43 protein-coding genes and 1 rRNA gene (1 of these 44 running past the window's edge) are annotated in these 57,671 nt (G+C 44.2%); 5 read left to right on the plus strand and 39 right to left on the minus strand.

Annotation, left to right across the window (positions count from 1 at the left end):
• Positions 1–85: ribosomal RNA gene (locus ACFORK_RS27790) — 16S ribosomal RNA — on the minus strand; the annotation flags it as partial.
• A 454-nt stretch (positions 86–539) separates the two neighbouring features.
• On the opposite strand from ACFORK_RS27790, the gene ACFORK_RS27795 reads away from it, so the two are divergent.
• Positions 540–1,796, plus strand: coding sequence for an MFS transporter (locus ACFORK_RS27795; protein ID WP_379205264.1), 1,257 nt, complete (start codon positions 540–542; stop codon positions 1,794–1,796).
• 60 nt (positions 1,797–1,856) lie between these two features.
• Here ACFORK_RS27795 and ACFORK_RS27800 read toward each other — a convergent pair whose 3' ends face one another.
• The 29 genes from ACFORK_RS27800 to ACFORK_RS27940 all read right to left on the minus strand — a co-directional run bounded on the left by ACFORK_RS27800 (position 1,857) and on the right by ACFORK_RS27940 (position 36,243).
• Positions 1,857–3,710 carry a transglycosylase domain-containing protein gene (locus ACFORK_RS27800; RefSeq protein WP_379205266.1) on the minus strand — a complete coding sequence of 618 codons (1,854 nt, stop codon included), beginning with the start codon at positions 3,708–3,710 and terminating at the stop codon, positions 1,857–1,859.
• Between the two features lie 59 nt (positions 3,711–3,769).
• Entirely contained in the window at positions 3,770–4,309 is a 540-nt protein-coding gene (locus ACFORK_RS27805) for a hypothetical protein (protein WP_379205268.1), read from the minus strand.
• 215 nt (positions 4,310–4,524) lie between these two features.
• Positions 4,525–5,634 carry a sensor histidine kinase gene (locus ACFORK_RS27810; protein WP_379205270.1) on the minus strand — a complete coding sequence of 370 codons (1,110 nt, stop codon included), beginning with the start codon at positions 5,632–5,634 and terminating at the stop codon, positions 4,525–4,527.
• A gap of 20 nt (positions 5,635–5,654) precedes the next feature.
• The gene (locus ACFORK_RS27815) at positions 5,655–6,362 is read right to left on the minus strand and encodes a response regulator transcription factor (protein WP_379205272.1); all 708 of its coding nucleotides are present in this window, start codon (positions 6,360–6,362) and stop codon (positions 5,655–5,657) included.
• A gap of 143 nt (positions 6,363–6,505) precedes the next feature.
• Positions 6,506–8,518 (minus strand): NAD-dependent DNA ligase LigA, encoded by a 2,013-nt coding sequence (ligA, locus tag ACFORK_RS27820; RefSeq protein WP_379205274.1) that lies wholly within the window; start codon positions 8,516–8,518, stop codon positions 6,506–6,508.
• A 75-nt stretch (positions 8,519–8,593) separates the two neighbouring features.
• Positions 8,594–10,945 (minus strand): DNA helicase PcrA, encoded by a 2,352-nt coding sequence (gene pcrA, locus ACFORK_RS27825; RefSeq protein ID WP_379205276.1) that lies wholly within the window; start codon positions 10,943–10,945, stop codon positions 8,594–8,596.
• 63 nt (positions 10,946–11,008) lie between these two features.
• Positions 11,009–11,752, minus strand: coding sequence for a heptaprenylglyceryl phosphate synthase (gene pcrB, locus ACFORK_RS27830; protein ID WP_379205278.1), 744 nt, complete (start codon positions 11,750–11,752; stop codon positions 11,009–11,011).
• A 130-nt stretch (positions 11,753–11,882) separates the two neighbouring features.
• Positions 11,883–12,761, minus strand: coding sequence for a phosphatidylinositol-specific phospholipase C/glycerophosphodiester phosphodiesterase family protein (locus ACFORK_RS27835; RefSeq protein WP_379205280.1), 879 nt, complete (start codon positions 12,759–12,761; stop codon positions 11,883–11,885).
• A 105-nt stretch (positions 12,762–12,866) separates the two neighbouring features.
• Positions 12,867–14,273, minus strand: coding sequence for an undecaprenyl-phosphate glucose phosphotransferase (locus ACFORK_RS27840; protein ID WP_379205282.1), 1,407 nt, complete (start codon positions 14,271–14,273; stop codon positions 12,867–12,869).
• Positions 14,270–15,217 carry a glycosyltransferase family 2 protein gene (locus ACFORK_RS27845; RefSeq protein WP_379205369.1) on the minus strand — a complete coding sequence of 316 codons (948 nt, stop codon included), beginning with the start codon at positions 15,215–15,217 and terminating at the stop codon, positions 14,270–14,272. The genes ACFORK_RS27840 and ACFORK_RS27845 overlap by 4 nt, the downstream gene beginning before the upstream one ends.
• 135 nt (positions 15,218–15,352) lie before the next feature.
• Positions 15,353–16,321, minus strand: coding sequence for a glycosyltransferase family 2 protein (locus tag ACFORK_RS27850; protein WP_379205285.1), 969 nt, complete (start codon positions 16,319–16,321; stop codon positions 15,353–15,355).
• A gap of 105 nt (positions 16,322–16,426) precedes the next feature.
• Positions 16,427–17,290 (minus strand): dTDP-4-dehydrorhamnose reductase, encoded by an 864-nt coding sequence (gene rfbD / locus ACFORK_RS27855; protein WP_379205287.1) that lies wholly within the window; start codon positions 17,288–17,290, stop codon positions 16,427–16,429.
• Positions 17,291–17,390: 100 nt separating this feature from the next.
• Positions 17,391–18,413, minus strand: a complete 1,023-nt coding sequence (gene rfbB / locus ACFORK_RS27860; protein ID WP_379205289.1) for a dTDP-glucose 4,6-dehydratase — start codon at positions 18,411–18,413, stop codon at positions 17,391–17,393.
• A 78-nt stretch (positions 18,414–18,491) separates the two neighbouring features.
• The gene (rfbC, locus tag ACFORK_RS27865; RefSeq protein WP_379205291.1) at positions 18,492–19,040 is read right to left on the minus strand and encodes a dTDP-4-dehydrorhamnose 3,5-epimerase; all 549 of its coding nucleotides are present in this window, start codon (positions 19,038–19,040) and stop codon (positions 18,492–18,494) included.
• A 20-nt stretch (positions 19,041–19,060) separates the two neighbouring features.
• Positions 19,061–19,804, minus strand: coding sequence for a sugar phosphate nucleotidyltransferase (locus ACFORK_RS27870; RefSeq protein WP_379205293.1), 744 nt, complete (start codon positions 19,802–19,804; stop codon positions 19,061–19,063).
• Between the two features lie 54 nt (positions 19,805–19,858).
• A complete protein-coding gene (locus tag ACFORK_RS27875) occupies positions 19,859–20,755 on the minus strand; it encodes a decaprenyl-phosphate phosphoribosyltransferase (protein ID WP_379205296.1) in 897 nt (298 codons plus the stop codon).
• A 15-nt stretch (positions 20,756–20,770) separates the two neighbouring features.
• Positions 20,771–21,172 carry a divergent PAP2 family protein gene (locus tag ACFORK_RS27880; protein WP_379205299.1) on the minus strand — a complete coding sequence of 134 codons (402 nt, stop codon included), beginning with the start codon at positions 21,170–21,172 and terminating at the stop codon, positions 20,771–20,773.
• A gap of 40 nt (positions 21,173–21,212) precedes the next feature.
• Positions 21,213–22,331 (minus strand): glycosyltransferase family 4 protein, encoded by a 1,119-nt coding sequence (locus ACFORK_RS27885; RefSeq protein ID WP_379205301.1) that lies wholly within the window; start codon positions 22,329–22,331, stop codon positions 21,213–21,215.
• Between the two features lies 1 nt (position 22,332).
• Positions 22,333–22,710, minus strand: coding sequence for a GtrA family protein (locus ACFORK_RS27890; protein WP_379205303.1), 378 nt, complete (start codon positions 22,708–22,710; stop codon positions 22,333–22,335).
• A gap of 191 nt (positions 22,711–22,901) precedes the next feature.
• Complete coding sequence (locus ACFORK_RS27895; RefSeq protein WP_379205305.1) at positions 22,902–25,028, minus strand: hypothetical protein; 2,127 nt, start codon at positions 25,026–25,028, stop codon at positions 22,902–22,904.
• Positions 25,029–25,077: 49 nt separating this feature from the next.
• Complete coding sequence (locus ACFORK_RS27900) at positions 25,078–27,432, minus strand: glycosyltransferase (protein ID WP_379205307.1); 2,355 nt, start codon at positions 27,430–27,432, stop codon at positions 25,078–25,080.
• Entirely contained in the window at positions 27,429–28,634 is a 1,206-nt protein-coding gene (locus ACFORK_RS27905) for a glycosyltransferase family 4 protein (protein WP_379205309.1), read from the minus strand. The genes ACFORK_RS27900 and ACFORK_RS27905 overlap by 4 nt, the downstream gene beginning before the upstream one ends.
• 19 nt (positions 28,635–28,653) lie before the next feature.
• On the minus strand, positions 28,654–29,793 hold the full coding sequence (locus ACFORK_RS27910; protein WP_379205311.1) for a class I SAM-dependent methyltransferase: 1,140 nt from the start codon (positions 29,791–29,793) through the stop codon (positions 28,654–28,656).
• Entirely contained in the window at positions 29,786–31,084 is a 1,299-nt protein-coding gene (locus ACFORK_RS27915; RefSeq protein ID WP_379205313.1) for an ABC transporter ATP-binding protein, read from the minus strand. The genes ACFORK_RS27910 and ACFORK_RS27915 overlap by 8 nt, the downstream gene beginning before the upstream one ends.
• A 13-nt stretch (positions 31,085–31,097) precedes the next feature.
• Positions 31,098–31,874: an ABC transporter permease gene (locus ACFORK_RS27920; protein WP_379205315.1), complete on the minus strand. Its 777-nt coding sequence runs from the start codon at positions 31,872–31,874 to the stop codon at positions 31,098–31,100.
• Positions 31,875–31,886: 12 nt separating this feature from the next.
• A complete protein-coding gene (locus ACFORK_RS27925; protein WP_379205317.1) occupies positions 31,887–32,840 on the minus strand; it encodes a GDP-mannose 4,6-dehydratase in 954 nt (317 codons plus the stop codon).
• A gap of 1 nt (position 32,841) precedes the next feature.
• A complete protein-coding gene (gene gmd, locus ACFORK_RS27930) occupies positions 32,842–33,834 on the minus strand; it encodes a GDP-mannose 4,6-dehydratase (protein WP_379205319.1) in 993 nt (330 codons plus the stop codon).
• A gap of 44 nt (positions 33,835–33,878) precedes the next feature.
• Positions 33,879–34,955: a mannose-1-phosphate guanylyltransferase gene (locus ACFORK_RS27935; protein WP_379205322.1), complete on the minus strand. Its 1,077-nt coding sequence runs from the start codon at positions 34,953–34,955 to the stop codon at positions 33,879–33,881.
• A gap of 1 nt (position 34,956) precedes the next feature.
• Positions 34,957–36,243, minus strand: coding sequence for a glycosyltransferase (locus tag ACFORK_RS27940; protein ID WP_379205324.1), 1,287 nt, complete (start codon positions 36,241–36,243; stop codon positions 34,957–34,959).
• Between the two features lie 178 nt (positions 36,244–36,421).
• Between ACFORK_RS27940 and ACFORK_RS27945 the strand changes: the two genes are divergently transcribed.
• Positions 36,422–38,878, plus strand: coding sequence for an O-antigen ligase family protein (locus ACFORK_RS27945; RefSeq protein ID WP_379205326.1), 2,457 nt, complete (start codon positions 36,422–36,424; stop codon positions 38,876–38,878).
• A 102-nt stretch (positions 38,879–38,980) separates the two neighbouring features.
• On the opposite strand, the gene galU is transcribed toward ACFORK_RS27945, so the two are convergent.
• The 5 genes from galU to uvrB all read right to left on the minus strand — a co-directional run bounded on the left by galU (position 38,981) and on the right by uvrB (position 48,799).
• Positions 38,981–39,868, minus strand: a complete 888-nt coding sequence (galU, locus tag ACFORK_RS27950) for a UTP--glucose-1-phosphate uridylyltransferase GalU (protein WP_379205328.1) — start codon at positions 39,866–39,868, stop codon at positions 38,981–38,983.
• A gap of 428 nt (positions 39,869–40,296) precedes the next feature.
• Entirely contained in the window at positions 40,297–42,849 is a 2,553-nt protein-coding gene (locus ACFORK_RS27955; RefSeq protein ID WP_379205331.1) for a U32 family peptidase, read from the minus strand.
• 221 nt (positions 42,850–43,070) lie between these two features.
• Positions 43,071–43,280 carry a DUF2759 family protein gene (locus tag ACFORK_RS27960; protein WP_379205333.1) on the minus strand — a complete coding sequence of 70 codons (210 nt, stop codon included), beginning with the start codon at positions 43,278–43,280 and terminating at the stop codon, positions 43,071–43,073.
• 427 nt (positions 43,281–43,707) lie between these two features.
• On the minus strand, positions 43,708–46,581 hold the full coding sequence (gene uvrA, locus ACFORK_RS27965; protein WP_379205335.1) for an excinuclease ABC subunit UvrA: 2,874 nt from the start codon (positions 46,579–46,581) through the stop codon (positions 43,708–43,710).
• A gap of 226 nt (positions 46,582–46,807) precedes the next feature.
• Positions 46,808–48,799: an excinuclease ABC subunit UvrB gene (gene uvrB / locus ACFORK_RS27970; RefSeq protein WP_379205338.1), complete on the minus strand. Its 1,992-nt coding sequence runs from the start codon at positions 48,797–48,799 to the stop codon at positions 46,808–46,810.
• A gap of 177 nt (positions 48,800–48,976) precedes the next feature.
• Between uvrB and ACFORK_RS27975 the strand changes: the two genes are divergently transcribed.
• On the plus strand, positions 48,977–49,759 hold the full coding sequence (locus tag ACFORK_RS27975; protein WP_379205340.1) for a flagellar motor protein: 783 nt from the start codon (positions 48,977–48,979) through the stop codon (positions 49,757–49,759).
• A complete protein-coding gene (locus tag ACFORK_RS27980) occupies positions 49,756–50,625 on the plus strand; it encodes a flagellar motor protein MotB (RefSeq protein ID WP_379205342.1) in 870 nt (289 codons plus the stop codon). Before ACFORK_RS27975 ends, ACFORK_RS27980 begins: the two co-directional genes overlap by 4 nt.
• Positions 50,626–50,719: 94 nt before the next feature.
• On the opposite strand, the gene ACFORK_RS27985 is transcribed toward ACFORK_RS27980, so the two are convergent.
• Positions 50,720–53,464, minus strand: a complete 2,745-nt coding sequence (locus ACFORK_RS27985; RefSeq protein WP_379205344.1) for an S-layer homology domain-containing protein — start codon at positions 53,462–53,464, stop codon at positions 50,720–50,722.
• 385 nt (positions 53,465–53,849) lie between these two features.
• Between ACFORK_RS27985 and ACFORK_RS27990 the strand changes: the two genes are divergently transcribed.
• Positions 53,850–55,535: a methyl-accepting chemotaxis protein gene (locus ACFORK_RS27990; protein ID WP_379205346.1), complete on the plus strand. Its 1,686-nt coding sequence runs from the start codon at positions 53,850–53,852 to the stop codon at positions 55,533–55,535.
• Between the two features lie 87 nt (positions 55,536–55,622).
• Here the strand turns inward: ACFORK_RS27990 and ACFORK_RS27995 are convergent, their stop codons facing one another.
• The 3 genes from ACFORK_RS27995 to ACFORK_RS28005 form a co-directional block, all read right to left on the minus strand.
• Complete coding sequence (locus ACFORK_RS27995) at positions 55,623–55,811, minus strand: hypothetical protein (RefSeq protein WP_379205348.1); 189 nt, start codon at positions 55,809–55,811, stop codon at positions 55,623–55,625.
• A 66-nt stretch (positions 55,812–55,877) separates the two neighbouring features.
• The gene (locus ACFORK_RS28000) at positions 55,878–57,032 is read right to left on the minus strand and encodes a cation:proton antiporter (protein WP_379205350.1); all 1,155 of its coding nucleotides are present in this window, start codon (positions 57,030–57,032) and stop codon (positions 55,878–55,880) included.
• 196 nt (positions 57,033–57,228) lie between these two features.
• On the minus strand, positions 57,229–57,671 hold the end of the coding sequence (locus ACFORK_RS28005) for a M56 family metallopeptidase (RefSeq protein ID WP_379205353.1). Its footprint extends 1,798 nt past the window's final position; only the last 443 of its 2,241 coding nucleotides appear in the window; its start codon lies off the right edge, out of view; its stop codon occupies positions 57,229–57,231.

Here is a 57,671-nt window from a genome sequence, read left to right on the forward strand (position 1 = left end):
AGCTTTCAAATCAACTCCGCTCGACTTGCATGTATTAGGCACGCCGCCAGCGTTCGTCCTGAGCCAGGATCAAACTCTCCAAATAGGTTTTTTCGAGTGTTCACTTCCTCGAATTACTCCGAGAAAATAACCATCCGAAAACTTATCGAAAAGAGCGATTGCTCATTTTGAAACTGACGATTCATTAAATGAATCTTGTTAAATCAACGTGTTCCATTTGTTCAGTTTTCAAAGAACTTGCTCCAGTTCGTTAATGACTCTCGTCCGAACCAGGAATTAGATCATATCATGTTTCTTTATTTCTTGTCAACTTATTTTTTCAACGCTCTCGTTTCCGTTAAGCGATGTCTCATAAGCACAAGAGATAATATACCATGGGAATCGAATGATTGCAATACTTTTCTTAAAATAATCTATTACACGTATATTTCTCCCCCCTACAGCACAAATTGTTTCCCATAATCCATTGCATATGGCTAAAATAGGATCTATCGTAAACATAAAAAAGAACCCTATCACACATATGGAGAGGAGCCATAATGAAAAACAATTCAACAACCGCTGCCCCTAAGCCAGGCCTCCCGGCTGCAGAGCAGCGCAATATGCAACAGGCCACGATTTACCGCATTCTACTCGCTGTAAGTTTTGTTCATTTATTTAATGATTCTATTCAAGCAGTCATTCCGGCGATTTTCCCGATTCTCAAAGATAACTTGCTGCTTTCCTTTGCTCAGATCGGCTGGATTTCGTTCGCCTTGAATGTAACTTCCTCGGTCATTCAGCCTGTTATCGGCTATGCCGCCGATCGCAAGCCACGCCCGATTCTACTCCCGCTCGGGATGTGCTGTACGTTTGCCGGGGTCTTTTTGCTGGCCTATGCCAACAACTATATACTCGTGCTATTTTCAGTTGTTCTTGTCGGATTCGGATCCGCTGCCTTTCACCCGGAAGGTATGCGTGTTGCCCATATGGCCGCAGGACTTCGCAAGGGACTATCCCAATCCATTTTCCAGGTAGGGGGCAATGCCGGGCAATCGCTTGGACCCATGCTGACGAAGTGGATCTTCATTCCTTTCGGGCAAATAGGCGCCCTCGGCTTTACTATCGTTGCCGCCGCAGGAATCGCCGTGCAGACCTATGTAGCTCGCTGGTATCGGGAAATGCTGAATTCCGGATATACGTTCCGTAAAAAATCCACAGCCAAGCTAATGGACCCTGCAAGGCGCAAAAGCATCCGGAACGCAACGATCATTCTTGTCTTCCTGGTATTCGTGAGATCCTGGTACGGGGCTTCCATCGGCAGTTATTATGCATTCTACTTAATGGATAAATACCGGATGTCTCTGGATAGTGCACAGGTGTATATTTTTATGTACTTGGCAGCCGGAGCTGTAGGTACATTCTTTGGGGGACCGCTGGCAGACCGTTTCGGGCGGCGTAATTTGATTCTCTTTTCCATGGTAGGCACGGTTCCATTTGCATTGGCTCTACCTTTCGTCAGTCATTTCTGGGCTGCAGTGCTGCTGCTGATTGGCGGCTTCGTACTTCTGTCCAGCTTCTCGGTTACCGTCATTTATGCGCAGATGCTGTATCCCGGCAATATCGGGACCGTATCTGGACTAATCACCGGACTTGCATTTGGACTTGGTGGCATCGGCTCACTCGTGATTGGGAATCTTATTGATGTGATCGGGATTTCAAAAGTATTTGTGGCCTGCGGCTTCCTGCCTCTGCTGGGATTATTGGCTTTATTGCTCCCAGGTGACAACAAGCTGGAGGAATGGGCGGCGGAGTAAGTCTCCTCCCCTATTAGATAGCTCATCCGTTCTCTACTTGAGGACCGATGAGCTTTTTTCTTATTTTCCAGTCTTCGCCAAGGCTTGGGACATGATCTTGGAGAAGAGCGCTGCCGCCGTCCCACTGCCTGCCGTCATATAATTGTGCTCATCCGTCCGGTCAAAACCAATCCATACCGCTCCCGTCCATTCCGGGGTGTATCCGACAAACCAGAGGTCCCGATTGCCCTTACGACTCACCCCAGGCAGATCCAATTGGGTCGTCCCGGTTTTTCCTGCAACTGGGCGGTTCATCTGAGCCTTTTTTCCGGTACCTTCATTAACTACACTCCGAAGCATTGTGGTCATCCTGTCTGCTGTAACTGGCGAGATGACCTGAGGTGAAGCTGACGTGTACTTATAGATGACTTCCCCACGGGCATTCTTCACCATCCGTACAAGATGACCTTCATTGTACTTCCCTCCGTTTGCGAACACGCTGTAGGCCTGGGCCATTTTTAACGGAGAAATGCCTTTATGCAGGCCACCAAGTGCGATTGCGAGATTATTGTCCTCCTCTGTTAATTCAATACCAAGCTTAGTCGCAAACTTACGCGCCTGACCTATACCTACCTGCTGCAACAGCCACACCGCTGGTGCATTGATGGATTGCTTGATCGCTGTCTGCATAGTTACCTGTCCACGGTAATTCCCGTTCAGATTCTCCGGTTGATAGCTTCCATAGGCCGCCCGTTGATCAGACAACAGACTGTCAGGAGTAAATTTCCCACTTTCCAGCGCAGGTCCGTAATCGATAATTGGTTTAAAAGAAGACCCCGGCTGTCTGGCATCCATAATCGCCCTGTTCAGCCCCCCTTCCTTAGGCTCCCTCCCTCCCATAAGCGCTACTACCTCACCATTGTGATGATCCATAATTACCATAGCCGCTTCCACTTGTCGGTCCTTCCCATCTGGAGGAAAAGAATTAGGCTGCGAAAAGGCCTTCTCAAGCACGCTCTGAACCTGCACGTTCATGGCAGTAACAATCGTATAGCCGCCACTCTGCAATTCTTCTCTAGACTTGCCGGTTAGCCTGGCTGCTTCCTGAAGCGCGGCATCGCCATACGATATCCCGACAGCCGAAAGCTGCGATTCCACTGATGGAGCCTGATACTTATGAAGCAAAGCAGTATTCATCTGTGCATGAGAAATCAAACTTCGCTGCTCCATGATGCGCAGAACAAGCTCCCGTCTTTCAGCAGATCGCTTTGGATCATCCACAGGATTATAGATCGAGGGGCCTTTAGGAATCGCTGCGAGCGTAGCAATTTGCCAAATCTCGAGCTTTTTCAGATCGGTAATGCCAAAGTACCGCTCTGCGGCAGCCTTGATTCCATACTGACCTCGGCCCATATACAACTGGTTGAGATACAACTCCAGAATCTCGCTTTTGGACAAACGCCTCTCCAGCTCCAAGGCAATAGACGCCTCGTTCACCTTACGTAAGAGGTTCTTATCCCTGTTCAGATACAGATTCCGGGCCAGCTGCTGGGTGATGCTGCTCCCGCCCTCAGCTATTTCCATATTCGTTGCATTGGTTACCAGTGCCCGCAGTATTCCTTTGTAGTCCAGTCCCTCATGGATATAAAAACGGCGGTCTTCCACCGCCAAAAACGTAGCAGTCAATAGCTTCGGCACCTCTGCAAGTTGTAGGGAACTCCTGTAACCAGACCCAGGCAGAGGAACTCTGCGCATTAAGGACCCATCCGCAGCAAGCATTACACTGGACTCCGGTAAAATCAGCTTGTCAGGATAACGACTAACTACGGTGCTTCCATATTCATGAATGTACACAAGACCGGCTAACATCAGCAGGACAGCAAGTACCCCAAGATCAAACAACAGGTACAGGATGCGCATAACCCTAGCACGCATGTTGGACCAATGAATCCTTCTATAGAAGCTCTCATCGGGTCTCCTCTCCAGCGAACTACTCATGACCCAGTAATCAGGCGCTCCAGAGCCTGCTCCATTGCGGTTGCCTCCTGCCTGGCTATTACGAGAAAACCAAGCATAGCACTACTGTCATCCCCCGCGGCTTCCGCCTCATCAAGACATCGAATTGTAGCTTTAACCCTGAGGATCATTTTCATGACTTCTTCGGTGGTCAGCACCGAGGGTGAAATAGAAGCCGGGTTGGGAGCGAAATCCCCTGTAACAAGATGTGGGTCAAAGCCTCTCCTATTGCTATTTATCCGCTCCAGATGTCCGGCTAATGCCTGTAATTCCCCCGCGGACAACACCTTCAGTTCCGTGAAAGAACCGTGATTGGCGAGCTGCTCGGCTGCTTGAAGCAGTGATTGCATATCCTGTGCCGGCTTCTGCGAGCGCAGCAAAAAGAGCCCCGAGAATACCAGCACAAATAGCATGGCAGCAAAGGGAGCTTTTCCAATATGATTGATAATCCAATGAGCCAACGTTACAACTAAAGCCCCCGAATCCGGGCTGTGACGGGAATACATCCATACAAACATTCGATATAACACAAAAAGAAAAGCAGCACTCAAGAGTGTGCTTCCTCCAAAAATATATAGATATACCAACCTCACAGTACGCCGCTTCCTCAATCCAATTCCTCCTTTCAGAAGGGGGTATTTCCCTCTGACACAAGGATAAGGAGCAAATCTTAAGAATGGCTCTATAACTTCTTAAGATTTGCTGAAGAAATAAACGAGAAGGTGGACAAAAGCTACCCTTGTGAAAGCGGAATACGGGCGATAAAGTCCGTACGTTGCCTGTTGCTTACGGCCAAAATAACACCCCCGTGCAGTTCAATGATCCCCTTGGCAATCGCCAGCCCCAATCCGGAACCGCCGGTATGCTGTGAACGCGAGCGCTCCGCCCGATAAAAGCGTTCAAAGATATACGGAAGATCGCCTTCCGCTATCATTTCTCCGAAATTGCTAACTCGCACCACGGCTTCATTACCCTCCCGGCTCAGTCCAATCTCCAGCTTCTTGCCGTCACGACCATAGCGGATTGCATTGGTGATCAGATTATCAAAAGCACGAACCAGTTCATACGGAGCTCCTAGTATCCATAGCGATTCGGTATCGTCTTCAATCTCATATTTCATACCGGCCGCAGTCAGTGCGGGAACAGCTTCCTCTGTGAGTTGCCGCATGAATGCCTTTAGATCCAGGGGGGCCAGAACAAATGGCAAGCCACCACTGTTCACCCGTGTGTATTCAAAGAGATCATCAATCAGCTTTCTGAGCACCAGCGATTTCTGATAAGCAATGCCTACGTAATAACGCATTTCTGTCTCATCCCGGCAGCGGTCCTGCTCAATGTATTCCAGATAGCCTAACACAGAGGTTAACGGAGTACGAAGATCATGGGATACACCGGTAATCAGCTCGTTCTTGGCGGTTACCGCTTTGCGCTCTTCCAGCAGGGAATGCTGAAGACGATCGGACATGATGTTGATGTTCTCGGCCAGCACACCCAGTTCATCCCCTGACCTTACTTCAATCCGGTGTGACTCCCCTAGCTTGGTGATTTGTTGGATGCCTTTGGTGATCTCTTCGAGGTAAGAAATGATTTTACGGGTATAGATGAAGAAGAATAGCAAAAAGCTGATGATTCCGGCCGCCGCCATAAGCGGAGCTGAACCGATATGGTTAATAATCCATTTCAGGATCAAGGAGTACGGTGCAGAGGGCGGAGCCGGATTCAAATACACCATGGAGTTCACCAACTGATAGCATGCTGCGAGCAGGATAGCGCCCGAGAATACACTCAGCAGAAAAGCCCATATAAACTTCCAGCGGATTGTACTGATATATTTGGAGTTCAAAATTAATCACCTCCGGCCGATCAGGACGGCCCGTCCAGTTTATAACCAATGCCCCATACGGTCTGCACATAACGAGGCTGTTTGGGATCAAGCTCGATTTTTTCACGGATATTGCGAATATGTACCATTACTGTATTGCCTCCGTCAAGAAAAGGCTCATTCCAGAGATTGCGATAAATCTGTTCCATGCTGAGCACCTGACCCTGATGCCTCGCTAGCAGCTCCAGAATAGCAAACTCCCGGGGAGTCAGCTTGACCTTGCGGCGATCCACACTGACTTCATGTTTGGCCGTATCGATGATCAAATCCTCAAACACCAGTTCATTCTCATTCCGACGTATGGGACTGCCTGTGTTCAGTTTATGATAGCGACGCAGCTGCGATTTGGCCCGGGCTACCAGCTCCAGCGGGTTAAAGGGCTTGCCCACATAGTCATCAGCACCGATGCTGAGTCCGGCGATTTTGTCCATATCGGTATTTTTCGCGGACAGCATAATGATCGGCATGTTCCGTTCCTGTCGTATTTTCATACAGGCAGCAACGCCATCCAGCTTTGGCATCATCACATCCAGAATAATGAGATCCACCTCTTCATTGTTCAGGCACTCCAGTGCTTCCAGTCCATCATAAGCCTTAAGCAGCCGATAGCCCTCGTTGCGAAAATAGATATCCAGCAGGTCCACGATCTCTTTCTCATCGTCTACCAGCAATATTGTCTCAGGTCTCACAGAAAGAACATCCTTTCCAGTTCTTTTGTTAACGTTCCTTCCTTATTCTAACAAAAGATCCCGGCCAATTCGCCTATGCAAATTAACCGGGATCTATAATATTTATGCTGAGCCTGAGCCGCAACACTTATTGCACTGTAATTCTAGCCTTCCAACAGCCGAATCAGTTCTTCCTCGTCCTCAATGACCTGAATGCCGAGCTGCTGGGCTTTGGCCAGCTTGCTGCCTGCCTTCTCGCCGGCAATGACCAGATCCGTCTTCTTGGAGACACTTCCGGTGACCTTCGCTCCCAGCGCTTCCAGACGTTCCGCCGCTTCGTCGCGTGTCAGCTTATGCAGTGTACCCGTAAGAACAACGGTTTTGCCGCTAAAGAAGGAATCCGTACTTACCACACGCGGTGCTTCCGGAGCCTTCGCCTCAACGCCAAGCGCCAGCATACGATCAATCCCTGCCAGCACGAACGGATCAGCAAAGAATCCTACGATGCTCTCAGCCACAATACCGCCAATATCCGGCAGTTCAGCGAGTTCTTCGGCTGTCGCCTTCATCACTGCTTCCAGATCGCGGAAATGATCGGCCAAGGTACGCGTCGTTGCCTTCCCTGTGTTAGGGATACCTAGCGCGTACAGGAAGGAGGCCAAATCCCGTCCCTTGCTATCTTCCAATGCCTGAAGGAGATTGCGAGCTTTTTTCTCACCGAAACGCTCCAGCCCTAGTAGCTGCTCGAAGGTCAGACCATAGAGATCAGCCGGCTGGCGAACACTTAGCTCCTCAAAGAGCTGTCCTGCTGTCTTCTCGCTGAAGGTCTCAATGTCCATGGCATCCCGTGAAGCAAAATGCGTAATCCGGCTGACGATCTGTGGCTTGCAGTCCAGCTTGTTGTTGCAGAAGAGATGCGCACCGCGCATTTCCAGCGTAGACCCGCAAGCAGGGCATTTATCCGGGAAAATAATCTCCCCACCGTCGCTCTCCTCGGTCACTTTGCCCAAAATCTCCGGGATCACATCATTAGAACGACGGATGAAGACTCTTGTGCCCAGTGCATGCTTCAGGTTCTTCCGTTCGATGTCGCCCACATTGTTCAGTGTGCAGTTCTGGACAGTAACCCCGGCCAATTCAACCGCCTCAACTCGCGCCAACGGCGTGATTTTGCCGGTCCGTCCCACATTCCAGCTGACGGATTCGAGAATCGTCGTTGTCTCTTCTGCCTCGAACTTGTAAGCAACTGCCCAACGTGGAAATTTGTCTGTATAGCCGAGCACTTCCCGAATCCGGAAATCGGTGACCTTGATCACCGCTCCGTCTATGAGGTAGTCCAGAGAAGAGCGTTTTTCTTCGATCTCTGCCAATTGCTCAGTCACATCGTCAAATTTGTCGTAGTAAGTCACATAAGGGTTCACCTTGAACTGATTATTCCGCAGGAAGTCCATCATCTCCTGATGATCGCTAAACTGCACTCCCTCTGAATAGCCTATATTGTAGAAAAAGGCATTCAGACGTCGCTCGGCTGTCGTCTTAGGATTCAAATTCCGCAGTGCACCCGCCGCGCCATTACGGGCGTTCTTCAACGGCTCGGCTGCCCGGGTATTATAATCGGCCAACACCGAGAGATTCATGATTCCCTCGCCCTGCACCTCAATCAGGCCTTCCTTGAACGGGATGGTCAGCGGAACCGACTTAATCGTCTTCACTTGGGCCAGAATGCCCTCGCCTGTCACCCCGTTGCCACGCGTGGCAGCTTGCTCCAGCACACCATTACGGTACGTCAGATTCAGCGTCAGCCCGTCAAATTTGAGCTCAACAGCATAACACGGGTCTGGCAATGGGGTATCCGGGTTCTTGGTGTTATAATCATTGACCAGCTTCAGTACGCGGGCATTCCAGCTCCGCAGCTGTTCAATATTCTGCGCCTTGTCCAAGCTCCACAGGGGGGCCAGATGGCGGTGCGGTGTAAAGCCCTTGAGCAATTCTCCACCCACCCGCTGTGTTGGTGAATGGGGAAGTACAATACCGCTCTCTGCCTCCAGCGCCACAAGCTTGTCATAGAGAACGTCGTACTCTTTGTCACTAACGAGCGGTGTGTCGAGCGTATAATAATGATAGTTATATTTGTGAAGCTCTGCTACGAGCTCTTCCATTGTATGCATAACATCCATACAGGTATATCCCTCCGTCAATAAGTGTCCTATGATTAGCGTCGTCCAAAAAGACAATCGTTAATCGCAGCCGATCTATTCCACCTTGGCGATCGGCGCAAAGCCGGCCAGCAGCCGTTTCACGCCCACCGGCGCCGGAAAAGCAATCTGCAGCTCCGTATCGTTGCCGGTGCCTTTGACGGACACAATGGTGCCTATGCCCCATTTACCGTGGGATACCTTGTCGCCCGCCTTGAAATCGGCGGGCCCTGAAGCCCCTGCTCCGGCTGAGGGCTTCGCCCCGCCGGAGGTCACGGTCACACGGCCCTGGCCAGCAGCGGCCGTGGCCGTGCTTCCGCCGAAGCCTGCGGCATTCGGCGTAGATCCGGCGGCCCCGCCTCGGCCGCCGAAATTGCCCCGGCCGCCGCTGGCGAAGCCGCGGCCGCCATAGGCTCCTCCCACTTCCGTCCCGCCGCGGCGGAAGCGGTCGTGGGAGGCTGGGGCGGTATCTTCCTTCAGCTCCTCTGGAATCTCCTCCAGGAAGCGGGACGGCGGGTTGGCCGTCGTCCGTCCGAAGAGCGTGCGCACCCGCGCGCAGGAGAGAAACAGCTGTTTCTCGGCGCGGGTAATGCCGACATACGCCAGCCGTCGCTCCTCTTCCAGTTCATCATTGTCCTGGAAGGCCCGGCTATGCGGGAAGACACCTTCCTCCATCCCGACAATGAACACTGTCGGGAACTCCAGCCCCTTGGCGCTGTGCATCGTCATCAGCACCACCGCATCGCTGCGATCTTCCTCTTCATCATTCATGCTGTCAATGTCCGCGATCAGCGCAAGGTCTGTCAGGAAGGAGACGAGCGACTTGTCCTCATTATTTTTCTCAAACTCCATCGTTACAGACAAGAACTCGTCGATATTCTCCAGTCTGGAGCGGGATTCAAGCGTGTTCTCATTTTGCATCTCCAGACGGTATTGCGACAATTCCAGCACTTTCTCGGTCAGTTCAGTCACCGACAGGAACTCTACCATCCGGTGCAGCGCTTCGATCATATCGTAGAACTCCACCAGCGCATTCCTGGTGCGTCCGGCAAAGCCCAGATCGTCCACCGTCTCCAGGACACGGAAGATCGATACGCCACGTTCGGCTGCAGCAGCGGCAAGCTTGCCAACGGTCGTATCCCCTAGCCCGCGCTTCGGCACGTTGATAATCCGTGTTAAGCTGATATCATCATCCGGGTTAGACAACAGGCGCAGATACGCCAAAATATCCTTGATTTCTTTACGGTCGTAGAACTTGATGCCGCCCACGATTTGATAGGGAATATCCGACTTAATCAAAATTTCCTCGATTACCCGGGACTGGGCGTTCGTCCGGTACAGGATCGCGTGATTCTGGTAAGCCTGACCTTGTTTCACATTCTTGCTGATTTCTCCGGTGACAAAATACCCCTCATCATGCTCAGAGTCTCCGCGATAAACCTTAATCTTCGCCCCTTCATCAGAGTCCGTCCACAGCTTTTTGGGCTTGCGTCCAGTGTTGAGCGCGATGACACCATTGGCGGCATTCAGGATATTGGAGGTGGAACGATAGTTCTGCTCTAGCAAGATAGTTTTCGCTTCAGGGTAATCCTCTTCAAAATTGAGAATGTTAGTGATATCCGCGCCGCGCCAGCGATAAATCGACTGGTCACTATCGCCGACTACACAAATCCGGTGATGGCTGTCAGCCAGCATCCGGCACAGCATATACTGCGCACGGTTCGTATCCTGATACTCGTCCACATGAATGTACTTGAATTTCTTCTGATAAAAATCCAGAACCTCCGGTACTTCTTTGAACAGTTGAATCGTAGCCATGATCAGATCATCAAAATCCAGAGAGTTGTTGCTCTTCAACCGCTTCTGGTACATCGTGTAGACCTTGGCAATCAATCCTTCAAAATAATCGCCGACCTTCTGCTCATACTGGGCCGGGGTTACCAGCTCATTCTTCGCCGTACTAATCACTGACTGAACAGCCTTCGGCTCGAACTTCTTCGTGTCGATGTTCAGTTCCTTCATACAATTTCGAATCACCGACAACTGGTCTGTGGAATCCAGAATAGAGAAGTTGGAAGTAAAGCCGATCCGCTCGATATCCTTCCGTAAAATCCGTACGCACATGGAGTGGAAGGTCGAGACCCAAATGTCGCGGCCCTCCGGCCCGACAAGCTTGGATACACGTTCCTGCATCTCCCGCGCCGCTTTATTCGTAAAGGTGATAGCCAAAATCGCCCAAGGCGGCGCCTTGCGGTTCGCAATCAGCCACGCAATTCGGTGCGTCAGCACCCGCGTCTTGCCGCTGCCCGCGCCAGCCATGATCAACAGTGGTCCTTCAGTAGCCTCCACAGCCTGTCGCTGCGGAGGATTGAGCCGACTTACGGCGTCTTGTATGTTAACAGGTTGCATGTATAACATGCTCCTTTCTTCATTCATATGAATTGCATTTCAGAGTAATTCTCTCTATAACGACTACTCAAAATGCATTTGCCCTGTATTCTTTACCGCCTGAACCGTCAGCAGTGCCTGCTGTAAATCCTGATAGATGATATTGCCGACCACAACCGTATCACATAGCGCTGCCATCTGCACGGCTTCTGCTTCGGATGTAATTCCTCCGCCATAAAAGAGCTGACTATGTTCAACTGTCTCCCGTACGGTCCGCACAGTTTCCACCTCTCCGAATCTACCGCTATACTCCAGATACACCACAGGCAGGGACATCAGCTTGTCCGCAACCTGTGCGTAGGCTGCAGCTTCTTCAGCTTGAAGCTCCGTATCAGCTTCTGTAAGTCTAGCCACAGTAGAATTGTCGTTCAACACAATGTAACCCTCAGTCAGTAGCATATCCCAAGGGATCAAGTAGCCGTAGCGTTCAATCGCCCGGCGGTGATGACCCACAATCCAGCTCGGATCCGGCGTGTTAAGCACCATAGGGATCAGATACAGATCAAATCCCGGGACAGCCGCCTCCAAATCCGATACCTCCAAGGCTACAGGCAGCGCATAGCGTCTGATTCTCGACATCAGGTCCACAGTATTCTCATAAGTGACCCCTGAAGAGCCCCCTACGATTATGGCATCCGTTCCCGACAAACATAATGCCTCCAGCTCTCCATCCCCCAGCTCACGGTCCGGATCCAGCTTGAATACATGCCGCCACGGCTTGATCATCTGCTGCACTGCTCTCATGTTCTTCCATCCCTCATCAGTCATTTAGGCAGGACAAAATCCCCCCTGCCTCCGCTAAAGATATAACTCTAGTCTATGCCAGCGGGAAGGGGGGTGTCAATTTAAAGCAGGTAAAAAATACGAACATTTTTTCGCTTTTTTACCATATGAAAGACTACAGACTGCTGCGCAGTCCCTTGATCCGGTTCAGATCATTCTCAGCCACAAAATCAGTATAAAATCCGTCTACACCCATACGGGACAGCTTCACAATCTGATCTTCCTCGTTCACGGTGTGAACGTATACCCGCGCCCCCGCCTTTTTGAGCTTCTGCACAAAATCTCTGCTCGCCCGGCTAGCTGGCATTGTTATATCCACCTTATTGTTTTGCACAAATTCAAGGACCTCAGCATCTGTATCCTTGGAGTTATAAAGGGTATAAATTACCGTGGGGAACATGTAAATATTGTTAAGCTCATCCAGCATAGCACGACTGTAAATCTGGGGAACGATCCGCTCCAATAATGCGGAATCTCTTGTCCGGGCCGCTTCAGTCAGCATCTCGAATTGTTCCATGATTAACCCGGAATCAAACTCCTTGGTATCCGTAACTATGTACGCATCTGTATAGTGCTGCATCAAATCCAGAATCTTCTCTAAATCCAATGGAGAATAGATATTCATTATCGGGCTGTTCATAAACTCATCGTGGCTTAGCGGAGCCCCTACTTTATCGGACGAAAGGACTTCGGTCTGACCCAGCAGCTTGCTCATATTCGCCGTCCACTCGTGTCTGGCAATGAGCTGATTATCCGTACTTAACAATAGATCCGTCTCAAAAACTCGGGTGCCCTGCTCATAATTCGCTATAAAAGCTTCAAAAGCATTAGTATATGTATGTCCCCCGATTCCGCCCATCGCATGAGCAACGACCCGGTGAGCGGCAAAGCCCGAGGCCGGCTGTTCCTGTTTCTGTCCAAGTGCGAATATAACTAAGAGTCCTAGTGCCAAAATCATGATTACAGAAGCCATTATCTTCTTTTTCTTATTCATATAAAAGTTTCCTTTTAGTAGTAAGATTGGAGAAGCTTAAACACAATACCCCGCTTTGCCGGAGGCAAAACGGGGTATCTCTCATACGTTCACCAGGCGTTTGGTTTAGTAGGCATTCTTATTCATAAATCCGTTACGAATCGTCTTAAATATAATTCGAATATCGAACAGCAGTGACCAGTTCTCAATATAGAAAATATCATGCTTAATGCGCTCCTCGATCGAGGTATCGCCACGCAATCCATTGCTTTGAGCCCAGCCTGTAATACCGGGACGCACATGGTGTTTCACCATATACTTTGGAATCTCATCACGGAACTGCTGTACATAATATGGCCGCTCCGGGCGCGGACCCACAACGCTCATATGGCCGAGAAGAACATTAAAGAACTGTGGCAGCTCATCCAGACTGGTCTTGCGGATAAAGGTGCCGAACTTGGTTCTACGCGGATCTTCGCGTGTACTCCAGCCGGTATCTTCTCCGGTATCCACCTGCATCTTCATGGAGCGGAACTTGTACATCATAAAGTTACGGCGATTCAGTCCCACCCGCTCCTGCTTAAAAATAACCGGACCAGGTGAGGTGAGACGCACACCAAGCGCAACAATCAGCATTACCGGCAGCATCATCACAATCGCAAACAGCGCGAACACGATGTCAAACATTCGTTTGGCCAGCTTGTTGCCTGCCATATCCAGCGGAATATCCCGTACATTGATCATCGGCATGCCCGCAAAATTATCGAAGTATGGCCGGGCCGGCAAATAATCGAAGAAATCAGGAATGATGAGTGTACGTACACCTGCTTTTTCACAAGCGGCAATGATTGAGGGATACTTCGAGTGAGCATCCAGCGGCAGCGCCAGGATCACCTCATCCACAGGCAACATCTCCAACATCCCGGACAACTGGTCTATCGTTCCCAGGATTGGTTTGTAGCGCTGTTCCTCGATTCTGTCCCAGGTATGGTAATCATCCAGAAAACCTACAGCCTCATAGCCCAGTTCAGGGTATTGCTCCAGATTATTGTAGAACCTTTTGCCAAGTGTACCGGCACCTAGAATAAGTACGTATTGACGATTGAAGCCTTTTTCGCGAATGGATTTAAGCATGGATTTGACAAAATAGCGGTAGAACATGACGGAGAGCAGATTAAAGCTCATGTAGAGTGCCAGATAAGTACGTGAAATATTGATTTCCTTGACGAAGAACATGAGACCAAGCATGATGAAAAGCGCCATCACATGCACTTGAAAAATCTTCATGAATTCATCGACAAAACGTTTCTTACGCTTCGGTAAATAAAGCGATATTAAAACCCCAATCAATACGGCAATAACGCCATAGATCATACTCCAGTAAGCATAAGACTCTACAGGCAGCGGGTTCTCATATTCCATCCATCCGCTCTTGAATTTCAGCCACCAGGCCGCCAGAAAAGACATCTGTATGACCACAAAGTCTGCAACCATATACATTTGCGTTAAAAATTGTTGATTACGGCGAATCATAATCTCACCTCATCTTTCGATTCAGTGCGTGTACCGGCATCGCCGGCAGCCGACAGACTCTGAGCTGGAAGAGGTACTTTTCTAGGTGATATCATGGCGTTCCGCACCAGCGATAAAACAAACTTGAGACCCACTCCGGCATAAACCATTCCATTAATCATACTGTTGTACTGCTGGCGATAATGCTTACGATGAAATAAAATCATTGCTCTATGAAATTCATACACAATCTTGAATGGTCTGCGACGTGCGCTACCGCCCTTAAGATGGATAATAGAGGTCTGGGAATAGTAATAAATCTTCCATCCTGCTGCCTTGATGCGGTAACACCAGTCTAAGTCCTCTCCATACATAAAGAACTCTTCATCCAGACCGCCGACATGTTCAATCGTCTCCCGCCGGAGCAGCATGAACGCGCCAACCAGACAATCGACAGGATAATTCTTATCCGGGTCCAGATAACCCAACTGGTAACCGTTGAAGCGAGGATTATTTGGAAATAACTTACTGAAGCCAAAGGCATAATAAAAAGAGGCCGAAGGTGTAGGGAAACCACGTTTGCAGGCCTTATCCAGTGATCCGTCGGGCAAAATGATTTTGCAGCCAGAAGCCCCAACGTCTGGGCGACTATCCATAAAGGAAATCATCGTCTCCAGCGTATCTTTACGCACGACCGTATCGGAATTCAGCAACAGTACGAAGCGTCCGGTAGCAATCTCCATGCCCTGATTATTGGCCCTAGCGAATCCTGTATTCTCCCCATTAGCTATCAAGGTAACGTTCGGAAACTCCCTACTAATGGTCTCTACTGACCCATCATGGGAATTATTATCTACTAAAATAATCTCATAGGAAAACTTCGTCTCCGAGTCATATACCGACCTTAGACAGTCCATCGTCAGGCGACAGGTGTTGTAATTAACAATCAATATACTTACATCCACACTCAATGCTATTACTCTCCTGACAAATATAGTAATCTCTCGACAAATAGTATAACACAAAACCTCCAAGAAAGGCGTGGCCTTGGCAGGGAGGTTTTGTATAAGATATCCTATATTGTTGTTACTTTCTTATATTCATCTTGCCCTGTCCTTCACCTTACGCTGCACCGCCTTACGCTTCTCCTTAAGAGCCGGCAGCTGCGAGAAAAAGGACTTCCATGCTTTAAATAACCCAGGCTCTTTAAGAAGCATGTATCCATGTGCGGCAATTTCGTAGGGTAATGATATGAGTACGGTTGCCAGCAAGTTGCGGCTGTGTTCATTTTTATACATCATTTTATATCTATTAATATACGATATCCGCCTAATGAACATCGATTTCCCACTTCTCCCGGAAGTCTTCCAGCCACGCTCATGATATCCAAGAGCTTCTGCATCATAGTAACCTTGCCAGCCCAGCAACTGCGCCCTCCAGGCTACATCTACATCTTCCTTATATGCAAAAAAGTCCGCATCAAAAAACTCGCCGCCTACGCTTATATCATCTATCATTCTCCTGGAATACATCGCAGCGGCACCCGATACGCCAAATACTGGACCAGATTCCTGCCAGTTTGCAGCCGCTTCTCCAGCCCCCCGGTCAAAGGCACGACGTGCTCTGTTCATTCTGAGACCTGTACTGTCGACCAGATTGGGATCTGCTTTTAACAAAAGCTTTCCCGTTGCACTCCCAATCTGCGAATCGACTGCCATATCTGCAACCAGTCTGCTAACATAATCAGGTGCCAGCGTCAGATCCGGGTTAAGCACAAGAACATAATCTGTATTGGTTAAAGAAATGGCCTGATTATGCGCAGGGGCAAAGCCAGTGTTAACCGAATTTTGAATAAGCTGTATCCGCTTATGAGAGGAATCGGGGTTGCTATGTCCACTTTGTAGGATATAGTTCTTAACCCTTTCCGCTGTTCCATCTCCGGATGCGTTATCAATCACCACAATTTGTTCAAGAGGATAATCCTGCGCCAACACCGCATCCAAGCATTCTACGATATCCTCTCCACTATTATAAGTAACAATTTGCACGCTAACTGTTTTGTTATTCATAAGGATCCTCGAATCTTTATTTTTCACTATACAGACTATTGCTCTATTATAGCGAAAAAATTAAAAAAACTCCCGCACCGTGTGTCGGTTCGGAAGTTTAATTTGTTATTCTTTTAACTCAAGCAAGAAATCCCTTAATCCTTCACGCCAATGCCGAATATCTTCAAATCCATTGGTGCGGATAGATAGATGCTCCAATACGGAGTTACGTGGCCGAGGCGCAGGCAGCGGGAACTCCTCTGTAGTACAAGGCTCTAGCTTGGCTGTGAAATCCAACCCCAGAATATCATGGGCATCTTCAAAAATAGCCTGAGTAAACTCATACCATGTACAAGACCCACTGTTCGTAGCATGATACACTCCGTACTTTTCAGTCTGGATCAATTCCAGCACAAAGCTGGCCAAATCCACCGTATATGTCGGCGAACCCTTCTGATCATTCACAACTTTAAGTAATGGCTTTTCCTGGCCGAATTTCAGCATCGTCTTCACAAAATTCTTACCGTATTTGCCGTATACCCAAGCCGTACGCACGATGAAATACTTGCTGGATAAGCTTTGTACTAAATTTTCACCGGCCCGTTTGGATTTTCCGTAAATGCTCCGCGGTGCAGTATTATCATATTCATGGTACGGTTCTGAACTCAGCCCTTCAAAAACATAGTCCGTACTGATGTACACCAGCTTGGCACCAACTTTTTCAGATGCAAGAGCTACATTACGGCTTCCCGTGGCATTAATTAAATAAGCACCGTCCACGTCGCTCTCTGCAGCGTCTACCGCTGTGTAGGCAGCGCAATGTATAACCGCATCAGGGTTAAAGTCACCAACCACTTTTACCGTTTGTTCCAGATCGGTGATGTCCATCTCTTGTCGGTCACAACCAAATACCTCATGGCCTTCCTTTTGCAGCAATAGAACAACGTCCTGCCCCAGTTGTCCAGCAGCACCGGTAACTAATACCTTCATTGTAAACCTCCGTAAGTTACTTATAGGCCATGACCCACCAGTTAAAAGAGGTACTGATCCGCTCTATAAGTTATTGCATACTCTGAAAGAAATAGATAGCCTATAGTGAGTCCCCTAAGCGACTTCCATATTGCAGTTCCGCATACTTTTGGTATTCCCCGGACTGAATGCGGGTCCACCACTCACGATTATTCAAGTACCATTGGATCGTCTCTTTAATTCCTGTTTCAAAGGTATGCTTCGGCTTCCAGCCCAACTCGTTGGTGATCTTGGTAGGATCGATACCATAACGACGGTCATGTCCTGGGCGATCCTGTACATAAGTAATCAAGGAGTCCGGTTTGCCAAGCTCCTGCAGTACAGTATTCACGATGTGCACATTCGTCCGCTCATTGTTGCCACCGATATTGTAGACTTCACCATTCACACCTTCGTGAATAACGAGATCAATCGCACTGCAATGATCCTCTACATACAGCCAATCGCGAATGTTCAAACCATCACCATACACAGGTAGAGCCTGATCAGCTAGTGCACGGGAGATCATCAGCGGAATCAGCTTTTCAGGGAACTGGTAAGGACCATAGTTGTTCGAACAACGGGTGATGTTCACCGGTAACCCAAACGTTTCATGGTAGGCACGAACCAGCAGATCCCCGCCTGCCTTACTCGCAGAATACGGACTATTAGGAGTTAGCGGAGTCTCCTCAGTGAACAAGCCAGTGGCTCCCAGCGTACCGTACACCTCGTCAGTCGACACTTGAACAAACTTAGTGACACTGTATTTTTTCGCTGCGTCCAATAGAACCTGTGTACCAAGTACATTCGTTTTTACAAACACATCCGGCTCTAGGATACTTCTATCTACGTGTGACTCTGCCGCGAAATTAACGACTACATCAACACCCTGACTGAACAAAGCATCCATTGCTTGGACATCCGTAATATCAGCTTTAACGAACGTATAATTCGGATTGCCCTCAACAGATTTTAGGTTTTCCAGATTTCCTGCATAGGTCAGTGCATCCACGTTAACGATTTGATATTCCGGATGCTGATTAAGCATGTAAATTACAAAATTGCTGCCGATAAAGCCGGCACCGCCAGTTACAAGCAGTTTCATGAAACCGACCACCTTCTTATACAATTATTAATAATATTCTATTCATCTGTTTCTCACAGAATCAATGAAGTTGGATATTTAATCAAAATTAAGCTCAGCATCTTTAAGTAAAGGATGACGTTGATCTTTATCGGATAGAATCGGATTGGTCACCGGCCAATCAATTCCCAAAGCAGGATCATTCCATTGTATGCCACGATCATGCTCTGGGGAATAGTATTCGTCTACCTTATATAGTACTTGAGTATTCGGTACGAGCGTGCAGAAGCCATGGGCAAAGCCCTTGGGTACAAGGAGTTGACGTTTGTTATGTTCACTCAAAATAACTCCAATCCATTGACCGAAGGTCGGCGAATTGCGGCGAACATCTACAATAACGTCGTAGATCACGCCGGACAAAACACGAATCAATTTTGTCTGTGCCTTAGGGTTTAATTGATAGTGCAGTCCTCGCAATACTCCAACCTCAGCTGAAAGAGAATGGTTATCTTGAATAAATTCATGCTTGATACCGATGGAATGCATTGTTTGCTGGTTATAACTCTCCATAAAAAAACCCCGGTTGTCGCCATGGACCACCGGTTCAAGAAGGCTTGCGCCTTGTAGTTTTAAAGGAGTGACTTTCATAATGGATATCCTCCTTTTATCTATAACTTCAATTTCCCAAAATCCTCATCAAACAAAATATCCTTGGCCAATTCATTAGCTTTTGCAAGTGAAGCATGCGTTCCAGCATCCGTCCACCAACCCTCAAGGATATCGTAAGTCAATTCGTTTCTTTTAATGTATGCATTATTGACGTCGGTTATTTCAAGTTCTCCACGGTTAGAGGGTGTAAGTGTCTTGATAATTTCAAAAACCCTACTGTCAAACATATATATCCCTGTCACAGCATACTCACTTTTAGGTGCAGAAGGCTTTTCTTCGATTGAAATAATATTATTCCCTTGTAGTTCAGGTACACCGAACCTTTGGGGATCAGGAACTTCCTGAATCAGAATTTTAGCACCGTTTCCCTGGCGTCTAAATTTCTCAACAAAAGGATTAATATTTTCTTCGAATACATTGTCACCAAGAATTACTACACATTGTTCCTGTCCCACAAACTGCTCTGCTAAACCCAAGGCCTGTGCTATGCCACCTGCTTCATCCTGAACCTTGTAGGTGAAGGATACATCCAGGGTATTCCCACTCCCAAGCAGATTGACTACGTCTCCCATGTGGTCTTTTCCTGTAACCACCAGAATGTCTTGAATTCCTGCCTGCTTGAGTCTATAAATTGAGTGAAAAATCATCGGATACTTGCCTACAGGAAGTAGATGCTTGTTAGTTACTTTTGTTAAAGGGTACAGACGAGAGCCCGTGCCTCCGGCTAGGATTATGCCTTTCAATAAAAGAACCTCCAATATCATGAAATTCCTGAAATATAAATATTTTAATAAAGATTAAGTGAATTTTTTAATAAAAACGACTAATACAGAGAACAAAACCACTGTAACCAGAATATGCTTATCATTAAGTAATATTTCTTCAGGCTTTCCTCCAGCGTTTTTCATATGGATTAAGTAATAGTATCTAAAAATTCCATATAACACAAAAGGTATTGTAAACATCATCGCTGATTCTTCTGATGCTGCATACATAGAGTAGAACATAATTAATACACCTGTAATTATAGTCATGAGTTGATCTAATAATTGAACACTATAAAAACTCAGAACTTTACGCTGATTGGTAGGATCATCTTTGAAAAGTATCAACTCATGCCTTCTTTTGCCCAAGGCTAAAAACAAAGAAAGCCCAAGCGTACATAAGACAAACCATGACGTAAGAATGCCATCTACTGCTAAAGCTCCCGTTACAGCTCTTAATACAAATCCAGCAGCTATAATCATAACATCAATTATTACAACATGTTTCAAATAAAGACTATAGGAAAGATTCATTGCGAAGTAGACTAGTACAGCGCCTATCACATAGTAATTAATAGAATAAGCTAAAACAAGCGCTATTAAAAAAGTGATAATGCCAATACATATTCCTGCGGGAATGCTTATTGCACCTGACGCAATCCGTCTATTGCGCTTTTCTGGATGCAGACGATCTTTTTCAACGTCAACAATATCGTTAATTATATATATCGTACTAGCCATAAAGGAAAAAGAAAGAAAAGCTAACAAAGCGTGTATCAAGGTTGTCGGATTTAAAATAGCTCCTGAAAAAATAGCAGATGCAAAAACAAGCAAATTCTTCGTCCACTGTTTAATACGCATTTCAACCAGTACATCTGCTAGACTAGTAAGTAATGTCCTTTTCTTAGCCAATGCTACTTGATGATTCAAAATAATACACTCCTATTAAATAAGATATATTATATATCCCAATAAAACACCTAGAATAATTCCTCCGGTTACTTCTATTTTGGTATGTCCTATTCTTTCTCTTAATTTTACAGCTGAATCAATATTAAGAGAGTTAATATTCTGCGCATGCTGACCTACGTACTTTCTCAATCCAGTAGCATCAAATATAACTATCATCACCAATGCGGTGCCTAGACCAAAAATTGGTGAGTCAAACCCCTCCCTTAAACCAATCAACCAAGTTATTGTGGTTACAACTGTTGTATGATTACTTGGAAAACCGCCATTTCCAATATAGCCATAAGCAGCACTACCAAAACGAAATCTATTAATTAAATACTTCAAAGTACCTGCCACAAGCCATGCTACAAAAGGAACAAAGCAATAATATATCATTTAATGTCTCCTATTCATTATACACGAGTTATAGCCTAAATCAGATTAAATTAAAACACTCTATATACTTGGTAGCCGCACTCTCCACTCCAAACAATTCATTAATTAGAGTTTTGTCCTTAATGTAGCTATCCCTGTTCTTTAATACTTTAATGATAGCCTGTGCAAGCTGTTCCACATCTTTTAGAGCGGCAGTTTCGCCCATTTTGGTCCTTCTTGTTATCTCTCTTACACCAGGTAGATCCGAGGCTACTACAGGAACCCCCGCCAACATGGCTTCAACTTGCACCATCCCAAAAGCTTCTAGTGAGTTTGTGCTTGGTAGAACAAATAAGTCAAGCGAATAATAAAATTCAATTAATCGGTCAGTAGATAATTTCCCTAAAAAACTCACATATGTTTCATCCCAGCCAATCCTTGTTTTCAACTCTTCATATATGCTCCCACCTGCAACATTTGTGTAGTCACCTGCAATTAAGAATTTAACATCCGGCAATGCTTCTTTTACAATAGGAGCAGCTTGAAGCAGAATATCTATGCCTTTCTCTTCTACAATTCTTCCACAAAACCCTACGTATGTCGCATCCCTATTAGTTCTATTTCGTGAGTTTTCGAATTCTTTATAAAATGATGAAGTAGGATGAATCTCTAACCATTTATCTTTGAACTTAGGCAATACTCTTGAACTCTGTGCATAATCATACGAGCTTACGACTATCTTTTTCGCTCTTTTAAAACTCGCCCTTGAAGATCTATCCATCAAATTAACTATAACAGAATTAGTAAGAGATTTAGGCAAATTGACATCACATTGATAAGTTAATATTAGTTTTTCTTTGCTTGTCAGATGGCTAACAATGGCAGCTTCCGCCATTGGCAGATGTAAGTTAACGATATCAGCTGCTTTTTGTAGTTTATAATATTTGTTGAAAAAATCCAGACTTATATAGCCTTTACTTATTTTAAACAACAAATTAGCACGCTCTATCTTAACACCATTAATTTCCTCGTACTCAGGAAGGTTCTTTTCATGCTTAGCCGTAAGAACTGTTACATCATGTTCTTTTGCCAACTCCTCAGCTAATGACTTGGCACATTCAGAGAGGCCACTTATATATGGGTAATAATAATTAAGAACAATTAATATCTTTAATCTCATTTTAAATACCTCTTTTTTTTGTATTAAATACAAAAAACTTATTTACTCCAAACGTAGCAATAATAATAACAAAACTAAGTGCAACCCTTGATATATTTACGTCGTATTTCAGTATGGTTACCATTAAGTAGAACAAAAGGTTGTCTATAAATAATGACACTAGTCTGACAGCGAAAAACTTAAGAAGTTGGCTACTATTTTTCTTTTCATTTGAAGCAGTTATAAAAACAAACTTCTTGTTTAAAATATAGTTCACTAGAACAGCCAATACATAGCTAATAATATTAGCAATAATATAGTATAAGCCTAGCCTCTCAAGTAAAAAAAACAATAAGAGGTTAATTCCTGTTGTTATGGCTCCCCAAAAACCATATTTCACGAATTCTTTGATATTACGAATTGTATTCCTATTTTTATCGGAGACAGTTGAACTAGGCAAAATTAAACACCAACTATCGTTGTATTATATTTACTTGATGTACTGAACTACCGATTGCTTCCCTAGAAAAGAAAAGTACGTTTTTCTAGGGAAGCAATGTTCTTGTGTCAGTTTCTAAATAAAATCAGAAATCAATTTTCGAAGACCTTAATATTTTGTACTGCAATTCCCAATTCCCTTGTATCTTGACCTACGCGTACCGCTCCTTCTTTGACTATGAATTTAATATTGTTTACTTTGTTCAATTCAATGTTCAAATTTGAAGTTGTGAGTATCGTATTACTTGTCACTTTTTTCTCTTCAACAAATTCACCATTAACATACAGGAGAATAGTTCTTTCCGTTACATTTGGCGGTAAAACTGCGTTGAAACTAATAGAGACCTTGTTAGTATTTAAGACTTTAGCAGAAAGACTAAATTCAGACTTCGTCCATCGTGTAGGGATACCATTCCAATCCTCCAAACCATGCCAGCCCTCATCCATCGATATGTTGAAGTCCTTGTATAAACTGAACTTTTCATTATGCCAAATCAAAAAACCATCATAATTTAAAATATCACCACTACCTTTTAAAGTATAACTGGACTTTGAACCTTCTGGTATAGATGACGGAGCAAAGTATGAATTAGAGTTCTTAAAGGAGATATTTGTATTCTTTAACAAAAATGAAAGTATATGCTCTTCATCTTTAGTTACATCTTCTATAGACAATATTTCGTCTTCAGGAATCAATTTATTTATTTCTTTTACTTCAGTATATTCTTTTGTGACAAGTAGTCCTTTATAGAGGATAATATTTTCCAGTTTACTTATTTGGAAACAATTCGAAAGTAGTACAAGTGCCAAAATACCCAACTGAAGATATTTCGATGCTTTAAGTTTCATTGCTAAGTAATTAAAACCAATGGAAAACAATAATATAACAAATGGCTGGGCAAACATTAACGTTTTATAGTAGCCATAAGGAAATTTATTAATGAAATGCAAATATAATAATAGCGCTACTATAAATAAAGAATAAATCATCAAATAAACTTTTATTTCTTTTTTTGCTATTAATGATCCTATTATTACGAAAATCAACAGTAGTGATCCTATTATTATATAAAAACCAGATGTAGAGCTATAATCTAAAGATTTAAATCCAAATACCATGAGAATTTGGTTAAAGAAAGGTATATATTCTACAATACCAACTGAGTTTTGGGTGGAAGTATACGCAAAGATATTGTACCTTAACGCTATAAATGTACTTACTGGATTGAATATAACTGCAAGAAACATGATGTAAAACAATATCTTAGTATATAATCTAGTATTCTTATAGTCCTTAAACACACTAAACACAAAAAACATCATTGCGGGCACTAAAAGGTACAAAGTATATTCACTATAAACCGCTATGAGTCCTGCAATACTTAAACTTGTGGGAACGACTAAATTAATTTTCTTTTCTTTAATAACCCGATAAATAAAACCTGCTGATAGAACATAAAATGCATTACCTCCAATCTGAGGCATATACTGTGTAGTAAACATCCAAAATAATAATGTATTAATTGTAGATAAAGTAACCGCCGTTAATACAATCGAATTTGATAATCGGAAACTATACTTGCAAGTGTAATAAACCGAAAGTGAAAATAAGAAAACAAAAAAGCAAGAAATCACATTAAACGTATGCATTGCATCCGTATGAAAGAATGTCATACCAAGTGTATTAAAATAATCTGCTCCCACTCTAGAAAATCTAGAAAAATGAATCTCTGCTATTGAGAAAAACGGATGAAAACTATCAGATATAGCATTTGTAAAATACCCCTTTTCTATTAGCCATTCTGGTATGGATAAGTAGAAAATAAGATCATTGTTTATACTTGCAAAAGATGTAGGAAAGCCTGCAAATAAACTAGGAAAAAAATAAATTAAAAATACGATTCCAAAAAAAGAAGCATAGTAAAGTTTTTCCGTTGAATTTTGTATTGATATTTCATTTTTCTTAATAAGAGAATTATACAATACTACAAATAAGATTATTATTCCGCCAAGAATTATGAATGGATTATAGAATTTCGCCCCCAAAAAAATTCCTAGAAGTTGAGAAATAGCTACTAAAAAAGAAAACCCAAAGAAAGGATACAAAAGATGTATCCCTTCAATATCTTTAATAAAGCCTTTAAAAAGGGTCCTAAAAAGAATTCCGTATGCATAAGCAATAAAAATATAAAATAAAAAAAGTGAGATTATATATATCATCCATTTCCCCCTTAAACATTCGACTTCTAAATATTCCTAACAGTAATATTTAATTCATAAATCGTTTATATAAAGATGCAGTAATATTAAAATCACACTTCTCACTTATATATTTCTTAGCGTTTAAGCTCATTTCATTTCGGATGGTGTAGTTATTACTTAGCTCTATTAAGTATGATAATAGTAGCTCTTCTTCGTATTCATCCACATCAACTTTCCATACACAATCATCAGGATATTCCATGTACGATCCTACATTAGACACTATACATGGAACACCATAGCCTAAAGCTCTCATCAAAGTACCTGAAGTCTCTCCCATCGTTGGCCATCTTAGATTTATGCATAAATCAATTTCTCTTATATAGGTTTTGAATCTTTCAATATCAGGAGAATCTATGAAGGTAACATTCTTTTTTATCTTCAGACTTTCTACTAGCTTGTACAGTTCTTTTTGATAGTTTTCCTCAGAGTGCCCAATAATGTATAAGTGTGTTTCTGGATTTGTTTCTAAAAGTCTAGAAACAGTGTTAATAATAATATCAACTCTTTTGTTTGGTATAACATTTCCAAACACACCAATAGAAAATTCCCGAGCCTTCTTATCATTACTGAAATTATTTTTTTTTGATACTTCGTTATGCTCTAACGTGAAGCCGTGTGGAATTACTTCAATAGGACCTTTAAATTCATTATTTAGAAGAATAGATTTCTTCACCCACTCACTATGAACAATCACACCATTACTTAAATCAACTATTCTATTACTTAGTGGGAATTGCTGACTTTCTGGTATAATACCTGAGTTTAATAATGAATTTGCTGCTTCTTCACCTTGAACTCCACTGTTATAAGCCAATTCGTATACAAAATTATCTTTTTGACCTTTTAAATAAGTAGTATATACGAAGAATCCGAATAAATTAAAATCATGAAGTACTATATAACCCGGGTACCTTTCTAACGCATTTACTATCCATTCATGGTACTCATTATTGCCAATATGATAAAGTCTCTTTTCGAATTTCTCCATTCCATCATGAAATTCGTTAATATCTATAATATCAAATGTATCAACAATGAACTTATTGGTGGGCTGATACTGATTAACAAAGATAGTAATGTCATAATATTCTTTTAAATACATTAGCAATTCTTCACTGTAGTCTGAGATCCCAGAAGTTTGGGGATTAAAAGGGCTAAAATAAGCAAGCTTTTGTTTATCTGGGGAAGACACTTTATTGTTCTCCTCATCATAAATCAATTGAATAAAATGCCCCAAACTCTTTGACACAACAATTTCCCATGAAAATAAACGCGACTGAGTGTATCCTTGGTCAATAAATCGTTCTCGAAGAGCATTATCAGAAAGCAATTTCTCTATTGCGGCTTCGATCGCTTCTTCACTACTAGGATCTACGAGTTCCGCAGATGTGCCGACGATTTCTGGCAATGAGGAGCAATTACTAGTAATAACCGGTGATCCACATCTCATCGCTTCCAAAACGGGTAGCCCAAATCCCTCATAAAGAGAAGGAAACACAAATAATTCACATTCCTGATAAAGCGCCACCAAGGCTCCTTCAGAAACATAACCTAATAAAATCAAGCGATCTTCGCTTAAACCTTTACTTTTCGCGAAATCAATCAATTCTTTTTGTTCTTGAGGTTGTTTAATGCCACCAATTACAAGCTTTATAGCATCTCTTTTCTGAGAAATTCTCGCAAAAGCACTTATAAGCCCTTTATTGTTTTTTCTTGGATCATATCCTGTCAAAGAATAAATAAAAGGTCCATCAATACGCAATTCTTCTTTTAAGAGTTTTATTTGATACTCACTTGATTTTGGATTAAACAATGATTCATTAGTTGAAGCGTATATCACATTGATTTTACTAGAGTTTATTCCCAAATACTTTATAATATCCGATTTTGATGCCTGAGATATTGTTAAGATTAAATCTGCTTCTTTTAACTTTTGCGATCTTTTTTCATACAGAGACTGTACATGTTTTGGCCATTTTAAAAAGTATTCCTCTTTCATCACTATGGGAATCAGATCATAGACTAAATAAGATATCTTCACGCTTTTATTTTTTATATCAGGTATCTCTATATCAAACATATACGGACTTGTAAAATGAACAATATCCACTTTTTTTTGCTCAATGAACTCTTCTAAATCTTGTTCAAACCAATATCTTTCTTCATTTAATCTCGAATTATAATCAACAAATTTTGATACAAAACTAAAACACCATTTATCTGCTTTTCTCTTCATTAGATAAATCCTATGATGAGTGCTCTGATTCACAAAATTTTCAAGCCAATGATGGGTATATATTCCAATACCCCTCTTTTTTTCATCAGTATATAGAGTTTGTACATCAATTAGTATTCTCAAGTTAGGACTTCCTCCTTGCTAAAGCCTTTCTCATTTAAAAACTGAATGATTCGTTCGGCGGTGATTTCCCAATTGTACTCGGTTTTAACATACTGTTTTCCGTTCTGCCCCATTTGTATCGCATTCTCATTTGAATCAAGATATATATTTAGAACCTTCTCGAAAGAATCGTAGTCTTTATAGTAAAGTCCACCTTGACTTCTGTCACAATGTCCTTTGGTTACTGGACAATTTTCATGAACAATCACAGGAGCTCCACAAAGCCAACTTTCCATAATAACAATAGAGAAACTTTCCATTAATGAGGGTTGTATTAACGCTACGCTTCCAGCAATTGCATTAAATTTATCCTCGTCATTGAGTTCTCCCATATGAATTATCCCTGGTGATCTTTTAATCGTTTCGACTATCTGTTCTTCTCCTTTACCCACTACCAGTAGCTTTACATTCTTTTCGTTTTCTTCATAATATTTATTGAACAGTTCAATCATTTGAGGCACATTTTTCCCGCCTACAAGCCTACCTACATATATAAAATAATCCGTATCTATCTTATATTTTTTACGGAAAGCTGTATTATCAGGAATATGATCAACCACCACACCACCGCCAGATATAACTGAATCAGAAATATCGATGTTATGTAGCTTTTGAGTAAGTTCCTGTTCTTCAATTGTATTAAAAAGAATTCCCTTTACCCTGTTGAACATATGTCCAATGGATTCTAAATAAGCCATCTCCTCATCGTGTAGACAAGGGATCACGAAGCTTCGTTCTGGGACCATCTTACTCCCCCAGTAAGAAGTACCAAAAATATATGGAATAAAGAGGAATACATACCGTTCCCCATTATCCACAATAAATTCATACATCGTGTCGCTATTTACAGTTTCATGAAACAATTGCATTTCTTCAGAATATTTAATTTTCTCATTATTAAGCAACTTACCTAATATTTCTTCATATTTTTTCTTATTTCTTTTTCTCAAAGCAAATCTTCGTACAGATATATTATTTATTTCGTAAATTCCAGGATCATAAAAATTATTGTCCCATTCCCAGAAAGAATCTTTCCCACATGTAGTCAATATCTCAACATCGCAACCTGCATCTTGTAAGCTTTTAGCAATACCACCCGCAAATCGCTCTGCCCCTCCAGATATACTATCTGTAAACCAAGGAGTTACTATTGCAATTTTCATTCCCGATCTCCTTGCATGATTATTTTTCCAAGATTAATGAATAGTTATAATACTCTGTATATTCTGTTCTTCCATTAGGTAATATTATTTCTTCACTCAAATAAGAATTTACGACCTTAAATCCAGCCATTTCAGCCAAATGCTTTAAAGCCTCCGGAAATAATGGTTTTTCATGAGTAGGATCCAGATAATACAGATTGTTCATTACAAATCCGGAGGTTGCATTAGGTGTTTCAATTATTAAAACGCCACCTTTTTTTAACTTTTTAAAGCATAAATCTAAAAAAGATATCTTTTGAGGCACAGTTAAATGTTCAATAACATGTGCAAAAAAAACAGCATCCAAGCTTAAATCTCTTTGCTTCAAAAGGTATTCGCTGCCTTCAACAACATAAGCTTCCAGGTTTTTTTCTGTACATTCATCGATAAGCTTAGGGTCAGTATCTACACCTATCCCTTTTAAGTTGTTCTCTCTCAACAACTCTAAGAAGTATCCCTTTCCACACCCTATATCGATTACCGTATCGGTTGGCTTGAAAAATTGTATATATTGAGAAAAAATCCGTTTCACATCTTTACCTGAGGCCATAAATCTTTTAGCAAAATCAGAATAGTGGAAATTTCCAATTGTGTATTTTTGGTTGAACTGATCTACAAACTTCCGATAATCGTTAGTATGATTATCTTGGGCAGCTTGCAGATTGCTTTGCTCTTTTTCTAAAATAGAAATTCGCTCCGCTAAACGAGTAATTAATTTATTTTGTTCTGAAATAACTTCAATTGAATTATTTAATCCGAACCACACATCGTTATTTAAGTATTTTTGCTGATTGGATACCGTATCCACATACCACTTTACAAACAGTCTATTCCCGAATCTTCTTAGTGGTGTAATGAACTTATCCAAGAATTTATAGCGAGATACCAATCGAGGCTCCATAAAGGCAACAGGCATGTTGGGGGTTATTCGATGAACTAGCCTACTAATTTTAGCACTTAACACCTGCAAATCTTGTTGCAAATCACTATCCATATGGATGACACTAGTGAGATCCCCTTCATTTTTCCCCATTATATCTGCAGTCGTTATTTCCTGTTTTCTAACTCCTGAACGAATTTGATGCATTATCTTAGCCGGATTAGCTTTATTATCAGACATCTTGAGGTCCATCTCCTTTTACATATTGTGCCCATTCATGAGGGATCTTTGAAATCCCCAAATCATTGGAGAGACTGGTTACCTTAAATGAGAATTTCTTATCATGAAAATCAAACTGATTTCCATGTTCGTCGTGTACTGCTGCTGTAACTAGATATGTTCCTGCACATAGATTCAAAGAAGGAATGTTAAACTGAATCACACCTTCATCATTAGGATAAATGTCGCTAATTTTATGATAATCAATAAATGTATTTGTACCATAACAATGAATTTGATCAATTGTATGAATAGCGAGCCCAAAGATTGGGTTCTCGACTTTTTTTCTACCCTTATACTCTATTTTTATAATCATTTTATCCTCTGACAAAAAACTAAACTTACTTTTATGATTATAGTCAGTAAAATAAACATTAGTTATTTCTATAAATCTATTCCCCCATCTTTGGGGATCAGAGTTATCAACTGATTCAATCCCTTCTTTGTTCACAATTACTTCATCCTCAAAATTTACATCTTCTTCCATTTTAACTGAAGATTCATCAATCAGTCGCTGATTCTCTTCTTCTGCAAGGTAAGATAGATATTGGTCGATGACTTTTTTTGGACTACCATCGTTTATTACGTCACCTTTATTAATCCATACTACTCGATCACATAATTTTTCCATTGCACCCAGATCGTGTGATACAAATACAATCGTTGTGCCTCTTGTTTTCATTTTCAATAATTGATCCATGCATTTTTGCTGGAATGCCGCATCTCCAACAGCCAACACTTCATCTATTAATAGCACATCTGGTTCAACCATAATTGCTACAGAAAAAGCAAGCCTCATATACATACCCGATGAGTAGTTACGGACTGGATTATCTATATATTCTTTTAGCTCTGAAAATGAAATTATTTCATTTAGTTTCTTTTTTATTTCTTTTTTATTTAGACCTAATATTGCTGCGTTCATGAATATATTCTCTCTACCCGTAAAATCAGGATGGAATCCCGCCCCGAGTTCCAGCAGACTTGACACTTTACCCTTAACATTAATTTCACCGGAATCAGGATGTAATATTCCAGTTAATAGTTTAAGCAAGGTGCTTTTGCCTGATCCATTTCGTCCCATAAATCCGACTGTTTGACCTTTTTCAATATTCAGAGATACATTGTTCAATGCATAAAATTTCTGGAAATTATTTTTCCTACGATTAACGATTCTATCTTTCAAAGTCCCTGATCTTTCAGTGAATATTTTAAAAGACTTGGTGACATTATTAATGGAGATTGCATCCATTAGGGCACCCTCCTTAGATCTCTTCTGCAAAATTTCTACTTAATTTACCGAAAATTGTGTAACAAATCAATAGAAGGACTATTGAAAGGATTGTAACTACTCCAAGACCGCTTAAATCAGGCATCCTGTTATAAAAAAACACATCATGGAAACCTTCCATAATAGTCGTCATAGGATTAAGACTAAATACACCTTTCAAACCTTCTGGAATCATGTCAGAAGTAAACACAATGGGAGTTAAATAGAACCATGCCATTATTACGACTCCAATAATATGCTCTAAATCACGGAAATAAACATTTAAACAAGAAACTAAAGTTGTTAATGCCAAAGTAAATATCGAATATATCAGTAAAAGTACAGGGACTAGTAGTAGCGACCAACCTAACTCTATATGTGAGAAAATCAGGACAGGAAAGAGGACAATTAGACTTAATGAAAAATTAATGATACCACCTATAACTACTGCTAAAGGAAGTATTTCTTTGGGAAAGTATATTTTTTTTACAAGTCCAGCATTCCGAATAACAGAAGTCGCTCCAGATGTAAGAGATTGACTAAGGAGATTCCAAGTTACAATTCCTATAAATAAATACGAGGTATAATTCTCAAGAGAAATTCTTACAACATACTTAAATATCATCGAGTACACTGCAAGCATCAATAATGGATTAAGGAGCGTCCAAAAAAAACCTAAAAACGATCCTTTGTACCTAGTTCTTAAATCCGTCAGTACCATACTTTCAAGCATCTGTCTATAATTAAATATTTCCCTTATCTTTCTCAACATTTAGTAAGCTCCTTAATTCAAATTCCTCCAGTAATTTAATATATCCTGTAGTGATTTTTCAATCAAATATTCTTTTCTCCATCCAGTATGTTCTCTAATTTTTGAGGAATCACCTATATATATTGGGAACTCAGAAGGTCTCATTTTATTCTCATCTTGCTGAATTTCTATATTTTGATTAGTACTTTGTGATAAGAAATTATATAAGATATTACGTATAGATATAGGTTCACCAGAACATACATTATATACTTCGCCTATTCTCCCTTTTTCCATTAACATTGTATAGGCTCTAACTATATCCCTTACATCTGTAAAATCCCGTTGAGCATCCAAATTACCCACTGCAATAACCGGAGCAGATTTACCCTGTTCAATTTTAGCAATTTGCTGAGCAAAATCAGATGTTACAAAACCAGGACCCTGACCAGGCCCAATGTGATTGAATGGTCTTGCATAAAGAAGATTCAAACCATATACATTAACATATTGTTGAAATAACAAAGAAGTTGCAGCCTTTGATACGCCATAAGGACTTATCGGTTTTAAAACATTCTCCTCTAGAATAGCTGTGCCCCCATTAATAATAGCCCCGTATTCTTCAGAAGAGCCGACCATAAGTAACTTTGTTGTTTTAGCCATGTCACTCTTACGGAAAGCTTCCAGCAAGCGTACAGTTGAAATCATGTTGGTTTCTATAGTTTCTACTTTATTGTCCCAAGAAATCCTAACAGAACTTTGCCCTGCCAAATGATAAATCTCGTCAGGTCTTATTTCATTAATGATGGCTTGGATATTTTCTTCATTATTATAATCAATCGGAATTATTCTTCCCACTGGCGTTTTAAAACTAGTACTAGGACAACTTTTTCGAGTTGTCCCCCATACTTCATATCCTTTTTGATGTAGTACATTTGCTAAATTAGTACCTACAAACCCACTAATCCCCGTAATTAACGCTCGCATATTAGAGACCTTGTTTTATATCATTTTGATGTAATTTAGACACTCTTTCCAAGTCACTATCCACCATCATCTTAACCAATTGTTCAAACCCAACTTCAAGCTCCCAACCCAGCTGTTCCTTCGCTTTAGTACAATCGCCAAGCAAGAGATCAACTTCAGCTGGTCTAACAAATTTTTGGTCAATTACAACATAGTCTCTCCAGTTCAAACCAACGTGACTAAAAGCGATTTCCACAAGTTCTTCAATTGTGTGAGTTTCACCCGTTGAAATCACATAATCATCAGCCTTATCCTGTTGAAGCATCAACCACATAGCTCTCACGTAGTCGCCTGCAAAACCCCAGTCTCTCTTGGCATCCAAGTTACCTAAGCGAAGTTCGTTTTGTAGTCCCAATTTAATTCGTGCAACAGCATCAGTAACTTTACGGGTTACGAATTCGATACCACGACGTGGAGACTCATGGTTAAACAAGATACCCGAGCAAGCATACATGTTGTAGCTCTCTCTATAGTTTACAGTGATCCAGTGACCATACACCTTTGCAACACCATATGGACTACGTGGGTAGAAAGGTGTCGTTTCTTTTTGTGGGGTTTCTACTACTTTACCAAACATTTCACTACTCGATGCTTGATAAAATCTAGCCTCTGGTTTTGTTAAACGTACAGCTTCGAGCATGTTAGTTACACCAACGCCCGTTGCTTGTCCAGTCGCTACCGGTTGAATCCAAGAAGTAGCTACAAAGGATTGAGCAGCCAAATTATACACTTCATCCGGATCAGATATGCGTACAGCATTAATCAGTGATCCCAAATCGAGCAGATCACCATCAATAAATTCAATTTCATTCTGTAAGTGTTCAATATTTTCAATAATAGGCACACTCGTTCTACGACGCAAACCGAATACTTTATATCCTTTAGAAAGCAAAAGTTCTGCCAAATATGAACCGTCTTGTCCTGTGATTCCTGTGATTAGAGCGCGTTTAGTCATTTTCGTAGTTCCCCTTTATATAAATTAATAAGTAAATCTAACTATTATAGATATTGTTCAAGCTTCTGCATACGTAATTCCTTGAGCAGTAGCTTCACTTCTTGAGCCTTATCTTTAGTACAAATCAATGTTACATCCTCAGTATCAACAATTATTAAATCCTCAATTCCAAGAGTAGCAATAAGCTTCCCATTGCTCTCAATAATACAACGTTTTGTATCGAGATTTAAAATATTCCCTTTAATCACATTACCATTCTCATCTAGATCGCTAATTCTCTCTAAAGCTGTCCAACTCCCTACGTCGTCCCAACCAAACATACAAGGAATAACATAGATATTATTCACCTTTTCCATAATCCCGTAGTCAATGGATTGATCCGGCATTTTAATAAACTCAGCTCTGATAATAGCATCACGTTCTTCAGATCCTAGAACTGTTTTCATAGTCTCTAATATATCATGCATATCAGGCATCAGTTCTTTAATATAACCCCTAATCGTCTCTGTTCGCCACACAAAAATGCCACTATTCCAGAAGAAGTTACCTGACTCAAGGTATGATTGGGCTGTTTCAAGATCAGGCTTTTCAACAAACTTGTTAACTTTATGAACCGTCAAGTCATTCACTTGCTTAGTCTCGCTACCACTCTCAATATAGCCATAACCGGTCTCAGGATATGTAGGTTGAATGCCGAGGGTCACCAAATTACTATTTTCTTGAGCAACTTCTACAGCAGTTTTTAAAATTCTTACAAAACCTTCTTCGTTCTCAATAATATGATCAGAAGGAATTACTATCATCGTACTGTCAGGGAACCGTTCTTCAATAATAATTGAAGCCAATCCTATACAAGGTGCAGTATTCCGACCTACCGGCTCTATAATGATGTTCTCTGGTGGCAAGTGAGGAATTTGAGCTTTAATTAATTCAGCGTACAATTCATTTGTAACAATAAATATTTGCTTGATATCCATCATATTTTCAAGCCGCGCAATAGATTGCTGAATCATCGATTTGTTACCCGAGATATTTAGAAATTGCTTCGGTAAGTTTGTTCGGCTTTTGGGCCAGAACCGCTCGCCCTTTCCTCCTGCCATGATCACACTAGTAATTGTCATTTTATCCTCCAAAATTCCATAACGAAATATAATCCAATCTCTTTTTGATAATTTCCCCAACTGCCTTTGGTGAGAAATCTTCTTTTATATCATGTTCGCCTTTTGACGAGATTTCTTTATAAAAGTCCTCATTGTCATAAAGCTTACGCATGAATGAACTTGCATGCTCAATATCTGGTTCTGCCCAATGCTGATAGGATTTATATGGGCCATGGTCCTCTGTGAGCTGAACTAACCTATAATCAACCAGACAAGAATTGTTAGCATTCATAAAATCAACATTCGAAGACCAATTTGTGCCAATCGCTGGTTTCCCTAGATACATTGCCTCTGCTAAGCCCAGCCCAAAGCCTTCACTTCTATGAAGGGATATGTAACTATCCGTTACAAGCAATAATGCATTAGTATCATTACGAGATAACGTTTGCTTAATTAAATAGATATTCTGATAGTTTCCAACTAAATCATGGAGTTCAGAAAGTTCTTTAGAATTATTTGTGGCACTGTTCACCTTAACAACAAGACCAACGCCCATATCATTCGGTTCAAATGCAGCTTTAAAAGCATTAATAGAAGCCTGAGGATTTTTCCTTTCCTGATAGCTTTTCAGATCATACATAGTCAGAAATAAGAAAGCTTTTTCCGGTAGTTTAAAGTATGAACGATCCCTAACCGTCTCAATTTTCACTTCAATACTATGAGGGATTTTCACAACAGGAACAGGGCTTTTCATAGAAATAGCATCTGCTACAAAGGTAGAGGGAACCCAGATTTCATTCACAAGATTAAAACTTTCTTTCCACTCGTCCGGAAAATCCGGCAACTCCCAATGCCAATACCCAATGTTATAACGCTTCTCAAAAATCGAATTCCCATAATTCGCGTAAATTTCAATCATCTGTTCAGCATTTATATGGAATATATTCACGTTATATTTAGGACTATCAATTTCTTTAGCTATCCAACTGGTATCATTCATTGATGCAGAGTTAGTACCGGTAAAATTAACTATTCCGAAGGGAATTTCACTTGCGGTAATGCTCTTGGCAGCAATTCTGCATGACTCACCAATCCCCATCTCAGCCCTAGCATACCCTATTAGATTGATACCACTAATTTTATCATCTAATAGACTAGAGTCTTTCTTATCTAAAGGGAAGGCGGTTTTCAATAGCTTATGTTTTACAAATTGCCTTGCCGAAAAAGGGACTAATTTGACGACAACAGGTTTAAGAAAAACCGCAGTTCTATAGAGATGTTTAAAGAACCATGACTTAACACTGCTCATAAATCTGAACACACTTTCTGTATAATAGCATTAATAATAGCCTCCACACTAGCCTTCTTATAATTTTTCACTATAATACCAAATTTACCCGCACCTTCTATCATAATTGAATGTGCTAGCTCTGCCCCTTACCATATGCTAAAATATTGTCGTACCTACAGGAAAAGGAGATTATAACGTGTCGAAACCAGTATACGGTAAAAACGCTGTGCAGTCGAGAAATGTTGCAAAGATATCAGGCTCGATGTGGGCATTAGCTGTTGGTTTTATTTTGTTTTTGTTCTGGACCCCGTTTCAGGTGGGATTGTTTAATGGGCAGGCAGTAGACTTTGAGAAACCGATCTATGTATCTGCATTACTTGGAGTGCTTTTGCTGCTGATTTGGGTGGGTCTTGACTTCAAGAAGTTCAAATTGGATGAGCAACGGGACTTGGTAAGCGTGGCTGTCCTGCTTCTACCCATTACATACGCATTGTCGCTGTTTGTCGCTGTTTCGCATTATATGGCAATGAATATGTTCTTTATTCAAAGCATGTATGCCGCTGTATTCATTATAGCGTTATATCTCTTGAAGCAAAAGCAAGTAAATGTTGTCATCGAAAATGCTGTGCTTACAATTGCTTATTTAATTGTGGGCTTTGGTCTCCTGAATTGGCTTGGAGGCGGGAAACTGGCGGGCAGTCTGGTAGGCTGGTTCTCTAACACTGTACGAAACGGTATATATTTGGATGCAGTGATGACAGATTCCAACGGTCTTCGACTAACTTCTATTTTCCAATATGCCAATACTTATGCAGCCTTTCTGATGGCTTTCCTATTCGTTGCGGTGTTCGCATTGGTACGCTCACGGAAGTGGTACGGTATTTTGACCCACAGCTTTATGTTGGTGCCTATCATTGTATCCCTGCTGCTGACACTCTCTCGCGGCGGTCTTGTGATGCTGCCTGTGGTGTTTATATTGCTTTTATTGTTCTTAAAGCCTGCGCAACAAATTCTGTGGATTATCCATCTGGGCGTTTCTGGATTGTTATCCCTCGTCATTACTAACCAGGTTACGAATCTCGGAATAGAATTAAATACTGCCTTCTCCTCTTCAGCAGCGCTCAAAGGCTGGGGTTACCTCCTTGGAGCTTCAGTAGTTGTTGCAGGTCTTGGTTGGGTCATTCAACGTTTTGCCGCTCCATGGCTGCAAGACAAGCTCGGAAATTGGTCTTCCCGTAAATGGACAAGCTTATGGCTTCCGCTGGGTTCTGTTGTGCTGGTCGGCCTCATAGCGTTCTTACTTATTGGCACAAGCGCCAAGAGTATCTTGCCTAGTAATATCGAGACACGTCTTGAAAATATCAACTTTAAGCAGCACAGCGTGCTTGAACGTTTCACCTTCTATAAGGATGCTATCAAAGTAGTGAAGGATTACCCGATCCTTGGCGCTGGCGGCGGTGGATGGTCTGCGCTTTATGAACATTACCAAAATAACCCTTATACGAGCCGTCAGGTGCATAACTTCTTTCTGCAGTTCCTGATCGAGGTTGGTATTTTAGGTTTCATCGTATTTATGGGCTTTATTCTGTATATCTTCTATAAGTATATCCGCGGATATGTGAAACGGGACAAAGATGACTTCAATAACGGATTCTTCTATCTTATTATTACGCTTTCCATCCTCATTCACAGCTTGCTAGACTTCAATATGAGCTATGCTTTTATGGGCATTCTCGTGTTTCTTGGTCTAGCCGGGATGGCCGCTGTCATGGACAGCAAACCACTGCGTCGCAATTGGAACAAAGCTGGGCTTCGTCTGGGGTATATGGCGGTAATTACGTTAGGATCCTTGTTCCTGCTGTTCCTCTCAGTTACCTACATTAGTTCCAGCAACGCTGCAGTCAACTCCAAGAACCTTATGAGTGTCAGTCAATCATATGAGGAGATTAAAACCTCTCTTACCAAAGCTCTGAAAAACCGTCCGACCCATCCTGAATCGGTGGCTTACCTCTCTGCCATGGATCAGCAGGTCTACAGCCAAACTCAGGATGAACAATACCTGAACGAATCCTATAGCCTGTTAACTCGTGCGCTTAAGGATGAGCCGTATAATAAGACTCTATTGAACCAACTGATCGCCTACTATAACCTCAAGGGTCAAAAGGATCTGGCTCTAGCGGTGTACCAGGATAATGCCGACAAGTTCAATTGGGACATCGTTTGGTACAGCGGGCTGATCAGCAGCTCTTTCGAACTCGGTCAAGAGGCATACAACCAAAAGGATACAGCGAAAGAACAGGAATACTTTAAAACAGGACTGGCAGCTTATGAACATGTTGTAGCTGGTGTAGAGCATCTTAAGACGCTCCCGCCTGAGCAATTGCAAGGCCGGCCGTTCTCAGTTACTCCGGAAATTGCGCTGAATGTCGGTAAAATGCAGTACATGTCCGGACAGATTGAGGTTGCAGCAGAAACTCTGAAGCTCGGTCTCAGCCAAGATTATAGCGATCAAAAGAACCGTGAAATTGCCCGCTGGTACTTGGCGGCACTCAAGAAAAACGGCGGGCAGGATCAAGCCGTATACGATCAGTTAATCGCTGCGGAACCTGCAGAAGTAGACCAAATCAATGAAATCGTAGCTACACAATACTAAGGCATCTGAATAAATGCACTAGACAAATAACACGGGTATCTTCCTCAAGAGGATAGTTACCCGTGTTTTTTTATTTTTAGTAGATGAAAGATTCAAGTTTGATTATTCCGTCGCTTTACCCGTTTCACTCTCAATGATCTCTTTAAGATAGAGAAGCAGATCGTCTTTTAAATCCTCATGCTGGAGTGCATAGTGTATCGTAGTTTGAATGAAACCCATTTTCTCACCAACATCATGACGGTGGCCCTCAAAATCATAAGCAATAATCCGCTCCACTTCGCTTAGACGCGCAATGGCATCAGTGAGCTGAATTTCTCCACCTACACCCACCTGCTGCTCACCCAACATGTCAAAAATCCGCGGAGTCAGAATATATCGGCCCAGTATGGCCAGGTTAGAAGGTGCATCCTCGCGTTTGGGCTTCTCCACAAGCCGGCTAGCTTTGTAGACCCGATCAGCGATAGAAACTGCATCCACGACGCCATATCGGGACACCTCTTCCCAAGGCACAGGCTGCACGCCGACTATAGAGGATTTATATTGGTCATAGACCTCAATCATTTGTCTCAGGCAGGGTTTATTTGATTCGACAATGTCGTCACCCAGCAGAACTGCAAACGGCTCATCCCCGATGAACTTGCGTGCACACCAGATGGCATGACCGAGGCCTCTCGGTTCCTTTTGCCGAATATAGTGGATGTCAGCCATTTCGGATGACTTGCGGACGGATTCCAGCAGCTCCCATTTTTGTTTCTCGGCCAAATTGAACTCCAGTTCGAATGAATTATCAAAATGGTCCTCAATGGCACGTTTGCCTTTCCCTGTTACGATAATAATATCCTCAATCCCTGAAGCTACAGCTTCTTCTACAATGTACTGAATAGTGGGCTTATCCACAATGGGTAGCATCTCTTTGGGCATAGCCTTGGTCGCAGGCAAAAAACGTGTGCCGAGACCGGCGGCCGGGATAATGGCCTTACGAATCTTCATGACATAGGCTCCTTCTATTGGTATCAATTCGATATCTCGCGGATGATGAGCTATATAAGATGAACTTAAGATCCGAACGATAGCTCGGTCGTCACTACGGTGGAATGTTTGGACTTCCGGCCGCTGTTGTCTCCAGATTTCTTTCATTGTACCGCTGTTTGCGGTTGAAATCCGGAGACAAAGGCGGGCGCTATCGCTCCTTCAGTTCCAAACTTCCCCCTTCGTTCCTCTTCGCTTTTTGTTATTTTCTTTTGCTCATCTTATATAGCATTATTTTTTTAATTATAACAGTAATATCCCAATTTTGGCAGTTCGGGACCCCTTAAAAATTGCTGAATGCTCTATTCACCCAAAACCCTCAAAATAAAACAGGCGGACAATCGGGGAAATTTCCCCGTTTTTGTCCGCCTGTTGTGTATATTCTTTAATTATTTGGCATTCACGAGTTGTCCACGGGTAACACCAAGCTGGTTGGTAGCCTTGAGACTCTTCCATACTTGGGTACCGGAGATCTCACCACGCAGTGCACGGCTGTACAAGCTAATTACCTCAGCCACCTGTTCAGGTGTCTCTTCCAGGAACTCTACCCGGTATGAGGAAACTCCCAGCTCACGGAAGTTGTTCAAATACTCTGCGCCCGATTGTTCTACAGCGTTATACACTGTGTTACGGCAGCCTTCATCCACACGTACAGGGTGGGACATGCCGATCCGGTCCTGGAGAGACGCCCGATGCTCTTCGCACGGCCGTCCGCAGTTCGTGTAGTCTGTTCCTTCGCTCATGAAGGTACAATATACACAGTGCTCGGTGTGGAACATCGGTAGATGCTGATGGATTACAATCTCCATCCGTGAGGTATCACTGCGACCGAGCAAATCAACCATTTGCTGAATGTTCAGGTCGTAGGACGGTGTTACCATATCGCAACCGGCTTCCAGGAACAGATCCACGGCCTTGTGATTGGCAATATTCAGCGAGAAGTCGCCAATCAGTCGCGGATGAACAGCATCCGGCTGCTCCATCCGGCGGCGCAGATAGTAATATAATGCGCCTGTATTGCGCACCAGCACCGCATCCGGCTGAAGACGCAGGATGTTGGCATGGTAGCCGTTCTCGTTCGGCATGTGAATACGCGGCGTTGCCAGCGCAATGCTTGCGCCCGCGGCCCGCACAGCCTCCACGGCTGCCGGGAACTGCTTGATGAACTCAAAGTCGGCGTAGATGTTCTTCACGCCGGCCTTGAGCGCAGCCTCAACCTGCGGGAGGCTGCGGCACAGCGCGGTAAGCCCTGCCGCGCCGCTCACACCCCAGCCATCCCGCACAGCCGGGATGGCTGCTTCAGCGACGCCCCTGCGGGTCGCGTCGCCGTAGACCTCTACCGCCCGTTTCACGTAGACGGGCGGTTTCGGGCGCTCGCCCGCAAGCAGCTCCACCGCGCGGCGGCGGATGCTGTTCAGCTCGCGCATAGGCACGATAACGTCGCCTTCCAGATGCGACTCCAGCGCTTCTAGCTGGAACACCGTGCCACCGAGGCGGCCGAATTGTTCTTCCAGCAGGGCGGCGTCCATCGGACGCTTTTGCGCAGTCTCCAGCGCAAGCTCTGAATCCACCTGCACAGTCACACCTTTCTGCGTATCTGTCCACCAGGTCTCCAGCTTCTCGCCAGCGCGGCCACTAACCTTCACCTGAACCGGGAATACCCGGTATGGCTTCTCTGTCTCGTACGACTGCCGCAGCGCTTTATCCAGCGCTGGGTCATTGGTTTTCCAGATCCGATCACCGACATGCAAACGGCGCAGATCCACATCATTGCGTCCGGCAATAATATCAACAACCCAGCCTTCACCAGCTTCGCCTTCCAGCTTCACGCCTTTACGGCGCAAGTCGTAGACGCGTCCGCCTTCTTCCTTCTTCGTAGGATCACCTGCGTCGAATACAATCCCGTCGCCACGTTTGAGCGGTGCATGAATGCGGCAGACTACACCGTCACGTAGAATTTGTTCAACCGTACCCAGGTAGACACCACGGCTTTTTGGGAAAGTCCCGTCAACCAGCTTCTTATTGTTCGTTCCCTCTAAGAAACCATGCGTGAAGCCCCGCGAGAAACTCTGCTGCAGCTCGCGCATTTCTTCCTTGGATGGTGCAGACCATTCACCGTCAAAGTAACGGTCGATGGCCTTACGGTATTTGCTAACCACGTTAGCTACATACTCAGGGCTTTTTAGACGGCCTTCGATTTTAAAAGAGGTTACGCCCGCTTCAATAAGCTCCGGCATCAGTTCAATAGCCGCCAAGTCCTTCGGTGAGAGCAGGTAAGTCACGTCACCCATCGGTTTAATCTCCCCATCGACCATCAGGTCATATGGCAGACGGCAAGCCTGCGCACATTCCCCTCGGTTGGCAGAACGTCCGCCCCACATTTCCGAGGTCAGGCATTGACCGGAGTAGGAGACGCAAAGCGCACCATGAACGAATACTTCCATCGGCAGACGAGCCTGATCACCGATCATGCGAATCTGCTTCAAATTATTTTCGCGGCCCAGTACCACACGTTCCATCCCGAACGGCTTCGTAAATTCAACCGCCTCCGGCGAGGTAATCGTCATTTGTGTAGAGCCATGGATCGGGAAATCGGGGGAGATCTCGCGAATAAGCTTAACCAATCCCAAATCCTGTACAATTACCGCATCAACGCCGGCATCCACGCAGGCATCAATCAGTTCCTTAGCATCAGGTAGTTCATTCTCGAACACAAGTATATTAAAGGTCAGAAAGCCTTTTACACCATAGCTGTGTAGAAAAGCCATAATCTCCGGCAGCTCGTCCATGCGGAAGTTGTTCGCTCTAGCCCGCGCATTAAATTTCTCTACGCCAAAAAAGACAGCGTCCGCCCCGTTCGCCACAGCCGCCCGCATGCAGTCCCAGTCACCAGCTGGAGCCAACAGCTCCACGTCTTCTCTGCGTATGTCCTGCTCTTTCATTTATATCCTCCCAAACCGTCCAAGACGGGTCATTTCTATACGTTTAACTTATTTATTGTATCAAAAATCACACCTATTCGCCATGTGTTTGCCAATATTTAATATAGCCACGAATGTAAATTACCGTCTTTGTCCGCAAATAAAAAGACACCTTTATTTCGCCACGGCGGTAAAGGAGTCTTTCAGACTTCACTTTTCAATTATCCTGGATTGCCCTTATTCTAGCTCAACCAGTTCATCACCATGGCATAGTCGGAAACGACGAAGACAAGCAAGCTCACTGCACCAAAAGCGATGGCGAATTTGTTCTTCTGCGGAGCCTTCAGCAGCCGTATCACCCCAACCAAGATGAGGATCGTGAACAAAATCATAAATACATCAAAGGTATGAAATTTAGATGGTCCTTGCGCGGCAGCTTCTGCAAGCAGCATGGCGATACCTCCTCAAAAGTTTTGTCAAGCAAGCGCCTCTATTTCCATATTCCCTTCTATGTTATCGCTACCATTTGGGCTGCGCAAGAGGCATTGTACAAAAAATGAGGTAAATGTCATAAAAAATATAATTTTCATCCATTTTTCACTTGAAAGAGATGATTTTCATCATTTACAGGAAGGAATGGAATCACTCGGAACGATACTAAACTAGATAAAGCTAACTTGGGATATGAATACAAAGCTCGGTAATTACTCCGGTGAATGTTTGGGCTTCCGATCGCTGTTGTTCCCAAGTCCCTTCTTTATAATTGCTCCTACCGAAAAACTTTCAGGGGAGTGCTTCGTTCCTCCTTGCATACTTTTGACTTGCAAAATAAAAAAAGAGCCACGCTATCGCGTGGCCCTCTAACTAAGGTTACATCAACTAACTAATGTCCGATGTCTCGAGCTGTAGAGCTTCAGTCCGCTCCGTGTCCCGGAGCAGGATAGGCTTCAGGTATCTGCCTGTGTAGGACGCCTCTACAGTAATCAGCTTCTCTGGTGTACCCGTAGCCAGCACCGTTCCTCCACCGCTACCGCCTTCAGGTCCCATATCGATGAGATAGTCGGCGGTCTTGATGACATCCAGGTTGTGCTCAATAACAAGCACGGATTCTCCAGAATCAACAAGGCGATGTAATACTTCCAGCAAGCGGCCGATGTCATCCACATGCAGCCCGGTTGTAGGCTCATCCAGGATATACAAAGTTTTGCCTGTGCTGCGACGGTACAGCTCGGAAGCCAGCTTCACACGCTGTGCTTCCCCGCCTGACAGTGTCGTTCCCGGCTGGCCAATCTTAATGTACCCGAGACCAACATCAAGCAGCGTCTGCATTTTGCGGTGAATACGCGGAATGTTAACGAAGAATTCCGTCGCATCCTCCACAGTCATTTCAAGTACATCGGATATATTCTTGCCTTTATATTTCACTTCCAGCGTCTCACGGTTATACCGCTTGCCTTTGCAGACTTCACAAGGTACATAGACGTCCGGCAGGAAGTGCATCTCAATCTTGATAATTCCATCCCCTCGGCAGGCCTCACAGCGTCCGCCCTTGACGTTGAAGCTGAAGCGACCCTTCTGGAAGCCGCGCACCTTAGCCTCATTGGTCTTGGCGAACAAATCACGGATATCATCGAACACGCCGGTATACGTCGCCGGATTAGAACGAGGAGTCCGACCGATTGGCGACTGGTCAATTTCAATTACCTTGTCCAGATTTTCAAGCCCTCTGATCTCCTTGTGCAGCCCCGGACGAACCTTCACCGCTTTGTTCAGATGGCGAGCCAGGCTCTTGTAAAGAATCTCGTTAACCAACGAAGACTTACCGGACCCGGATACACCTGTTACGGCCGTAAAGACACCCAGCGGAATTTTGACATTAACGTTCTTCAGATTATTCTCTTTGGCACCACGGATCTCCAGCCAGCGGTCATCCGTTGGACGGCGTTTGGAGGTCACCGGGATAAACTTCCGACCACTTAAATATTCTCCCGTCAGAGAATTAGGGTCCTTCATAATCTCTTCCGGTGTCCCCTGAGCAATGACCTGACCGCCATGAATCCCTGCACCTGGGCCAATATCAATGATATAATCAGCAGCCATCATCGTGTCTTCATCATGCTCGACCACAATCAAAGTGTTGCCAAGGTCACGCATATGCGCAAGAGTGGAAATCAGACGATCGTTGTCACGCTGATGCAACCCGATGCTAGGCTCATCCAGAATGTACAGTACGCCCATGAGGCTGGAACCAATCTGGGTAGCCAACCGGATACGCTGCGCTTCCCCGCCAGACAAGGAGCCTGCTGCTCGGCTAAGTGTCAGATAATCCAGACCTACGTTCACCAAAAAGCCGAGACGGCTACTGATTTCTTTGAGAATCAAGTTAGCAATAGCCTGCTCTTTCTCAGAGAGAACAATATGCTCAAAGAATTCCTGGCAATCCCCAATAGAAAGATCCGTAACATCCGCAATATGGCGATCATTGATCGTCACTGCCAGAATCTCTTTCTTCAGACGTTTACCTTTGCAGACGTGACAAGGCTTCGCGCTCATAAAACCTTCGATGAACTCGCGAATGCCGTCCGAAGCCGTCTCACGGTAGCGGCGCTCCAGATTGGGGATGATACCTTCAAAGGCAACCAAGGCGTCTTTCTTTTGCCCAAAATCATTCTCATAGCGGAAACGGATTTTCTCACTACCTGTGCCGTTCAACAGCTTATCCATCTGATCCGCTGCCAGTTCGCTTACCGGTACGTCCTGTGGAATATTAAAATGCTCACAGACCGATTTCAAAAATTGCGGGTAGTAGTTGGAGGTGCTTCCCGTCCAAGCCAGGAAGGCTCCGTCTTCAATGGATTTGCTAGTGTCTGGAATCAACAGATCAGGATCGACCACCATCTTCACACCAAGACCATCGCACTCACCGCAAGCTCCGAATGGGCTGTTGAAGGAGAACATCCGTGGAGCCAATTCTTCTATACTAAATCCACAGACCGGGCAAGCGAAATTGGAGCTGAACAGCAGCTCTTCCTGATCGATAATATCAACGAGGATTTTGCCGCCCGACAATTTCAGTGCAGTCTCGATGGAATCTGTCAGCCGAGTCTCGATATCTTCCTTGATGACAATCCGGTCTACCACTACTTCAATGGTATGCTTCTTGTTCTTCTCTAGCTCAATATCCTCGGTCACATCACGCAGTTCTCCATCCACGCGCACGCGGACAAAACCTTGCTTGGAAATATCCGTGAAAAGCCCTTTGTGCTCTCCCTTACGTCCTGAAATCACAGGAGCCAGGATCTGCAGGCGTGTCCGTTCCGGATACTGCATAATACGATCCACCATCTGTTCAACCGTCTGCGAGGTGATTTCAATACCATGGTCCGGGCAATGCGGATGACCAATACGTGCGAACAAAAGCCGCAAGTAATCATAAATTTCTGTAACTGTCCCTACCGTGGAACGAGGGTTGCGGCTAGTAGTCTTCTGGTCGATTGAGATTGCCGGCGACAACCCATCGATGGAGTCTACATCTGGCTTCTCCATTTGCCCCAGAAACTGGCGTGCGTAGGCCGACAGCGATTCAACATAACGTCGCTGACCTTCGGCATAGATCGTGTCGAACGCCAGCGACGATTTGCCGGAACCGCTAAGTCCCGTCAGCACGACGAAGCGATCACGGGGGATCGTCACGTCTATATTTTTAAGATTGTGCGCCCTAGCGCCTTTAATTACAATATTTTCGTTCGCCAACGCTATAACCTCCTAGAGTTCACCCACCCCACTTCAACCTTCCTAAGTGAACCCGAAGAGCTCGAGCTCTTAGGGCAACGCTTAAGAGGCGAAATGATGGATGGGATTGTGCGGAATGAATCGACTGAACTACAAGCCATACAAAGGAATGATCTAAAAAGAACGGCCTGGGAATAGCGCCGTTCAAATTATATTTTTTTAGCGGAAAAAGAGAGTGTTGAATCGGCTACTCGGCACGCAGTTCCAACAATGCGTCACGAAGCTCTGCGGCGCGTTCGAACTGGAGGTTCTTGGCCGCGTCTTTCATCTCGGCTTCTAGACGCTGCATCAAAGACTGGCGCTCTTTCTTGCTCATCTTGCCACCAGCTCCGGTCAAATAATTCGCCTTCGATTCTGCAACCTTCGTTGCTTCGATGACATCACGTACCCGCTTATGGATCGTAGTTGGTGTAATCCCATGCTGCTCATTATAGGCGATTTGAATGGAACGACGGCGCTGGGTCTCACTGATTGCCTTATCCATGGACTCCGTAATCCGGTCACCGTACATCAGTACACGCCCTTCGGAGTTCCGCGCCGCGCGGCCAATCGTCTGAATAAGCGACCGCTCCGAACGAAGGAAACCTTCCTTGTCAGCATCGAGGATTGCGACCAACGATACTTCTGGCAAGTCAAGGCCTTCTCTCAGCAAGTTAATCCCCACCAGCACATGGAACGTGCCAAGACGGAGATCGCGCAGAATGGCCATCCGCTCCAAGGTCTTGATATCGGAGTGCATATAGCGCACCTTGATTCCGATATCTTTAAGGTAATCGGTTAGATCCTCCGACATTTTCTTGGTGAGGGTAGTGACCAGCACCCGTTCATCCTTGGCGATACGGTCCTGGATCTCGCTAATCAGATCGTCGATCTGACCCTCGGTTGGACGAACCTCAATAATAGGGTCCAGCAGACCTGTAGGTCGGATGATCTGCTGTACCATTGTCGGACAATGCTCCATTTCATACGGTCCTGGTGTGGCCGATACATATACGAGTTGGTTAGCCTTGCCCTCGAATTCCTCGAATTTGAGCGGCCGGTTATCCAGTGCAGACGGCAAACGGAACCCGTGATCCACGAGAACGTTCTTACGCGCTTGGTCACCATTGTACATCGCCCGGATTTGCGGTAGCGTCACATGCGACTCATCTATAACAATGAGCATGTCATCCGGAAAATAATCCAATAACGTATAGGGGGTCGCCCCCCGTTCACGGAAGGTAAGCGGACCGGAATAGTTCTCGATCCCAGAGCAGAAGCCCACTTCCTTCATCATCTCGATATCATAGCGCGTACGCTGCTCCAACCGCTGTGCTTCCAAGAGCTTACCTGCATCGCGCAGCGCAGTTAGCCGCTCTTCCAGTTCACGCTCAATATTTACGAGGGCCACTCTCATGGTCTCTTCCTTCGTTACAAAGTGGGAGGCCGGGAAAATAGCGACATGATCACGCTCACCGATCAGTTCACCTGTCAGTACATCAATCTCTGTAATACGCTCGATCTCATCGCCGAACAGCTCGACGCGGATGGCATGCTCCCCTTGCGAAGCTGGGAAGATCTCGATGACATCGCCTCGCACACGGAAGGTCCCGCGTACAAAATTCATATCATTACGCTGATATTGAATATCCACGAGCCGGCTCAGAATCTGGTTGCGCGGTTTCTCCATGCCCACCCGCAGTGATAACAGCAATCCACCGTATTCCTGCGGTGAACCGAGGCCATAGATACATGACACACTGGCTACGATAATCACATCACGGCGCTCGAACAAAGAACTGGTCGCCGAGTGTCGTAGCTTATCAATCTCTTCATTTATGCTGGAATCTTTCTCAATGTAGGTATCGGAGGAAGGAATATAGGCTTCAGGTTGATAGTAATCGTAGTAACTGACAAAATAGTCAACCGAGTTGCTAGGAAAAAACTCCTTGAACTCACTCGCAAGCTGTGCAGCCAGCGTCTTGTTGTGTGCGATCACCAGCGTAGGGCGGTTAAGCTTCGAAATCATTTGTGCGATGGTAAAGGTCTTCCCCGTTCCTGTCGCTCCCAGCAGCGTCTGGTGCCTCTTGCCCTGCCGGATGCCGTCTACTAATTCCTCTATGGCATGAGGCTGATCGCCCTGGGGTGTATATTCGGACTCCAGCTCAAAAGTCTTCGTGCTGAGGACAATATCACTCATTTGCCCGTCTCCCCTCTATCGACTAAAATATATTAATATATTATTGTTATCTGAAAATAAGCTCTTCATACGATGGTGATAAAATTTGGAAGATAAGAATACTTGTTCCCGTTCATTATACAATGTTGACGGTAACGTTGCAAACCATAATATATAGAAACTTAAGGAGCATGCAGCATGGATATCACTTCAATTATTGGCATCGTAGCCGGACTTGCCGCCATGGTCGGCGGCTTCTTCTGGGAAGGTGGAAGCCTCTCTGGCCTGCTACAGCCGAACGCCGCCCTCATTGTTTTTGGAGGAACGCTTGCAGCCATACTGATCAGCTTTCCGGCATCCAAATTACGAACCCTTCCTGCAGCGCTATCGCTGGCTTTTGGCAAAAACGTCGGAAACAATGAAGAGAAAGCTGAGGAAATCATTGCGATGGCTGCGATTACCCGGCGCAACGGGGTTCTTGCCCTGGAGAAAAGAGCTGAGGAGCATCCTGATCCCTTCACCCGTGAAGGCCTGCAGCTCATGATCGACGGGACCGACCCCGAGCAGGTCAGGCAAATCCTGGAGCTGGAGATGGACGCTCTGGAGGCCAAACATGAAAGCTATGCCAAGATTTTTGAAGCAGCCGGGGGCTATGCACCTACTATGGGTATTATCGGTACAGTCATGGGTTTGATTCACGTGCTGGGAAGTCTGACTGATCCTTCAAGTCTAGGTCCCGCCATCGCGGTCGCCTTTACGGCAACACTGTATGGGGTTGCCAGCGCGAATCTTATTTTTCTACCCATTGCCTCCAAGATCAAATCCCGCAGCCAGGAGCAACTACATGTTATGGAGATGCTGCTTGTGGGTATCCTGGCTCTTCGTAACGGGGAGCATCAGCAACTAGTGCGTAAGAAGATGAATTCCTTCATTGATGACTCAACTCCCACTGAGTTCATTCGTACAAGAGGCAATTCATGAGACAGCGAAATCGCCGGAAGCAGAGAAGAACCGAACAGGACAGCCGTGACCGCTGGATGATCACTTATGCAGACCTTATTACGCTGCTACTTATTTTTTTCGTCGTGCTTTATGCTATGAGCAGCCTGGACACCGAGAAGTATAATGTCGTCACCGGCTCCTTGTCCCATACCTTTAAGACCGGGAGTTCCTTGCTAGACGGAGGCAACGGCCTTCTGGATGGGCAAAAAGGAATAAACGGCACAAGCCCAGGCACACAGCAGCAGCCAGGCAGCTCCCAAGGTCCAGCTCCGGGAAATGGACAGAATGCAGGCGGAGCCCAAGCCAGTGAAGGACCATCGCCAACGAAGCCGGACAACCTGAAACCTTCGGAGCGAGAGCTGGCTTTCCGTGAACAAGAGGCCCGGCTTGCCGAACTGATGGGCGTGATCACCAAATACGTACAGGACAACAATCTGGGCGACCAAATCTTTGTGGCTGATAAGCCTCAGGGCATCGCGATCACACTCAGTGACCGTTTTCTATTCGATCCCGGCAATGCAGCGCTTAAAGCCCCTGCTCTTCCAGCGTTGAAGCAGCTTTCGGGTCTATTCCACGGAATAGGCGCTACTATAAGCATTGAAGGCCACACCGACAACATGCCCCTCTCGAAGCTATCCCGTTATAGCGACAACTGGGAGTTGTCCGGGGCACGGGCCCTTTCTGTACTGCGCTACTTTGTGGACAAAGAAGGGCTGAACCCAAGTACATTCCAGTACGCAGGTTATGGCGATACGCGCCCGGCCTCCGACAATTCCACCGAAGCCGGACGGCAGAAGAACCGCCGCGTAGAGATTATCGTGCTGCGCCAACTACAGGGCAAATAACGAACTTATGCAGGTATATACGAAAACAAGAAAAGCTCCCGCGCCGTCTAATAAACGGCTGGGAGCTTTTGTCATACAATATCAGCAGTTCTATCTATTCTTCAACAGTTATAACCGCGCCTAAACCATACTTTGTTCCCAAATAATAGTCTCCTGGCGATAAGGCTGTTATTTGTAGTCTTACGGGCTGATTTACTTTGGAAGCGTCAACCTCCATTTTCATTCCCCGATTTTCTGTAACTATTTTATCATAGTCAGCTTGGGGGCCGGTCTCCATGAAAGGAACCAAATAAACGGTACCCGGTGCATCAATGTTAAATGTCAGCATGTCACCAGCTTTGGCTTTCGCCTTCGATTCTCCCATAGGTGGCCTTGGTGACAACAAGTACAACCTGATGGGCAGGGTATGGTGACTACTGACAAACTCGACGTTCTTTTCCCCATTCGCTGTTGTGACTGCCCCTGCGATCAGCTTGAAATCATAGAAGTTGTCGTATTTCATCAAGCTGCTAGCCGTTTTGATGCGAATCTGATTACCTATAATCTCAACCCTGCCTGAAGCGGGAGTAAAGCTCTTAAACTCTCCGTTATTTTGACGGAACTGTACAATGCTTTCTAGACTTTGTCCCTCAGTAAGATAAACACTGCGATTATAAACGAACCACACTTCATATTCGGGATATCCAAAAAAAGGAACGGCATCAGGCTTGTCCAGGAGCGGCTCATTTTCATTAAGAATAGTTAACGACACATAACCTCTATACCCATTGTCATCGTAGGCAATAATATTAAACAGATGGTTCTGAGGGAAGCCAACATTCTTAAGACTACTTGTATCAAAGTAATTCCGTTCCCCCGCCTTCACATGTTTCTTAATCCCTTCACCATTTTGTACAGCCTGTTCAAGTGCATCCTTATATTTGGAAACTTTTGTACTTACAAGATATACATCATAATCAAGATTTGTTGTAAAATAAACAGCTTCTCCAACCCCAACGTGTCGTTTATCCAATTTAATAAAGTTATCAGGCTCCGTAGGAATATTTGTTGGCTCCGGAGTCATTGTTGCTTCCGGCGTTGGCGCTGGTGTTGGTGTTGGTGTTGGTATTGGTCCAAATGTTGGCATCGAGCTTGGTGCTGCACTAGGACTTGGGCCCGGTGTCCACTCTGGTAACGGTGTTGCTGTGGGTACAGGAGTTTCCGTGCTTGCCGGTGTCGCCGAAGGTATCGGCGTATTCGACGGTTTCGGTGTCGCTGTGAACACAGGAGTTTCCGTGTTTTCCGGTGTCGCCGTCGCTGTGGACACTGGAGCTGGTGTACTTGTTGGTGTCGATGTCGCTACCGGTGTTGCCGTCGGAACAGGGGTTGGTGTACTTTCAGGAATGCCGCCAGTTCCTCCACCTCCTCCAGCTCCGCCACCGGCCTGAACCGGAACCTGCGTTGCTGCCGGAGCTGGCGTAGATGATGCCTTTGGAGCTATTGTAGCTCCTGGCGCTCCTCCGATGCTTACAGTGAGATCGGCAGGCACGCTGCTGCCCAGAGTAAGGTTTTCCGGTTTATTTTCAAAAGAAATCCCGAGCGCATTAACGACACTATTCTGGATGCTGCCCAGACCTATAACCTTGGCTGAAGCATTCAGCACCATGGACAGGATGGAAGATTCCTTGGAGACCTCAAGAGTAGCGTCCCCTGCCTGCTTAGCCACGTTCAACTCTTTTACACTTCCTGAAGGAATCTGGAGAGTAATGCTGTAAGCCTCTACATCCACTGTATTGAAATAGCCTGTAAGACTTACAATGCTGTTGGGCGGCAGATTCTCGGTCAATGAGACCCGGTTAATACTAACACCTTGGGACACATCCAGGATGGCACTGGTATTCATAGCGACTTCCTGCACTGTGGAGTTCCCTTCAGCTACTAACCGGACGGTACCCTCTTTTTTATCGATGATGATCTTGACAACTACACTATCCTGCAGATGGATACTGTTCTTACCACCGCCATAGATATATACCTTTCCTTTGACCTTGATATTGTTGAGGTAAACATCCCCAGAACCAACACCCTTACCGATAATCAAATCACCTTTGATCTCGGTGTTCTTCAGACTAATGCCCGGCGCGTTAATAATAACGTTGCCTTTGGCCTGATCCAGTCCAGTGGCTGGACCATAGGTTCCGGCTTCACCGTACCAGTCACCGTAGTATTTCACCGCACGATCTGCCAGAGCCACTGCTTCCGCACGGGTTAACGCTTTGTCCGGCTGGAAGGTATGATTGCCATAGCCTGTGAGAATCCCCTGCCCCACGACCGCATTGATCGCGTCCTTACTCCAGTCTTTGATATGTTCCTGATCTGCAAACGTAACCCCGGAAGCTACTGCTGGCAGCTTTAGCAATCTCGTTATCGACACAGCTGCTTCTGCACGGCTCAATGTAGCTGTCGGCCTAAAAGTCCCATCTGGGAAGCCCTGAATATACGCGCCATAGACCGCAGTACTTACATCAGTGGCAAACCACTTATCCTCCGGCACATCCTTGAAAGCTGTCTTCTCACCCGATTGTAACTGGAAAATGCGATTGAGCAGCGCTACCCACTCACTACGGGTTACTGCACGTTCAGGCTCAAATTTATCTGCCGCGGTCCCATTTACTATTCCCCGTGCGCTCCAACGGTCGATAGCTTCCTTAGCCCAATGTCCCTTGGTATCAGACCATGTCACCTGGCTTTGCTTGTCACTGTCTGTTGTTCCCACCGGCGCCGCCGCGAAGGCCAGGCTCCCCCAAATCATGCTGGCTGACAATAATGTCGCCAATATCTTGCTTGTTTGTTTGTACATCCTAATATCTCCCCGTGTTTGATCAATTTGATCTGCGAAAACTTGAATAGCTGGCTAGCACCCCAAGATATAAAATCTTCTTCATTAGGTAAACCAAGGCAATAATCGTCTATATTATAGTGATTTGAACCATTTATTTCTATCTATTTTTTGGATAAAGTCCGACCAGGAACGTATACAACTAGAACTCCTGTTAATATTAGGCCCATAACAATCATTAAACTAGGCCTAATATCTCATTTTTTTCGTTAATGCGAATGTATGTTATGTATAAAAATTCATTGTTAATTTCAGATAACAACCCACTAAAAATGGCTTCTCATTAATGGAAAATCGTGTTATTGTCGAATTGTGGTGAATAACTGATGTCAAAAGGGGATGACTTATGAGGTTTAGTATCAGCAACAAAATATTAACTGGTTTTTTAATTATTGCAATATTTTTAGGATTTATCAGTTTCATATCCTTTTACTATTTACAGGAGATTGACGATTCTTACACAGATCTTGTTGACAGACGTGAGAAGATTTTAGCTAATTCCAAAGATATCCGAGCAGAATCTATACAGCAAATGAGTAGTTTAAGAGATTATATGCTCAACCAGAACAAAGAGCAGCTTGATAAGCTGCATGATGTGAATGGGAAAATGTCAGAACTGGCGACCACTACTTTAACTATGGTACGGCTGGATATCGATAAAAAAGACATTCAAAAATTACAGGAACTGAACCAACAATTTAACACAGCTGCCACCGAGGTTACCGCATTAATAGATTCAAATAAAGAAGCCGGAATAAAGGCCTCTACCAATGTACTCCAGATTGGTCGGGATATGCAGGAGCTTGCGAATAATATTGCTGACAGACAGCAAAAGATAGTTGATAAGGAGGCCCAAAACAATTCAACGATGGTCGATTCCATCAAAAGAGTGATAATGATTATTAGTATCATAGCTTTTCTACTAGCTATTCTTATTGGTATCCTTATCTCCAGAATCATTTCCAAACCCATTGTTTCTATAGCAAACGCTGCCAAAGAAATCGCTTCGGGCAACTTGACTCTTAAAGCCATCGAGACGAAGAACCGGGATGAAGTCGGTGATTTAGCTAAGTCCTTCAACCAAATGGTGATAAATCTTCGGGAACTGATTGCTCAAACCACTACAAGCGCCGAGCATTTGGCGGCTGCTTCGGAAGAATTGACAGCAAGCGCTCAACAAACTAACGTAGCGACAGAACAAATTGCTATCTTTATAGAAGAAGTGGCCACTGGATCAAATAAACAGACTCATAGCGTAAGAGAAAGTGTACTAGCCGTCAACGAAATGTCCTCAGGCGCACAGCATATTGCTGCCAATGCGCAAAATGTCTCCTCCTCTGCCTCTGATGCCGCAGAAAAATCGTTTGAAGGCAGCCAGGTCATCCAGCGGGTGATGGATCAGATGAGCTCCATCCACCAAACCATCAAAAATCTATCAAACGTGATTCATAGGTTGGAGAAGAGATCCCAAGACATTGGGGAAATTGTTAAAATGATTACCGGTATCGCCGCACAAACAAACTTGCTGGCATTAAACGCTTCAATTGAAGCCGCACGGGCAGGAGAACAGGGCAGAGGATTTGCAGTAGTGGCAAGTCAAATTCGAAACCTCGCTGAACAATCTTCCCAGTCTTCACGCCAGATTGCCGATCTAATCTTAAACGTACAACAGGAAACACAAGATGCAGCGCAATCTATGGAAGCTGGTATACAAGAAGTAGATGAAGGTATTCTTGTAGTACATATGGCGGGCACATCATTTGAACATATCGATCAATCGGTACAACGAGTATTAACTCAAATTCAAGAAGTTGCTGCTGCTGCTGAAGAGATGTCTGCAAGTTCAGAACAAATCAACAACTTAATGGAATTTATATCTACGATCGCTCATGAATCCGCTTCAGGCCTTCAAGAAATCTCCACTTCAACAGAGGAGCAACTAGCCTCTATGGAAGAAATCTTCTCCTCTGCTTCTTCCCTATCCCAAATGGCTGAACAATTACATAGTCAAATCGATAGATTCAAGGTTTAAGCAGGTCATCGATCTAAAGATTTATTTAACAACAAAGAGCGAACGGACATATACCCGTTCGCTCTCCAGATTAAATTAAAGATCTCGTCAAAAAATTCTCACTAGAACAACAATCAATGCGATAATTCCCACCAGAATCAGCAGATTCGTTACCTGTCTTATGAACCCTGGAGGCCCTTCGAGATGCAATTTCTTTTCATTGACATCAAAATTCGCTTTGGCCCCATAAGGGTCCATTGGCGGAGACTGCGGTGGTATGTTGTGACCATCGGACATAACGCCAGCTCCTTTTGTGAAAGATACTTAATTATAACATTTATATGCATTTATTCACAGTTACGTTTACTCATCCTCCACTTTCTCTGGATCATGAAACATGTATTTCAGCAGCGGTGGAGTAACGAGTGTTGTTACAATCACCACAATGATTACCGATGTGAAATACTCCGGGTGTAGCAGCCCGTTTTGCAGTCCAGTAGCCGCTATAATTAAGGCAACCTCTCCCCGTGAAATCATACCTGCACCGATAATTGCTGAAGAACGCGCGTTAAAGCCGGTCAAGCGTGCTCCAAGGCCTCCACCCAGCATTTTAGTGAGAATGGCAATAACCGTGAGCAATACAACAAACCCAATCTGTCCTCCTACACCAGCAAAAGTTACGTTTAATCCGATGCTTACAAAGAACACCGGTACAAAAATGGAGTACGCAATGGGTTCAATCTTGGTCTCTACTGTATGCTTGAATGAAGTTTGGGCAATGGCAATGCCAGCTGCAAAAGCGCCAATAATCCCGGCCATTCCGAGCAGCTCAGCAAAGTATGCATAGCCAAAGCAGATCACGAGCGCTGCAGTAATCGTAGCCTCAGTAACTCTAAGCGGGGCCAGCCATTTCATCAGCCTTGGAACAAGGAAGGCACCCGCGATGATGGCGACGGCAAAGAACAGCACCTTTTTACCAATAAGAAGTCCGATAGACACTCCCGACCCTGTACCGAAAAAGCTCATCAGCACGGCCAATAAAATCACCACCAGAATGTCATCGACTACAGCAGCGCCGAGTATGGTTGAGCCCTCGCCTGAATTCAGCTTATTCATATCCTTCAACACCTGAACAGAGATGCTCACTGAGGTGGCGCTCAAAATAACCCCCATAAACAAGGCATTATGGTCAGCAAAACCGAACCATTCCCCTATAGCAAAACCACCTGCAAAGGGTAATATGATCCCGCCAACGGCCACAGCAAAGGCCGATTTCCAGTTCTTGCGGAGCTGCTCCAGATCCGTCTCGAGACCTGCAATAAACATCAGCAATAGCACGCCTATCTCCGACATATAATGAATAAAGTCCCCATCCTGCACCCAACCCAGCACCGCAGGTCCTAGCACAATCCCGATTATCAGCTTGCCCAGGACAGCAGGTTGTCCCAGCCTTACAGATAAATCCCCGGCCAACTTGGTAAACAACAAAATCAACATCAAATAAAGAATAAATTGCATGGTTTCTTCCACTCCTTTTTCTCTCTGCCTGAGCCCCTCCTGTAATATTAATGATGTCCTAAAAAAGACAAAGAGGAGCCCTTGGTGACAGGCTCCTCCAAAAAACAATAAGATATGCAATTGAGTTATTGTAGATTTATTATAACATGAGCTTGCGGTGATGTCTGCCCATGGTGCTTATGCGTTAGCATCTTACCTATTCAAGAATCATCGGCTGGGTTTGAATCAATGCAGCTACAATGTCTTGTTGATTCTGTACTTGTGCGTTGCGAAATACAGCTTGGTAGCATACGCCCTGTTCCAGCCAGAAGTAGCTGATAAAATCAGGCTCATCTGGTGTGCTTAGCTCTCCGTCAACTTTATAGGGGTCTGTCCGCAATACTTCTTGACCGTCCACCATGATCGGAGCTACCGGTACCTTTACCTGACCACGATCGATTCGATAGAAGAGCGCTTGCCCATTATTCTTTATTTTTGCATACTGTCCATTATCCTTGATCTGTGTAAAAGTGAACTGTTCCGGATGCTCTTTATCCGCTGATTCGTTATCTACATATCTGTTATAAATTACTCGTGATAACGCGTCTTGTTCGTTCTCCGGATAACTAAAATTGACTTTGCTGGTCTCATTGGCACGTT

The organism is Paenibacillus sp. GCM10012306 (assembly GCF_042649265.1).
Taxonomy (GTDB): Bacteria; Bacillota; Bacilli; order Paenibacillales; family Paenibacillaceae; genus Paenibacillus_AQ.

What these genes read in the sequence shown, in the direction of transcription:
- ACFORK_RS27795 (WP_379205264.1), top strand. Translation starts at nt 540, where the DNA reads ATGAAAAACAATTCAACAACCGCTGCCCCTAAGCCAGGCCTCCCGGCT.
- ACFORK_RS27800 (WP_379205266.1), bottom strand. Translation starts at nt 3,710, where the DNA reads ATGCGTGCTAGGGTTATGCGCATCCTGTACCTGTTGTTTGATCTTGGG.
- ACFORK_RS27805 (WP_379205268.1), bottom strand. Translation starts at nt 4,309, where the DNA reads ATGTTTGTATGGATGTATTCCCGTCACAGCCCGGATTCGGGGGCTTTA.
- ligA (WP_379205274.1), bottom strand. Translation starts at nt 8,518, where the DNA reads ATGGATGTTATGCATACAATGGAAGAGCTCGTAGCAGAGCTTCACAAA.
- pcrA (WP_379205276.1), bottom strand. Translation starts at nt 10,945, where the DNA reads ATGCAACCTGTTAACATACAAGACGCCGTAAGTCGGCTCAATCCTCCG.
- pcrB (WP_379205278.1), bottom strand. Translation starts at nt 11,752, where the DNA reads ATGACTGATGAGGGATGGAAGAACATGAGAGCAGTGCAGCAGATGATC.
- ACFORK_RS27835 (WP_379205280.1), bottom strand. Translation starts at nt 12,761, where the DNA reads ATGAATAAGAAAAAGAAGATAATGGCTTCTGTAATCATGATTTTGGCA.
- ACFORK_RS27840 (WP_379205282.1), bottom strand. Translation starts at nt 14,273, where the DNA reads ATGATTCGCCGTAATCAACAATTTTTAACGCAAATGTATATGGTTGCA.
- ACFORK_RS27850 (WP_379205285.1), bottom strand. Translation starts at nt 16,321, where the DNA reads ATGAATAACAAAACAGTTAGCGTGCAAATTGTTACTTATAATAGTGGA.
- rfbD (WP_379205287.1), bottom strand. Translation starts at nt 17,290, where the DNA reads ATGAAGGTATTAGTTACCGGTGCTGCTGGACAACTGGGGCAGGACGTT.
- rfbB (WP_379205289.1), bottom strand. Translation starts at nt 18,413, where the DNA reads ATGAAACTGCTTGTAACTGGCGGTGCCGGCTTTATCGGCAGCAATTTT.
- rfbC (WP_379205291.1), bottom strand. Translation starts at nt 19,040, where the DNA reads ATGAAAGTCACTCCTTTAAAACTACAAGGCGCAAGCCTTCTTGAACCG.
- ACFORK_RS27880 (WP_379205299.1), bottom strand. Translation starts at nt 21,172, where the DNA reads ATGATATATTATTGCTTTGTTCCTTTTGTAGCATGGCTTGTGGCAGGT.
- ACFORK_RS27885 (WP_379205301.1), bottom strand. Translation starts at nt 22,331, where the DNA reads ATGAGATTAAAGATATTAATTGTTCTTAATTATTATTACCCATATATA.
- ACFORK_RS27895 (WP_379205305.1), bottom strand. Translation starts at nt 25,028, where the DNA reads ATGATATATATAATCTCACTTTTTTTATTTTATATTTTTATTGCTTAT.
- ACFORK_RS27905 (WP_379205309.1), bottom strand. Translation starts at nt 28,634, where the DNA reads ATGAAAATTGCAATAGTAACTCCTTGGTTTACAGATAGTATATCTGGA.
- ACFORK_RS27910 (WP_379205311.1), bottom strand. Translation starts at nt 29,793, where the DNA reads ATGTCTGATAATAAAGCTAATCCGGCTAAGATAATGCATCAAATTCGT.
- ACFORK_RS27915 (WP_379205313.1), bottom strand. Translation starts at nt 31,084, where the DNA reads ATGGATGCAATCTCCATTAATAATGTCACCAAGTCTTTTAAAATATTC.
- ACFORK_RS27920 (WP_379205315.1), bottom strand. Translation starts at nt 31,874, where the DNA reads ATGTTGAGAAAGATAAGGGAAATATTTAATTATAGACAGATGCTTGAA.
- ACFORK_RS27925 (WP_379205317.1), bottom strand. Translation starts at nt 32,840, where the DNA reads ATGCGAGCGTTAATTACGGGGATTAGTGGGTTTGTAGGTACTAATTTA.
- gmd (WP_379205319.1), bottom strand. Translation starts at nt 33,834, where the DNA reads ATGACTAAACGCGCTCTAATCACAGGAATCACAGGACAAGACGGTTCA.
- ACFORK_RS27935 (WP_379205322.1), bottom strand. Translation starts at nt 34,955, where the DNA reads ATGACAATTACTAGTGTGATCATGGCAGGAGGAAAGGGCGAGCGGTTC.
- ACFORK_RS27940 (WP_379205324.1), bottom strand. Translation starts at nt 36,243, where the DNA reads ATGAGCAGTGTTAAGTCATGGTTCTTTAAACATCTCTATAGAACTGCG.
- galU (WP_379205328.1), bottom strand. Translation starts at nt 39,868, where the DNA reads ATGAAGATTCGTAAGGCCATTATCCCGGCCGCCGGTCTCGGCACACGT.
- ACFORK_RS27955 (WP_379205331.1), bottom strand. Translation starts at nt 42,849, where the DNA reads ATGAAAGAGCAGGACATACGCAGAGAAGACGTGGAGCTGTTGGCTCCA.
- ACFORK_RS27960 (WP_379205333.1), bottom strand. Translation starts at nt 43,280, where the DNA reads ATGCTGCTTGCAGAAGCTGCCGCGCAAGGACCATCTAAATTTCATACC.
- uvrB (WP_379205338.1), bottom strand. Translation starts at nt 48,799, where the DNA reads ATGAGTGATATTGTCCTCAGCACGAAGACTTTTGAGCTGGAGTCCGAA.
- ACFORK_RS27975 (WP_379205340.1), top strand. Translation starts at nt 48,977, where the DNA reads ATGGATATCACTTCAATTATTGGCATCGTAGCCGGACTTGCCGCCATG.
- ACFORK_RS27980 (WP_379205342.1), top strand. Translation starts at nt 49,756, where the DNA reads ATGAGACAGCGAAATCGCCGGAAGCAGAGAAGAACCGAACAGGACAGC.
- ACFORK_RS27985 (WP_379205344.1), bottom strand. Translation starts at nt 53,464, where the DNA reads ATGTACAAACAAACAAGCAAGATATTGGCGACATTATTGTCAGCCAGC.
- ACFORK_RS27990 (WP_379205346.1), top strand. Translation starts at nt 53,850, where the DNA reads ATGAGGTTTAGTATCAGCAACAAAATATTAACTGGTTTTTTAATTATT.
- ACFORK_RS27995 (WP_379205348.1), bottom strand. Translation starts at nt 55,811, where the DNA reads ATGTCCGATGGTCACAACATACCACCGCAGTCTCCGCCAATGGACCCT.
- ACFORK_RS28000 (WP_379205350.1), bottom strand. Translation starts at nt 57,032, where the DNA reads ATGCAATTTATTCTTTATTTGATGTTGATTTTGTTGTTTACCAAGTTG.